Below are 57391 nucleotides of genomic sequence, written 5' to 3'. Positions count from 1 at the left end.
AGTGTGGAAGGGGTGGTGGTTTCCCGGATCAAGGGCGGTCTCTCCGTGGATATCGGAATCCGCGCCTTTCTTCCCGGTTCCCAGGTGGATATCCATCCGGTACGGAATCTCGACAAGTATATCGGGAAGAAGCTGGAGATGATGATCATCAAGATGAATCAGAAGCGGGGGAATATCGTCCTTTCCCGGCGGATTCTTCTTGAAGAGGAGCGGAAACTCCTGAAAGCGGAAACCCTGCAGAACCTGGAGGAAGGAAAGATCCTCAAGGGGATCGTCAAGAATATTACCGAGTACGGTGCCTTTATCGATCTCGGCGGCATCGACGGCCTGCTCCATATCACCGATATGTCCTGGGGACGTGTCCATCATCCCTCGGAGCTTTTTTCCTTCGGGGATGAGGTGGAGGTCGTGGTCCTGAAATTCGACCGGGAACGGGAACGGGTTTCACTGGGCTATAAGCAGAAGACGGAAAACCCCTGGAACAAGGCGGAAGAAAAATATCCCGTCAGCAGCCGCGTGCAAGGGAAGGTCGTGAGTCTCACCGATTACGGTGCCTTCGTGGAACTGGAAGAAGGGGTGGAAGGCTTGGTTCATGTGTCGGAGATGTCCTGGACCCAGAAGGTCCGGAATCCGGCCAAGATTGTATCGGTGGGCGATATCATTGAAGCGGTCGTCCTGAACCTTGATGTCTCCAACAAGCGGATCTCCCTCGGAATGAAACAGGTGGAATCGAACCCCTGGGATCTGGTCGAGCAGACCTACCCCGTCGGGAGCCGGATCAAGGGCGTGGTCAGGAACCTGACCGACTTCGGCGCCTTCATCGGTCTGGAAGAGGGGATCGACGGTCTGGTTCATATCTCGGATATGTCGTGGACACGCCGGATAAAACATCCGTCGGAAATCCTCAAAAAAGGGGACGAAGTGGAAGCCGTGGTTCTTCATGTCGACAAACGGAAAGAGCGTCTCTCCCTGGGGCTGAAACAGTTGAACGAAGATCCCTGGATCGGGATCCATGAAAAGTTTCCAGTGGGATCGGTGGTGACCGGCCGGGTGGTCAAAATCACGGATTTCGGCGTCTTTGTTGCTCTGGAAAACGGGATTGAAGGTTTGATTCATGTGACGGAGGTTTCCCTGGATCCCTCCGTGAAGATCGAAGATGTGCTGGCCATCAATAGTGAGGTCAAGGCCGTAATCTCCAAGATCGATCAGGAAGAGCGAAAGATCGGTCTCTCCATTAAGAAGTATCTTGAAGGTCTGGAAGAAGCGGACCTGAATCAATATTTGAGTGAGCAGGAATCGATGCGGACGAAAATGGGTGATCTGATTGCCGGTCAGCCGGGCGCTCCCGTTGTCGAGGAGACCCCTGCGGCCGATGAAACATCCGATCCGGAGCCGGAAGGAACGGACCCTGACGGATCTGCATAATATGGAATCAAGAACCGTGGCTCAGGGATCCACCCCCGGCTCCCTGAGCATCTCCCCCATCCTCTGTTGGGAATATTCTGAAGCGATTGCGTCTCTTTGAAAGGAGGTGCAACGATGCCTGATTTGCGAACTTCCTCTCCTGCAAGGTTTATCGTATTTCTCACCGGTCTCGCTCTCTTTGCCTTTCTGTCGGTATATCTGCTGACTTCATTCTTCGGCCGTGATCGGGAAAGCTCCGTCTCCCTGGGGGGGGACAAGATCGGTGTTGTGGAAATCAAAGGGGTGATCCTGAACTCCGAACATATCCTGAAAACGCTGAATCGTTACGTGGATGACCGGAACGTGAAGGGGATCCTCCTCCGGATTGACAGCCCCGGCGGCGCTGTGGCGCCGTCCCAGGAGATCTATGACGAGATTCGGAAGATCCACAAGGAAGGCAAAAAGAAGGTTGTTGCCTCCTTCGGGAATGTGGCGGCTTCGGGGGCCTACTATGTGGCATCCGCTGCGGATCGGATTGTTGCGAACCCGGGCAGTCTGACCGGCAGTATCGGTGTGATCATGGAGATGACGAACATCCGGGAACTCCTCGACAAGATCGGGATCGACAGTTATGTGATTAAAAGCGGGGAATTCAAGGATATCGGTAATATGACACGCCCGATGACCGAACGGGAGCATCGGTTAATCCAGGGTGTGATCAATGATATTTATATGCAGTTTGTCGAGGATGTAGCCAGCGGTCGCAAGATGGATGTTGCAAAGGTGAAAAAAATTGCCGACGGCAGTATCTTCTCCGGCCGGCAGGCCCTGGGCCTTGGGCTTGTTGACAAGCTCGGGTCCTTCCAGGATGCGGTCGATCTTCTGGCCGGGATGTCCGGTATCCGGGGGAAGCCGCGGTTAATTTATGAAAGAAAGGCCGGTCCCTCCTGGCTGGACTATGTGGCCAAAGGGACGTTACGAAAGGTTTTTCAGCTGGTCAAGGGAGAAGCCTTTAACGGGATCTTCTATCTTATGCAATGAGTTCACCCTGCATGGCGGGGCCTGGAGTCATTTCTTCAGAACATATTTCCCCGGTCCGATCAACAACAGGGCCAGAAAAACAATTCCATCTTCCAGTGCATGGGAGTAGACGGCAAAGGGATCCCCTTTTCGGATATGCATCTGCAGGGCCACGGCCATGGTCATGGCCAGGAAGAGGCAGGCCGTCCGGAAGTAGAGACCCAGAATGAGAAGCATTCCCCCCACGGTTTCGGAAAGGGCAGCTAAGAAGCCCCAGAGAACGGGATAGAGAGTGATCCCCATTGATCCCATGGCGCTGCCCAGTTCGGCCCACTTCTCCGGCCCTCCGGTGATTTTCGGGATGCCGTGAAAGAGAAAGGCGATCCCCAAACCGAGACGCAAAAACAACACTCCCCCGTCCCTGTAACGATGCATGAGGTCCGCCTTTCAGAATTTACCGGAGTATCCAGTCCTGTCCTCTGCATCCATCGGTGTGCCACCACAGCATTTGCGGGCAGGATTCTGAGAGCCCTTCCGCTACGGATGCAGCTCTTTCCCCTGTCGTCCGGGAGAGGAGTTATTTCCGTCCGGCCTCGACGGTCTTTTCCGCCTCTTTTGCTTCCCCTTCCTTCGTTTTGATGGGCGTGACGGCCTGGATTCTGGATTCAAAATCCTCACGAATTTTGTCCATTTCCATCCGGCATTGCAGCATGTCACCGTGGACCCGGTCAGCCTCCTTGAGAATCTCCTGGATGATGGCGTCCTGGAGGAGATCGCCTTCCCGCCGTTCCTCCCGGAAATTGTAGATGCGGTTTCCGAGCCGTCTTAAGATCCCGTCCAACTCTTTTTGCAGAGATTTCACCTGCATGCTGATTCGGGTGAGCTTGGCCTTCTCTTCCGCCCGCAAGGTAATCTTGGACGTTCTTTTCCGGATCCCTTGATAGGCCTCATCCAGACTTTGCTTGATGCGTTCCAACATGGGACACCTCCTTGCAATCTCGGTCGGGGTTCAAGGTTATGTTGCCCTGTATGGAACTATAACGCACTTTCCGATTTTTTCAACTCATCCCGCAGGGGAAGGCTCTATTTCTTCTTTTCCGCCTCAGCGCAGGGGATGCAGAGATGCATTCCCCCTTTTTCCATGATCCGGGGTTCCATGGTTTTCTCTCCGCACTTGTCGCATCGAAGAGTCGGATAGATTTGTGCCCGGGGCGGGAGTGGGAGCGTGACGGCCTGTACCGTCAGGACGTCCGCTTCATCGGCCGACAGAATGGCCTCTACTTTTCGGGTTTTTATGTCCCGGACTGTTTCGTCCGTTTCGGGGTTTTTTTCTTCACGGCGGGATTGTTCCCATACCTTTTTCTCTTCCGGAGACTCCTGCCGCTCGAAATGAACGGAAACCCGGAACCCTTCCCCGGTGGCCCGGCTGAAGAAGGTATAGACCTGTTTGCCGTAGTCGTTAAAGATCAGGTTCCCTTTGCCAAAGGTACAGCCCGTCATCACCTGTATAGCATCTACAGCACAGGAATTGTTCTCCACCACGGCGACGATCTCTTCGTCCACGGCCCGCTTCCCCAAGTGTGCAAGGGCTGCAGCGGCGGTTCGATACCCGTACGCAAGACCGGGACAGATATGGCCGTGAAATTCTATTACTTTCTGCAAGGTTTCATTGTATTTCATCTGTTTCCTTTCTTTGGAACTCTTTTGCCGCGAATCTTACAAATAATGCACGAACCGGAATATTACATGATTGGTGTCTATTCGTGTTCTTCGTGGCCGGAAGTTTACCGATACCGCCTTCATTCTTCCCTCTCTTGTGTCCTCAATATAGCATATCCCCCTGTTCGGGGCAATTGCAGTCGTTTTTCTTGACACCTTTTCCGCCGGTTGTTATCATCTCATGACTTTTCTGCCATTCACCAACCCTGAATTGTTCAATGATCCGGACTGAGAATCTCACGAAATGTTTTGGACGTCTGACTGCCGTAGACCGGCTGAACCTCTCCGTTCCGAAAGGGGAAATCTTCGGTCTTCTCGGGCCGAACGGAGCCGGGAAAACGACAACGATTCGAATGTTGACGACCCTTGCGAAGATTACCGAAGGCCGGGCCGTGATCGATGGCCTTGACGTCGCACAAGAGCCGATCGGGGTGAAGCGGTTGATCGGAGTGGCCCCGCAGGGGTTGAACCTGGAGATTGAATTGACGGCGGAAGAGAATCTTGAATACCACGGGAGACTTCATCAAATGCCACGCCGTGAACGGCGGCGGCGGATCTCCGAGTTGTTGAATTTTTCCGATCTGGAGGCAAAAGCGAAAGTACAGGTCGATCACTTCTCCGGCGGGATGAAGCGGCGCCTCCTGATTGCACGGGCCTTGATGCATGATCCCCGTGTTCTCTTTCTGGATGAGCCGACGGTTGGACTCGATCCGCAGATCCGGCGGAAGATCTGGGGGCTCATCGAGGAGCTGAAGAGCCGGGGGATCACCGTCCTTCTCACCACGCACTACATTGAAGAGGCCGAAGCCCTCTGTGAACGGGTCGGGATCCTGCGGAAAGGAAAGATGATCGCCCTCGATTCTCCGGGCCGGCTGAAGGAGAAGGTCGGGGCCTATGTCGTGGAATGCAACAATAAAAACGGCTGCGAAATCCATTTCTGCCGGACCCGGGAGGAGGCCGTCGCCTATGCCGGTCGGTTGCGGATCGATGTCACGATCCGCCATACCAATCTGGAAGATGTTTTTTTAAACCTTACGGGGGAAAAGATTCTTGACTAAATGTGATGAAGTCGTAAAAAGTCGTTTTCCGGATTTCGTTCATGGTTCGACAAGCTCACCACGAACGGAATATCAATCACTTACACCGTTCGTCCTGGGCTTGTCGAAGGGCTTCGTGACTTTTTACGACACCATCAAATGTTGCGCTGTATTTTTCTGGAGGAGCAATCCGTCGGGATCATTTTTGGAGTTCTCTGCGGGCAGGAGGATGGGATGATCCGCGTGCCCGGATTCTATACGATCTTCTGGCGGGAGATGCTCTCCATCCGGAAAAAATTCATAAAATTTTTCGCCGGAAGTCTGGTCATGCCGGCGCTCTATCTGGTGACCTTCGGGTGGGGACTGGGGCGGGGAATGCATGTCCAGGGCCTCGATTACCTCATCTTTGTCCTTCCGGGAATCATTGCACTTTCCGCGATGAACAACAGCTTCTCCGGTGTGGCCATCACGCTCAATATCAGCAAACTTTACTACCGGACCATCGAGGAGATCCTTGTCTCTCCGGTAGGTCCTTGGTCGATTGCCTTCGGTCGTGCGCTGGCGGGATGTTTCAAGGGGCTTTTTTCCGCAGGGTTGCTCATCGGCATCAGTCTCTATCTTCATGTAAAGATTGTCTACACGCCCACCTTTTTCCTGATCCTGTTTTTGACCTGTTTTGTCTTCGCGTCCCTCGGGGTCCTGGCGGCCATGCTGGCCCGCTCCCACGAGGATATGACCAACTTTACCAATTTCGTGATCCTTCCCATGGCCTTTCTTTCGGGGACCTTTTTCCCTCCCGACCGCTTGCCCGAACCCTTTTCCAGCCTCGTCATGATCTATCCCCTGACCCATGCGGCGCTTTCCCTTCGAAGCATTGTCGCCGGAAACGGAGTCCCCCGGATCTCTCTTCTCATATTACTCCTCTATGCAGGGATTCTTTTCTTCCTGGGGGGCAAGGCGGTGAAACGTCTGGAATTATAGGTATGTGATGGCGCACCGGATAGGTACGGATGGGGCAGCCTAAGTGGTCCTGTTCGTAAATACGGTGGCATTTGAGTGCCGCAGAGCGGCCTCCTCTGCGTTGCGCTCCCTGCGCCGTACCACAAGGGGTACGCCTCAATCGCGCGCCTTGATGAGACCGCCCTGCAACCCTCTCGGTGCGTCACAGTATTTACGAACAGGACCACTAAGAATCGAGTTCCCGGAGATCGTCGTGCAGGTTTCCGGACTCCTGCAGGCTCATGACCGGTTCCTGGATATGATATTTTCTCAGGAAAGAGACGATCACTTTCATACATTCCGTCGCATTGTCTTCGATCATCTCCTCGATGTGGTGGATATCTCCGAAGCTGCGCGTCAGAAAACGATCGAGAAGACGATCTTCCCCCATAATCATCATCTTGGAAAATGGGCCGATGCGTCGTGACAGCACGTGATGAAGGGGGATCCCGATTTTCCTGTACATCTTCAGAAGGGTCCGGCCGTCCTGCGGGTCGATCCATCGGTTCTCCATAAATCCGGCGATCTCCTCTTCAAAGGGGAGTCTTGGATGACCGGTCTTGAGGGGGGGCAATGCGTCCTTGCTGTGGTTTCCGTCCCGGTCCTTCTCTTTCTCATAGAGGATGACCATGTCGTGAACAAACATGTCGAGGAGGGAGAGGGAGATACTCAATGCCCCCAAGAGGATGCCCGTTTCCAGACAGCGGTGAATCCCGGAAATCATGTATCCGGCTGATTCTCCTTTCATCCGTTCACGGAGCTGATGGAACTCTTCCGCCAGTTTTCGGATCTCCTCAACTTTTTTCAGCTCGAACTGTTTTTCCAGCGGGCGCAACGGCATCGGAAACTCCGTAAAATGAACCTTGTCTATTGCTTTTTTATCACATATCGGGATGAATTCCAAGGACTATTGTACGATGGGGGGGATATATTCTATTCGGAATACATTCCTTGCCGGAATCATATATATTGTGTTTATCTCCACTTACGTTTCGGGTTCATTCAGGAGGCAAGAGAGATCGGGTATGAATTTCTCGAGGTCTTCACCAATGCGGCATTAGCCGGGAAAGATCAGATTCGGTGCTTTCAGGAAAACCGTGTTCACCTTGCCGTGTTGGTTGATTCCGACTGGGCGGAGATCTACGATTCCATCACCAGGGTTCCGGGGAGTTTTCGGGTCACGGAATCATCTCTTGAAAAGTTGAATCGCACAGGAGTTTCATTCCGTATTGCGGGGGTTCTCATGTGCAGAAACCAAAACAGCCTGGACGGAATGGAGAAGTGGATGCGGAAAATGGCGCCTGTAACTCCTTGGCATCTGTTTCAGACGACTGCGGTGCTTCGAACCTGCTGGAAAGGCAAGATTGCGATCACCGTGCAGGGAGAGGTTCTTCCCTGTATTTTTGCGAGGGATCGGAGTTGTGGAAACCTGGAAGTACACTCCTTTTAGCCATTTGCGCGATTCAGGGTTTTTAAAGGTATTTGATTCCCATCCGGTAGAGCGGGTCTTGTGGGGTTGGCTGGATGCACCAGACGACGATGCCGACGTCCTTTAGAGACTTCCGGTTTTCCGCTGGGGCATCGGGGAAGTGCAGTTCGAGCCGAGTGCCGACGTGGAGCTTTTCCGCTGATTCGCAACGGACACCGCCGATGCTGAGATCGACTATCGTGGCATCCTTTGGCCGGAAGTTGCCTTCCGCATCAAGTGGAAGATATTGCATTCTGAAACAGGACTTTCTTCGTGTGCCTTGCCGTTTTTCCATTCCACCCTCCCCTCGTTGAGTAAATTCCGAATCCGCTCTTTACGGACACCGCCGTTTGCGAGTGTCGACTTTCAGGAGCCAACCTTTTTCCTCTTCCTCCAGAACGGTTTCATAACCGATCAGTGTGGCCAGGATTCTGATTCGTTCCGCGGACTTCTTCCGGTCTACGCGGACCCCAATCTCATCCTCCAATATGCACCCCTCCTTCGTCAGAAGGGACTCGAGCTTCCCATAGGGAATGGAATCGTCCATTCCTCTTCCGTCGATAATCATGATTTTTGACCTTCCACAAATCTCCCCCCCTCAGCTGATCACGGATCAACGACTCAACTATAGCATGCTTTTTGAAAGTCCGCTATTGTTCCGACCGCTTCAGGGGTTTGGCGAATTGCTTGACATGAAGTGAGGTTTTGCTATCGTTAAGGAAGGAATCGAGGGAACAAAGCCGTCATGACGGATGTAAAACGAAAAAGACAACGACGGAGAAGGGGCAAGCAGGAATATACATGTGTCGCCTGCCGGCGGACTTTTGCCTTCTGCTGGAACTGCGCGTGCGGTTTTGCCATGTGTCCTGACTGTATGCGGGAGAACCTCTGGGGGATGAGCTGCAACCAGATCACTTGGACCTGTCCGGATTGCGGGGCGATCCGGAATTTCGGCAACCAGTAAAAATAAGGCTCCTGCAATTTTTCCGCAGGAGCCTTATTCCTTTTTGATTCGTGTCTTCTGCATGGTCTCGATGGTCTGCAAGTAACGCCGTGCCTCAGCTTCGATGGCCGGGGAGGTCGTGACGTCGAGAACCATCAGGAAATACTGGTAAGATGCCGTCATTTGTCCCTCTGCTTGGTAGAGAGCAATCCCGGCGCCGAGGCAGGCCTGATCCAGGTCCGGGCCGTTCTGGAAGTCCGAGATATACTGTCGGAACACGGAGAGGGCTGCCGGATAGTTCCCTTCACGCAAGAGGTAACGGCCGATCTCCAGACGATCGGCAGGATCGATCTCTTTGTGCTGGACACGGTTCCGAATTGACAGGTAAAGGGAAGCCGCACCTTTCCGGTCATTCTGCAGGAGGGCTGTATGGATCCGTTCTTCCGGTGAGAGTTCTTCTTCACCACCGGGGTCCGGGCGCTCCGCTGCCGGGGCACGCCCGGACCGCCGTTTCGAACGGCGCAGAATGTCCGGGAATCGGTCCAGTGTATAGGCGATTCCGAGACCGGCCAGGAAACCGCCGATGTGGGCGCCGTGTGCGACCCCGCTGCCCCCGCCGGAGGCAAAAAGAAAGGGGAGGAGGTTGTCAATGATGAGAAAAAAGCCCAGTACCCACCGGGCGGGGAGGAGGATGATATCCATGAAAAAGGGAAAGAGGAGGGCGAAGACGCGGACCTTATTTCTCGGGAACCAGAGGAAGTAGAGACCCAGCACCCCCGAGATGGCGCCGGAGGCCCCGATCATGGGGGTTGTCGATCTGAGTTGAAACAGCATGAAGAAGAGGGTAGCGGCCATCCCGGTGGCGAGGTAAACAAAGAGATAATTGAGGGACCCGAGGCGATGTTCCACGTTATCGCCGTAGATCCAGAGAAAGAGCATGTTTCCGGCCAAGTGGAAAAATCCGGCATGGAGAAACATGGAACCGAAGAGATCCATCACCGAGGGATCTGCCGGTTTGAAACCATGGGTGAAGATGAAAAGATCATAGGAGGAGATGTGGCGGAGCAGTTCCGACACCGGGAGATTCCAGTATTGGGGAATGGCACGGACGTATTCCAGCAGGACCGGGTCGGTCGGGTTCGGGCGGGCCGCTGAAAGGGGAAGGGTCACCAGAAGGTAGACGGCGATATTGATACCGATGAGGAGATAATTGACGTAGGGGGTTCCCCTGGGGTTGGGGGTGTCTCCGACGGGAAGCAACATCTAAACTCCTCTCTTCATTAAATGATTCCCCGGTCGTTACAAGTTTTCCGGTCCAGGAGCGTTCTTGACCCCGTGAAACCGTTGTTGACAGCATAGGCATTTCCCGAATTAATGGCAACCCAAAAGCTGACTTGATCTTATTGCTGAAAAAGGTATAATGGCGATTATGCGGCGGGAGGAATGAATGAAAAACAGAAAATGGGTTTTCCGGTTGAATGAAGAAGGACTTTTTTCCGAGGTAGATGCCGACACTTATGAACGGTTTCTGTCTGAAGAAGATTCGAAGGCCTTCCCGGAGTTGGGAGGACGGATCATCCGGATTGCGATTGTCCATCTGCATTTTCGGAAAGCCAGGCCGGAGAAGGTGCGTGCCATCGAATTCCGACGTTGTCAGTTGACACCGCAGGGATCTCTCGATCCGAAATTTCGGGAGAAGCGAAAACAATTGACGGCTGAACTGGCGTCCGTCCGTCCTCTGCCGGGTGAGGAGAAGGAAAACGTCATTGATGCGGCGAAGCGGTTCAAGGAACGGCGTTTCCAGAACGAGTTCACCTGGTCACCCACGGTTTCCATGGTTCAGAAACTTTCGGGATTGATTGAAAATCGATCGGAGGGAAAACTGAGATCTCGGGATGCCCTTCACCAGATTCTGACTCTGACGGCAACGGCGTAATCCGAAAGGTGGACGATGATTCAATTGACCTATCTTTCCCATTCCTGTTTCCTCATTGAAGGGGGCGGCTCCCGACTGATTGTCGATCCCTTTCTGCGGGACAATCCGAATGCGCCGATCGCTCCGGAGGCGGTTAAGGTCGATTTTGTCCTGGTCACCCACGGGCACCCCGATCACTTGGGGGATGCCGTGGAGATTGCCGCCCGGAACCGGGCGACGATCATCGCCCCCTTTGAATTGGGGCTCTTCTGTGAACGGCAGGGTGCGGAGCAGGTCCATACGATGCATATCGGCGGGAGTTTCAATTTCCCCTTCGGGTTGGTGAAACTGACGTCCGCTCTTCACGGGTCGGGCTTTCCGGATTCCAAAGGGATGATCTACACCGGGAATCCCTGCGGGTTCCTGATCGAAATGGAGGGAAAGACGATTTATCATGCCGGGGATACCGGGCTTTCGATGGAGATGAAACTCCTGGGAGAGCTGAACCGGATCGATGTGGCTCTGCTGCCGATCGGCGGAAATTATACGATGGGAGAGGAGGATGCCCTCCATGCCGCCCGCTTTCTGAAAGCGGGGCTGGTGATTCCCATGCATTACGGGACCTTTCCGGTCCTGACGGAGAATTCCGACCTGTTTCGGAGGGAGGCCGAGTCCGTGGGAATCACGGTCCGCTCCCTGACATTCGGAGAAACCATGGAGGTCTGAATCATGTTATTGCTCTATATCATTCTTGCTGTCGGTCTTCTCTACGGCGGTGTTTATTTCATCCTTGCCCGGAGCATGCAACAGAATTTCTCCGGTTGAGGTTTTCGCCATTCGCCGGAGGTCCTCCGGCTTCTGGAAAAGAAACTGACCGATCGGGGCAAGGTTGTTCCGCAATGGGTGCTTGACGGGCAGCAGCGTCCGGGTTGCTCTGCAAAGATCCGTGAGATGGGAATCGTCTCCGCATCGAGTGAGGAGGATGCAATCGCCCGTATTCTGGAACGAAATCATAGAGCGGTTTGAAGCACCGGACTGCTGTTTAGCTACCCAGTGTGGACTGGAAGGAAGTTGAGATGTAGGGAAGCGAAAGAAGGTTCCTGACTATTTCGGGGGCCTTCTTTGATGAAGTCGTAAAAAGTCGTTTTCCGAATTCCGTTCATGGTTCGACAGGCTCACCACGAACGGTCCATTAAACTTTCCGAAACACACGAACGGAATATCAACAACTTACATCGTTCGCCCTGAGCACGGCTCTCCTGAGTATGTCGAAGGGCCGGTCCTGAGCCAGCCGAAGGGCTTCGTGACTTTTTACGACACCATCTTCTTGATCCCCATCAGAAGATTTTCCTTTTTTTCAGGGTCTTTCGAAGACGGCGCCGTTTCTTGAATCGTTCGGAGTTGATCTTTTCTCTTTTGATCTTTTCCACCAGGGTGGTTCGTTTGACATGAAGAATCTCGGCGGCGTTGCTGATGATCCCGTCAGCTTGGTCGAGGGCCTGGAGGATCAGGTTCCGTTCAAATTTTTTAACGGCATTCTTCAGGTCGATCCCTTTTTGGGGGAAGAGAATTTCGTTGGCGATATCATATCCCTTGGCATTAATAATATGTTCCGGGAGGTCCTCCGGTGTGATTTCTCCTCCTTCCGGGACGATGTTGGCTGCAAACTCGATGGCATTGGCAAACTCCTGAATGTTGCCGATCCATTCATAGGAGCGGAGGGTTGGATAAAGGTCGTCGGAGATTTTGGGAGGGGCTTTGCCGAGACCGGCACAGGCCTGGTTGAGAAAATACTCAGCCAGGATCGGAAAGTCCTTGATCCGTTTTCGTAACGGAGGAAGATAGATCTGGATGACGTTCAATTGATAATAGAGATCTTCCCGGAATTTTTTCTTCCGGATCAGTTTTTCCAGATCTTTCTCAGTGGAGGTGATCAGGCGTGCCTGGTGAATCATTCGGGTGATACTGCTGCTGTTGCGGAAGGGGTCTTTTTTGATCCTGTTCAACAGTTGAATCTGCAGGGAAAGGGGAATCGCATCGATTTCCTGCAGGTAGAGGGTGCCTCCTTCTGCCCGTTGAAAAACATTCCTGAATTCCTCATCTTCACAAAAAAGTTCCTGCTGTAGGGTTTCCTCGTTACATCCGGCACAGTTCAGTGTCACCAGAGGTTTGTTGGATCGGCTGCTGTTGTGGTGAATGATCTTGCTGATCAGCCCCTTCCCCGTCCCGTTTTCTCCCTGGAGCAACACGGGTGTTTCCGTTTTGGACGCCTGGGTGACGAGCCGTCGGGCCAGTTTGATTCCCCGTGTTTCTCCGATAATATCGGATATCTGGAATTGTTCTTTCATCACCGTTTTATCCTTTCCAAATCATGACGGACTTTCAAACCCGGATCACATCCTTCAGGCGCTTCGTCTTTTCCACAAGGGTCGTCCGCTTGAGTTTCAGCATTTCAGCCGCCAGGGTAATCACCCCGTTGGTGCGCTTGAGTGCGTGATTGATCAACTTGGTTTCGAATTTCTCCACCTCTTCCTTAAGATGAATCCCTGCATTGGGGATCTTCGGGATGGCAAGGATCTCTTCTTCCCGAACCTCGTTGAGCCTGACCGGGAAGACGTCGATCGTGATCTCATCCCCCTCCGTCAGGATCACGGCCCGCTCCATGACATTATGTAATTCCGTAATATTCCCCTGCCAGTTGTATTTCATTAGAAAATCGAGGGCTTCGGAAGAGAATGAATGAATATTCTTCCCGTGCTCTTCATTCAGGGTATGAATGAAATGATTGACCAGAAGGGGAATATCCTCCAGTCGTTCCCGCAAGGGAGGGATATGGATCGGGATGACCGTTAATCGATAATAGAGGTCTTCCCGAAATCGCCCCGTTTCCGTTTCCCGTCCGAGATCTTCCGTGGTGGCGGTGACGAACCGGATGTCCAGAGGAACCACCTTGTTTTTCCAGGGGATTCTCAGTTCCTTGTCTTTGATGCATTTCAGCAGTTTGACCTGGATGCTGAGAGGAAGATTTTCAATCTCGTCCATGAAGAGAGTGCCCCGGTTGGCCTGCTCCATCGCCCCTTTTACGCGGGGAGAACCGAAGATCTGTTCGTCTAATTGTTCCGCCTCGAAAGCGCCGCAGTTGAGGGTCACGAAACGGCGGTCTTTCCGGGGGCTGTTGAAGTGAAGGGTCTTGGCCAGCAGCTCTTTCCCCGTTCCCTCTTCTCCGGTAATCATGACGGAACTCATTCCGCCCACGACCTTTTTCAGGACCCGAATGATTTCCTGGATTTCGTGGCTGCTGCCGATAATGTTCCGGAACTCGTAATGTTCTTTCAACTGTTTTTTGAGCTGTGCATTTTCTTCACGGAGTCCCTTTTGCTCGAGGGTCTTCCGGATGATGATTTTGACTTCTTCCACGTTAAAGGGTTTGGAGATATAATCGATTGCTCCGACCTTCATGGCATTGATGGCCGACTCGACCGTGGCATAGCCTGTGATAATGATCACCTCGATGTCGGGATATTTTGACTTGATCTCCGTCAAGAGTTCCAATCCGTTCAGGTAGGGCATTTTCAGGTCGGTGAGGACGAGGTCCGGAAGAGTGGATTCAATTTTTTCGAGAGCCTCCTTTCCGTCCCCGGCGGTGATGGTTTCGTATCCCTCCCGTTGCAGGATCGTTGCCAGCGATTCCTTTTCGATATGGTCGTCGTCGGCCACTAATATTTTTCGGGTTTCCATCGATTCCTCTCCATGGGCTCTTTAATGATGTTTTTCACGAAACAATATTATGACAAATTAGCACCCTGTGTGATGAAAATCAAGGAAAAATTTAACCTTGACTTTTGGCCGTTTTTTGTTAAAATTTAATTACTTAGGTCGAAATATTCAAGCAGTAATCCGGCTTTTTTGTTGAAAAAATACAAAAAATGCGACGAAAGCGACTAATAACCTGTCGGATGTTTCTTTCCCTCCGGGAAGAACAGGGTTTTTCTTTCGTCTGTCGGAGAAGATCTTGTTCGGAGATGGATTCTTCCGGGAGTCGGCGAGATGGAAAAGTATGAAGGACAGGAAGGCTCGGATCTTTTCCAGGAGATCCAGGATAAGGTCGATCGGGAAATATTCCGGGAGACGGATGCCGACACGACGTCTGCACCGGATTCATCCATGGGGGAAGCTTCCATGACCCTTCCGGATGCCGACGAATTTGAAGTGGTGGTCGATGTCATTGATCCGGATGCGATGGAGACCGAAGTGGAGGATGCCTTCCTGGAGGAGGTGGACTACCTTCCGCCGGAAGGTGAACCGTTGGAGGTTGACTCTCTGACGTCCCCTCCCGCCGGGGAGCCGGCCGAGACGGAATCGCTTCGGCGGGAGGGGGCTCCGGTTGAACCGGAGGAGGCCTTCGTCCAGGAAGATGAACTCTTCCTGGGGGAATTGATCGGACGGGAGATGGGCGGTCCGACCGGGGACGAAGGGACGGGCGACCGGTCGAACACCCCCGAGGTTGCGGTTTCTTCTTCGACGGAAGAGGCCGGTGGAGAAAAAGGGGACGAAGAGGTTCTGAATACGAGGACGCTGGCGGGTCTCTATGCCGATCAGGGGCATTACGCTCAGGCGATCGAGATCTATGACCGGCTCGTCCGGGACCATCCCGAAGATATGGAGATTCGAACGGAGCTGGAAGGATTGCGGGAGAAAGAACGAACCGCCGGAGCGACACTTCCGGCTGAGGCGGCCGGGATCGAGGAGTGGGAGGAATTGTCCGGAGAATCCGGGACGGAGACGACCCGGCGTCTGGAAAACTGGCTGGCCCGGATCCAGGCCGAGAAGGAGAGGCGATGTTTAAGGAATTCCTGAGTGATCTGGTGCAATCCGTCGATGGGGCTGTGGGATCGATCCTTATGGGGATGGATGGAATCCCGATTGATGAATTTTGTGTGCGTCCCGAGGAAGACCTGCAATTGATCGGGATCGAGGTTTCCTCGATTCTGAAAGAGCTGAACCGTGCCGCGCAATCGATGGAAACCGGTACTCTCGGCGAGTTTCTGATGGTCAATGAAAACAAGACGACTCTTGTGCGCAAGATCAATGAAGAATATTTTCTTGTCCTGGTGTTGAATGGAAACGGGAACCTTGGTAAGGGGCGCTTCCGGATGCGCGTCATGGTCCCCCGAATCTCCAGAGAATTCGAATAGTGCCGGGTGGGCGGGCAGGAGTTCGTACCCGAGGGAAAGGCGGGCCCTCCCCATCAACACTTCTTAGATTACAATTTTCCAACAATTCTTATCCTGCAAATATCATATTTCGATTGTGGTGCCGATTGGAACCGGACCACATCCTGCGGTTTCGAAAGGAGAGTCGGCTATGAAGATTCTTGTCATCCACGGTCCCAATCTGAATCTTTTAGGGACGCGGGAACCTGAGATCTACGGTCGGCTGACCCTGGGCCGGATCAATCAGGAAATCGCCGCAACGGCAAAAACCCTTCAGGTCGAGGTGGAATGCCGTCAGACCCATGAAGAGGGAAAGATTCTCGACTGGATTCATGAAGCGTGCGGTGTCTTCGCTGCCCTGGTGATCAACCCGGCGGCCTTTACCCACACCAGTGTTGCTATCCGGGACGCCATCGCAGCGACGGGGATTCCCACTGTTGAGGTGCATCTGTCGAATATCCATGCACGGGAATCGTTTCGGCGAAACTCCTTCATCGCTCCGGTGGCCGCCGGGCAGATCAGCGGTTTCGGGATGGAGAGTTATCTGCTGGGCCTCCGGGCAGCCGTATCTCTCGCCGCTGCCGGATCGGAACCTTCCTCATGAAGTCCACCGGTACGATCCTCCATTCACAGATGAAACAGCACCGGGTCGATGCTTTTCTGGTGACCCGGATGGAAAATGTTCGGTATCTTTCCGGGTTTACCGGTTCGACAGCGGTACTCCTGGTGACGAGACGGGGGGGCGTTGTTCTGACCGATTCCCGTTATGCCGTGCAATCCGAGAAGGAAGTGGACGGTTTTTCCGTGCAGATCCTGCGGCGGGGTGAAGAAATGGTGGAAGGGATTGCCCGCCTGATCCGGACCCGGCGTTATCGTCGCGTCGGGTTTGAGAGCGGGGATCTTCGGGTGGATGCTTTTCATGCACTGAAAAAATCCCTGCGGTTCTGTTCTTGGGTCCCGATTCGTCCGGGTGTGGAAGCCCTACGGATGATCAAAACGGTGCAGGAACTGGACGCATTGCAGACGGCCGTCCGTCGTGCGGAGCAGGCCTTTAAGCGAGTGAAAAAGATGATCCGTCCCGGCAGCGGAGAAAATGAAATTGCGCTGGCCCTCGAACATGCCATGCGGAAGCAGGGTGCCGCAAAGGTTGCCTTTGATACCATTGTTGCTTCCGGCGTCCGTTCCGCCATGCCGCACGGGATTGCTTCTTTCAGGAAGATTGCCGCAGGAGATCTGGTCATCGTCGATTTCGGAGCGGAATGTAACGGCTATTTTTCGGACATGACCCGTACCTTCTATGTGGGGCGGAGACTCACCGGAAAAAAACGGGAGATTTTTGATGTTGTGCGGGCTGCACAGCAGTCGGCTATTGATATCATCCGTCCCGGCATTTCTTTCCGAGAGATTGATCAAGCCGCCCGGAATCGGATTGCGAAGGCGGGATACGGCCCCTTCTTCGGCCATGGCACGGGCCACGGCATCGGGTTGGAGGTGCATGAATTGCCGGGGGTGACCCCGAAGAATGAACAGATTGTTCAGGAGGGGATGGTTTTTACCATTGAGCCGGGGATTTATCTTCCCGGGTTGGGGGGGGTCCGCATCGAGGATATGGTTCTGGCCACGGGTGATGGATGCCGTCTTCTGACAGGGCTTCCCCGAGGGTGGGAGATCTGATGTCCGCGGAAAAATCCGTCTACAAGTTCATCCGCTTGGGGGGAGGGGGAAAGTATTGGAATTTCCTTGCGTTCCATTATAAAATAAATATAATTCGATAATTTCAAGTCTTCGATCATTTGAGAGCTCTTTTGGCGGGAATGGATTGATATTTTTTGCAGGAGGAACCGGGTGTATTCTACAGCGGATTTTCGAAACGGTTTAAAGATTGAGATGAATGGGGAGCCTTTTATCATGGTCGAGTTTCAGCACGTAAAACCGGGTAAGGGGGGGGCTTTTGTCCGGACAAAGCTGAAAAGCCTCCGTTCCGGAGCGGTGCTCGACAAGACCTTCCGTTCAGGAGAGAAGGTGGACAAACCGGATCTGGACGAACGGGAGATGGAGTACCTCTACGTCTCGGAAGGACAGTATTGTTTTATGGATTCCGAAAATTATGAGCAGACCTTTCTCTCCCGGGAGATGCTGGGTGATTCCGAAGGGTATCTCCAGGAAAATGTGAAGGTAAAGGTTCTCTTTCACAATGGGACGCCGATCGGTATGGAATTGCCGAACTTCGTGATTCTGAAGGTTGCCGAGACCGAACCGGGGTTCAAGGGGGATACGGCCTCGGGCGGATCCAAACCGGCCACCCTGGAGACGGGGATTGTGGTCAAGGTTCCCTTCTACATGAACGAGGGAGAGCGGGTCAAAATCGACACGAGAACAGGTGAGTTTATTGAACGGGTCAAGGGGGATCAATGAACCTGAAGGAAATCAAGGAGCTGATCGAGATGATCCAGGGAACGGACATCTCGGAGATTGAAGTGGAGCGGGAGGGATTCCGGACCCGTATCCGGAGGGGGGCGTCCACATCCGTTCGTCCCGAAGGGCCGGCCTTTGCCGTTGAGAAAGTCGAGTCTGCCGTTGCAGGGGAACCGGTCCGAATGTCTCAGGAGTCTTCCGCCGAGCCAGGTATGCCGGAAATGGCTCCCGGACAGGTCCTGGTGACCTCTCCCATGGTGGGGACCTTCTATCGTGCACCGTCTCAGGGGGCCCCGCCCTTCGTCGAGGTCGGAACGGAGGTGGAGCCGGGCCGGCCGCTCTGCATTATCGAGGCGATGAAATTGATGAATGAGATCGAGGCGGAGCGGAAGGGCAGGATCGTGCAGATACTGAAAGAAGACAAGGACCCGGTCGAGTTCGGTGAACCGCTCTTTGTCCTGGAATCGGTGGTGTAAAGGTGTTCAAGAAAATTCTGATTGCCAACCGCGGAGAGATTGCCCTGCGGATTATCCGGGCCTGCCGGGAACTCGGTATTGAAACCGTGGCGATCCACTCCGATGCGGATGTCCGGTCGCTTCATGTACAGTATGCCGACGAGACGATCTGTGTCGGACCGGCGCCGAGCGCCCAAAGCTATCTGAATGTCCCCAGTATTCTGAGTGCTTGTGAGATCAGTGATGCCGAGGCGATTCACCCCGGCTACGGCTTTCTGGCCGAGAGCCAGGAGTTTGCCGATATCTGTCTCTCCTCGGGGATCAAGTTCATCGGGCCGACCCCGGAGAATATCCGGTTGATGGGCAACAAGGCGGCGGCAAGGAAAACGATGGAGATGGCGGGTGTGCCCGTGATTCCCGGAAGCAACGGGGTGGTGGATTCCGAAGAGGAGGCCCGCAGGGTGGCCCGTGAGATCGGGTTTCCGGTGATTGTCAAGGCCTCATCGGGAGGCGGTGGGAAGGGGATGCGCGTCGTCTATTCGGAAGCCTCGCTACCTCATCTCTATGCCATGGCTCGTTCCGAAGCGGCTGCGGCCTTTAACGATGCTGCGGTTTACATGGAGCGTTACATTGAGACCCCCAAACATATCGAGGTTCAGCTCCTGGCCGACGAGCATGGTCATGTCGTACACCTTGGGGAACGGGACTGTTCCATTCAGCGCAGGCATCAGAAACTGATCGAGGAGTCGCCGGCCGCTTCTCTTGATGCCGGGACACGGACCAAACTGGGTGAGACCGCGGTGAATGCCGCCCGGGCCGTGGGATATACCAGCGCCGGGACGGTGGAATTCATTCTGGATTCCGAGGGCCGGTTCTATTTTATGGAGATGAATACCCGTATTCAGGTGGAGCATCCCGTAACGGAAATGGTCAGCGGCATCGATCTGATCAAAGAGCAGATCCGGATTGCCGCCGGAGAACCGCTCCCCATGGTGCAGGAGGAAATTCATTCCATCGGGCACAGCATTGAGTGCCGGATCAATGCCGAGGATCCTGCAACTTTTACCCCCTCTCCCGGACGAATCGGGACCTTTATCCCGCCGGGCGGTCCCAATGTCCGGGTGGATACGGCGGCCTATTCCGGGTACCAGGTGACCCCCTATTATGATTCGCTGGTGGCCAAACTGATCGTTCGCGGCCGGGACCGGGTGGAGGCGATTGCCGTCATGGAGCGGGCCTTGGAGGAGTTTGTCATCGAAGGGATCAAGACCACCATTCCCTTTCATCGGAAGGTGTTGCGTACGCCGGAATTCCTTTCCGGTAATATCTATACCACCTTTCTGGAGAAGGTAGAGCTTTAATGGCGTTGCGCACTTCCCCGGAAGAACGGGACCTTGGGCTCTGTGTGATTGTCGGTGGAGAAAAGAATCCTGCCGGGGTCGTCCGGGCCGCCCTCAAGGGCGGTGCCCGGTTCATCCAGTACCGGGGCAAGGGAAAAACCTCGGCGGTACAGCTCCGGGAAGCACGGGAACTGCGTGCGATCACCCGGAAACATGGTGCGACGCTCGTGATCAATGACCGGCCCGATATTGCGTTGCTTTCCGGAGCCGACGGGGTCCACCTCGGGACAGCGGACCTTCCACTGCCGGCGGTACGTCGTATGTTGGGTGCCGGAATCCTGATCGGTGCGACGGCCCATACGTCCGAGGAGGGGAAGGCGGCCGAGGCGGACGGGGCGGACTATCTCGGGTTTGGTGCGGTCTTTCCAAGTGCCACCAAGGCGGGTGTCGCAGTGGTCGGGCTTGATCGGCTGGAATCATTTGTCCGGGGCAGCAGCCTGCCGGTCCTGGGGATCGGCGGGATTTCGGAAAATAATGTGGCGGACGTCTGCCGCCGCGGCGCGGCGGGTGTGGCCGTACTTTCCGCCGTGACGGCGGCGGCGGATCCTGCAGCGGCAAGCCGGAACCTTGTTCGGCGTATGGAAGAGGCCGTTTCTTCGGGACCGCAGGCTTCCGGATCTTGAGTGAGAGTTCATGGACGCGGTAACACGAATCTATCTATATGGTCTGGTATCGGAGGTTCAGGAGGCGTTCCGTTCTCAGATCCTCGGCACTTCCTTTGAGCCGGTCTGTTGTACGCCGGGCGAGACCCTGCCGGAACCGGATCCGATTCTGATCCTGGGAAAAGAGTCGTGGAACCCGGAGCAGGTGGAAGCACTGCGTCGGGGGAACCCCGCCTGTCAGGTCCTGCTCACGTTAACGGAAAAAGATCTGGATTCCTTCCTGCCTTCGGCGACGACCCGTATTGATGATTATCTCATCCTCCCCCTCAATGCCAAACGTCTCCTCTTTGCGTTGGAAAAGGCGGTGGACCGGAAGGTGCAGGTGGAGCGCCTGCTTCACACCACCCGGGAACTCGACCAGACCACGGAGGAATTGTCCTATTTTATCAATGTCGGAAAGGCACTGACCTCCACTCTTGACACCGGAAGCATCCTCAATATCATCATGGAAAAGACGAGTGAGTTGGTCAAGGCCGAAGCGGGGTCGGTCCTTCTGCTTGATGAGGAGACGCATGAACTCTATTTTGAACTGACCGAGGGAGAAAAGAAGAATGACCTGAAGCGTTTCCGGCTTAAGGTCGGGGAAGGAATCGCCGGATGGGTTGCCCAGCATGGAGAACCGATCATCGTGGAAGATGTAGCCACGGATCCCCGTTTCTGTAACCGGATTGATGATTCCCTACATTTCCGGACCCGGTCCATTCTCTGTATTCCCCTGAAAAGCAAAGGAAAAATTCTGGGGGTACTGGAAGTGATCAACCGCATTGATGGAAAATCTTTCGGCCAGAAGGACCTTGATCTCGTTCTCACCCTTGTTGATCAGGCATCCATTGCGATTGAGAACTCCCTCCTCTATCGGAAGGCGACGGAACTGGCCATTACCGACGGAGTGACGCAGCTCTACAATTTTCGCTATCTCCACCAGGCACTTGATGTCGAGATTTCCCGGTCCAACCGGTACCGAACAGAGGTTTCCCTCATCTTCCTGGATCTCGATTACTTCAAAAAGGTCAATGACAGGTTCGGTCACCTTGTGGGGAGTCAGGCCCTGGTGGAGGTAGGGGATATCCTGCGTCGGAGTCTTCGTCCGATGGATGTGATCTGCCGGTATGGCGGGGATGAGTTTATTGTCGTCTTGCCGGAGACAGGTCCGCAATCGGCTTTCGGAACGGCGGAGCGGCTCCGGACAACCGTGGAGAGTTATACCTTCCATGCCGATACGGGCGAGGCCTTTCATCTGACGGCCAGCTTCGGGATTGCCGCCTATCCGAACCATGTGAAGGATAAAAATGAACTGATCCAGTTGGCGGACCAGTCGATGTATCGGGCCAAGGATGCCACGCGGAATGCCGTCTTCATGATCGGGAAGGAAGGCAGTTCCCTGTCACGGGAGTTTCCGGAAGGGTAATCCCCCTGCCGGTGCTTGGAAGCCGGAATGGATCGCGGGGGTCCTCCTCCGGAGGAGACAAAAGTGAAAAAGGTCCGCCCTAAGCGACGCCTGATGTTCCAGTTGATCTTGATCATGCTGCTGATCTCGTTGGCGCCTCTCGTGATTTCCGACAGCAACCTGGTGAAACTCAATGAAGAATATCTGGAAAATGATCTGTTGGGATCACATGCCACTCGTGCCCGTCAGACGGCCGAGGAGGTTTCCTCCTATCTGGACAACACGATTGAAAAACTGGAGATTGTTGCCCGCTTGCAGCCGTTGACCCGGTCCTTTTCCGAACAGCAGAACTATCAGCTTCTGGTTTTCTTTCTCGAGCAATACAAAGACCTGATCAGTATTTCTCTTCTCGATGAGAAGGGAGCTACGCAGGCCGAGGTGATCCGTCCGGGACTCGGCAGTGTGCGCCGGAAAGAGCGTGCAGCGCTCCGGAAATCGGTGATTTCCGAGGCGATGGAGGGGAAAGTCTATGTGTCGGATCCCTTGGGCATACCGGAGAAAAATGCTTCTCTTTTGATGATTGGGCTTCCGATCATTGAAGGAAATCACGTGGGGGGGGTCCTGCTGGCGGATATGTCGCTGGAGCGGATCTGGAAGATCATCGGACGGATTACGATCCGCCGTTCCGGCGAGGCCTATCTCGTGGATCGGCAGGGGCGGCTCATCGCGCATAAGGATCGTCAGCGTGCCGTTCGTCAGGAAAGCATGAAAGGTGAGGAGATTGTCGGGAAATATCTGGCGCTGGGGAATACCGGAGGGGCGCTGCCCTTTGTCGACAAGGGGGGGCGGGAAATGCTCGGCGCCTATGCCCCCCTCAGCCTGGAAGGGTGGGGGGTGGTGGTCCAGGAGCCTCGTAAGGATGCCTACAGTGTCGTGGCGGAGATGAAAGAGCAGATCATCTTCTGGGGGGTGGTGACCTCGATTCTGGTCTCAATCATCGGTCTCTTCTTTGCCCGCAGAATCAGTGTTCCCATCATGGATTTTACCCGGAGTGCCTTGCGGATCGCCCAGGGAAATTTCAAGGAGAAAATCAAAATCAGATCCAATAACGAGATCGGTCAGTTGGCGGAAACCTTCAATTTCATGGCGAACCAACTGGATCTTTACGATCAGAATATGCGGGACCTCTTCATGAGCGCCATTGCCTCCCTGGCGGCCGCTATTGATGAACGGGATCCTTATACCCGGGGACACTCGGAACGGGTGACGGAGTACAGCATGGCGATTGCCGATGAGATGGGGCTCGACCCGAAGGTCAAAGAAGAGGTCCAGTTGGCGGCTCTGCTCCATGATATCGGCAAGATCGGTATTGACGACAGTGTCTTGCGGAAACCGGCAAAGCTGACGGACGAGGAGTTCCGGCAGATCCAGGAACATCCGGAGAAGGGAGCGAATATCATGGCGCCCATCAAACAGTTGAAAAAGATCATTCCCGCCATGCGCCACCATCATGAACGTTATGACGGTGCCGGCTATCCCGACGGCCTGAGCGGATATGATATACCTTTGGCGGCCCGGATCATTTCCGTAGCCGATACCTTCGATGCCATGACCTCCGACCGGCCCTATCAGGCGGCCCAGTCCGAGTTGTCGGTCGTAGAAAATTTAAAATCCTGGGCCGGAAGTCGCTACGACCCCGTCGTTTGCGAGGCCTTTGCCCGGGCCTACAGTAAGGGCCGGATCAAGGGATGGAAATGCCGGACGATGGAGGACCGGGTTCCCGCCGAAGTCCTGAAGCTGGAGACACCTTCAGCCTGATGAGCCCTGTATGGCATTTATTGTGAGGCAGTGAGGGGTCCCGGTTCCTTTCAGTGCGTATGGTCGGTCATTTACGTTCATCCGTACGAAGACAGCTCTGTATATTGATAAATAAAGCCATTGAAGAAACAGGAATGCTGATGCAGAAAGAAAGACGAAAATTGTTCGACTGGCGATTGATCCGGATTCCGCGCGCCTGGGTCCGCTTCCTGCTGGTCCTCTTCATTGTAGTATCCCTTTTGTCCGGGTTGGTCATTGCCGTTAAGCTGAAGGCGGACGAGGTCCCCTTCCTGGCGCGTGTGGGCGGGATTCTCGGGATTTATCATTCCGCTTTGGAGGTTTCCGACGATTCGCAGGGAAGTGTGATTGAATCCAGATCGGCAAAACTGATTTTCGTCAAAGGGAATGTTACCGTCAAGTCCAAGCAGGAACTCCGTTTCCGCCGGGCGAAAAGGGGGCGGATCCTCCACGAAGGAGACAGTATCCGCACCTACTCGGGCGGTTATGCCGAGGTCACCTTTGATGACGGCAACCGGCTGATGATCAAGCCGGACTCTTATGTGGTGATACGGGCCATGAAGCAGAATCGATTCACGAAGATTAAGAAGTCTTCCATTAATCTCCAGCAGAGTGACGTGGAAGCTACGATCCGACGACCGAAGGTGGCCGGTTCGGAATTTGTAATCGTTACCCCGACAGCTCATGCAACTATCTCGGAAGCCAAGGTGGCCATCCGGGTGACCAAAGAGAAAGAGAGCCGGATGAAAGTCTTCAAAGGAACCGTTGCCCTGCAGGTAGGGACGGACAAGGTGGAGATTACGGAGAATCAATCGGTCACTATCAGCCATGACAGCCGGGTGGAAGAGATCAAGGACCTTCCGCCACCGCCTGTGCTGGACCATCCGGAAAACCTGGCGGAGTTCTTTTTCAAGAGCTTGAATGGTATGAAAACCGTTTTGAAATGGCGTCCGGTGCCCAAAAATGTAAAGTATCGGCTTCAGGTGGCCCTGGATCCGTTTTTTACTGATTTTGTGATTGTCAGGACCGGATTGTCCGAACCGGGTGTCGTCATTCAGGGATTAAAGAGTGGGATCTATTACTGGCGGGTGAATACGATTACCTCCGAAGGAAGGGAAGGGGACTTCTCGGATTACCGGGTTTTCAAGGTGACCATCGACAAGACTCCTCCCTTCATCCGGTTGGACGACATCATCCTCCTGAAGGTTGCGGGAACGTTGAAGGCACAGGTCAGTGGAGAAACGGAGGCGAAGGCGCTGGTCACGATTAACGGAACCGGAGTTCATCCCGATAAGATGGGGCGTTTCAAATATATGCTCTCCGGAATACAGCCGGACGCTGTCGTTCGGATCGTGGCCGAGGATTCAGTGGGGAACCGCAAAGTCCTGAAGAAGAGAATTGAGGTTCGGTAGGATGATGTGGATGTCGGGAAAAAAAGTCTGTTTGGCCCTGTTTCTTCTCCTGGGCGTTCTTTTGGGCGGATGTGCCTTCGGGGTATCCGATGCATCAGAGCCGGCACGGCTCTTTGCAGAGGCCAACCGGTTCTATGCCGATGGGAACTACAAGGCGGCGGGGGAAGGACTCCTCCGATTATCGAAGAAGTTTTCCCGAAATCCCAGGGTCTTCAATAATTTAGGCAATGTCTATCTGAAGGAAGGCGACCCGGATGCCGCCCAAAGTGCCTATGAGAAAGCGCTGGAGCTCAACCCGGGCTATGTCATTGCCAGAGTGAATCTGGCTGTGTTATTATTAAGGAGCAGGAAGACGAAAGAGGCCTATGCGGAGTTCCTGGAGATCTTGAAGGCCTACCGGGATGATGCGGACATTCGGAACGGGCTGGGGGTCTGCGAACTCAGGCAGGGACGAATCAAGGAAGGGGTGAATCATTTCCGTAAGGCGATCGATATTCAGGGAGACTTTCCCCTCTTTTACAACAACCTTGCCTTCGCCTATGCGGAATCGAATGAATATCTGAATGAGTCGCTGAAGATGGCGAAGGAGGCGCTGAAGGCGGAGCCGGGGAATCCTGTCTTTCTCGATACCCTGGGATGGATCTATTTCAAACGGGGTGTTTTCGACCGCTCCATTCAACTGTTGCAGAATGCGCTTGGCCGGGCGCCGGCACAGGAGGAGATCCGGTCCCATCTGGTCTCCGTTTACCGCTGGCTGGGTCGGGAAAAAGAAGCCGTTGCCTTGATCCGGGAGGGGGGCCGGGAACGTGCGATGCAAACCCATTAAGGACAGGAGCAGATCATGGTACTCTTTAATTATGCGGTGAAGGAGATCACGGCCAAGGTCGTTTTTTACGGTCCGGGACTCTGCGGGAAGACGACCAACCTGCAGTACATCCACAGCAAGATGAATCCCAATACGCGCGGTAAACTCCTCTCTCTCGCTACGGAGACGGACCGAACCCTGTTTTTTGATTTTCTCCCGGTGCAGCTTGGAAAGATCCGGGGGTTCAATGTCCGATTTCAGCTCTACACCGTCCCGGGACAGGTCTATTATAATGCAACGCGCCGGCTGGTCCTGAAAGGGGCGGATGCCGTGGTCTTTGTCGCCGACTCTCAGAAAGAGATGGCGGACAAAAATGTAGAAAGTCTGGAGAACCTAAGCGAGAATCTGCTGGCCAACGGCCTTGATCCTCAGACGATTCCCCTGGTTATTCAGTACAACAAACGGGATCTGGCAAACGTCATGGAGGTGGAAGAGCTTGATCATATGCTTAATAACAGAAATGTACCGACCCATACGGCTGTGGCCCTGACCGGGGAAGGCGTTCTGGAAACGTTCAAGCTGGTGACGCGGGAACTGATGCAGTCTCTTCGTTCCAAACACGATGTGGACGGGACGGCAGCGGAGCAACAACCCGTGCCCATGGAGACCGTGCAGCGGGATGTTGATCAAGCGGCTCCCGATCCTTCCGGTACAGGGGCGGTTTCGCCGGTGGGTTGGGACGAGAAGAACCCCGGAGCCGGTGGCAGAGCTGCTCCGCCGGCGGGAGATGACTCCCTGACGGCTTCGGTCCTGCAGATCGAGAACCGGATCCAGAAAATGGAGGCCCAACTTGATCGCCTGTTATCCCGGGATGAAACGGTCGAAAATCTTCTTCTGGAAATCCGGGAAAAACTCGGTGGGGTCTTCGCGGAACATGCGCCGTCTGTCGAGATTGAAGAGCCGATTCTCCTCGAAGAGAAGCGCAGAAAGAAAGGTTTTTTCTGGAATCGATGATCTATCGAAAGGAGCGTTGCGTCCTGGAGCCGAAACATCATGGATGCCTTTAGCTCGGTCCACCGGGGAAATCTCCGTCAGTTTCAGACCGACCGGATCGGGGGAGGGAATCAGGGGACGGTCCGTCGAATCCGGGTCAATGGAAAGACGGCGGTCATTAAGGATATTGCCGGACGAAATCTGATCTACCGCATACTCCTTGGGCGCTGGATGTTGGCACGGGAGTATCGGATCTACCGCAAACTTCAGGGTCTTGAAGGAATTCCCGCCCTCTATAAAAAATTGGACCGGGACGGTTTTCTCTGCGAATATATTGCAGGGGAGCCCCTCTCTTCCTTTGCCCGGAACGCCCCTCTTCCGGCCTCATTTTTTAATACGCTGAATGAATTAGTGGAAAAGATTCATGTCCGGGGAGTGGTTCACTCGGATTTGAAACACAAAAAGAATATCCTCGTGACTGCCGATTTCAAACCCTACCTGGTCGATTTCGGTGCCTCACTGATCCGGGGGCCGAGGTGGAACCTGCTCAATCGGTGGTTCTACGGACAGTTTCTGGAGATCGATCGGAGGGCGGTTTCAAAAATCCGGCGTCGATTTTCCCGGGGAGACCCCGATGCGGAAGACCTTGAAAGCCTTGAACGGCGGAATATCATGGAACGGTGCAGTACACTCTATCAGTCGATCTACCGGTTCTTCTCCCCGAAGCACCGATGGAAGAGGCGTCGAAAAAAATGAATGGTTCTATGACAGGCAGCGATTTCGCAGGGGAATGCGGGAGACAGCCAGTGCGGGAATTCCCGAAGGGAACATCAGATGTTGATCCTTGGAATTGAAGCCTCCACCCCGGTGAGCAGTGTTGCGCTCCTCGGTTCGGAGGGGTTGATTGCAGAGTATTCCCTGGTTTTGCGCCGGACCCACAGTGAGCGACTGTTGCCTGCCATTGAGACGATTCTTCGCGATACAAACCTCTCCGGGGAGGATCTGACCGGTGTGGCGATTTCGGTCGGGCCGGGTTCTTTTACCGGGCTGCGCGTGGCGGTCTCCACTGCCAAGGGTCTTGTCCGTGCCTGGGAGAAGCCGGTGATCCCCGTTTCTTCACTGGAAGGGTTGGCGTATCATTTCCCGGCGGTCAAACTTCCCCTCTATGCCCTGCTGGATGCCCGTAAAGGCGAGGTTTATGCCGCCCGTTTTCGTAACCGGGATGGGGTTCTCTATGCCGAAACCGAGGAACGGGTGATCCGTCCGGAGGATCTTTGTCGTGAAGTGAGGGAAGAGACACTCTTCGTCGGCGAAGGAGCCCTGCGGTATCGGTCGTTTTTGGAGGAGGTCCTTGTTTCAAAGGCAGTTTTTGTCGAAGGAAGCCTGAATCATCTCTCGGCGGCATCCATTGCCGAGATCGGCTACGCCGCATTTCGGGAAGGCAGGACCCTGACCCCGGCCGAGCTGACACCCCGCTACCTTCGCCGTTCCGAGGCGGAACTGCAATGGAACCGGAAGTGGCTATGCAGGAAGAAACTCTGAAGATCCGCAAGATGGAGCAAGGGGATCCGGGAAGGATTTGCCGGTTGGAGTGCTCCCCCTTCCTGACCTCCTGGTCTCTTGAGGCATTTGAGAAGGCGCTCCGGGACCCGATGGGGCTCAACCGGGTTGCGGAGGATCGTTCCGGTCTGATCGGCTATCTTACGGCCTTCCGGGTTCTGGACGAGGCCTGTTTAACCAATCTTTTTGTGGTTCAGCGGAGACGCCGGAGGGGGGTCGGGAAAATGTTATTAAATAATCTTATAGAAAGGGCCTCAATCGAAGGGGTGAAACAACTCTTTCTGGAGGTTCGGAAAGGGAATGAACCGGCGATAAGGCTTTATGAAAAAATGAATTTTTCTACCGTCTCCGTCCGAAAAGGCTACTATTCGGATACGAGTGAAGATGCACTGGTGATGCGGATGCCTCTGGCCGAACATTGACGAAAGTTGAATTTGACGCCGTTTTATGGTATATCAACAAACATGGATGTAGTCGTTCTTGCCGTTTTTCTTCTTTCCATTACAACAGAGGTCTGTTCCCATCTTTCACATGGGAAAGGATATTTTCCGTATGGAGGGATTGCCATGTTCGACAAGGAAAGGCACTTCGATCACCTGAAAAGGACCGACCAGGATTTTAGAAAGTGGGTTGATCTACATTCTGAACTGGAGGTCAAGCTGGAGGGGTTAAACCGCTTGAAATATCTGACAGTGGAAGAGGAAGTTGCAAAGAAAAAATTGCAGAAGGAAAAACTCTTTGCCAAAGACCGGATTCATTTCCTTCTGTACAAGTTTTGAAGGTGGCATGACAGGCTTTTTCCCGGTACTGGATTCCGTTGGATCAATCCCGACAGAGGAATACTTCTGGCGGGTTTTTTTTTGGGTCTTTGCCAATGAGGGAGTGGTCGGAAATGGGAAAAAAATGTATCTTTTGTGGAAAAAAAGTACATATTATAGGAAATATTTTTCCATTGTTGCAAATGACAGATAAAATGGTTTTGTGTGTCGCAAATATATTGTGCCAAAGATATGGATTTCAGTATGAAAAACGACAACTTACGATACAATAAGTAAAATAGAGCCTTTTTCGAAAAAATAGCTTGAATTAGCATGAGATTTGCATAAAAAACAAGTGTGTTCTTCTGTGTAGAAGTTGAATGAAGGATTTTTATGGACTCCCGGAACCTGAAAACCTATCAGCAATGGATGACCTCTGAAAGCTGGAGGAGATCAATCGAGGGGTTTGCCCACATTTCAGGATTGACGGTCAAATGTATCGGCGCGGACGGGATGCTGATCGGCCCGCCGATGGTGGAGCGGAATCTCTGCCGTTTGATCCGCCGGTCGCAAAAGGGGTTGGCCCGCTGCCGGGCGCACTGTGGGCGCAGGATCGCCCGGTCCCTGCGATCTGGAAGGACGGAACTTTTTAGCTGTTATGCCGGTCTGTACTGTTTTTCCGTTCCGCTCAAACGGCAGGGAGAAGTGATCGGAGCGATCTTCGGCGGCAAGATCCTGACCGATGCGCCGGTGATTTCCCGTTACGTAAAGATGGCCGACACCTTTCAGCTTGATCATGCAGAGATGTTCAAGGCGATCGGAGAGCTGCGAATCGGGAAGATGCAGGAACTGAGGGAGGCGATGAAATATCTTGCCTTACTCGGAGAGGCACTGATTGCCCCGGCGGTCCGGATGCGCCGGTTCGGACGGAATGTCTCCCGCCTGCTCACTCTCTTCCATTTGGGAAACGATCTGAACCTGGTCCGGGACAGTCAGGAACTCTATGGCCTGATCATCAACTCGCTTTCTATTCTTTTTGATCTGAAGGGGTGTTCGCTGATGCTTCTCGGCTCACAGGAGGCGTCGCTTGTGACGCAGTCTTTTTTCGGCCCGGAATCCTGGGACCTTCCCCATTTCCGCACGCCCATCGATCAGGGGATTATCGCCCGGGCCTTCCGCGAGCACAAGCCTGTCTATACCCGGGATCGTTTCCAGATTGCCCGCTCGGGATTTAATGAGAAGATTGAACAGGTCTATACCTTTCCCCTCCATTTTGGCCGGAAGATCGGGGGGGTGATCAATATTTATAATTCGTCCCTTTCCGAAGATGAGATCCCGATGATCCGTGCCTTCTGCAACCTGGCCGTGATGGCGATCCAGAATGTAGACCTTCGCAAGAATCTGGACAATCGGGTCCTGGAAATCAGCAATCTTGGTTTGATGACTCGTGAGGTGGGGAAGACCCGGGAACTGGACGGCCTGTTCCAACTGATTCTGAACCGTTCTACGGAGATGGTCAAAGCGGAACAGGCTTCGCTCATGATCCTCGATGAGGTCACCAAAGAACTGACGATCAAGGCGAGCAAGGGGGTCCCCGAATATCTTACGCGCACGCTGCATCTCAAAAAAGGGGAGGGTGTGGCCGGAAAAGTGCTGGAAAAGGCCGTGCCGTTGCTGGTGACGGACATTGAAAAGGATCCGAGGCTCGGGCTGCATAAGAAGATGCGTTACAAGACGAAGTCGTTTATCAGCATTCCCCTGGTCCTGAAGGATGAGCCGATCGGCGTCTTGAATATTACCGACAAGATCAGCGGCGAGGTTTTCAATGAAGACGATCTGAAAATCATCAAGATCTTTGCCTCCCAGGCGGTGATTGCCCTTGAACGGACGAAACTCTATGAACGTTCCAAGGAAATGGAACAGGTCCTCATTACGGACCATCTGACGGGCCTTCTCAACCGGCGCTATTTTTTTGAACGGGTGACCGAGGAGATCACCCGGGCCGAGCGCCACAGCTATCCGCTGTCTCTGATGATGATTGATGTGGATGACTTCAAGTGGTATAACGATCAGAATGGGCACCTTGCCGGGGATGATGCCTTGAAAAGTGTAGCGGCCCTGCTGCGGGATACCATCCGGAATATAGACTTCGTCGCCCGTTACGGAGGGGAAGAGTTTACGGTGGTTCTCCCCCAGACCTCCAAACGGGAAGCGGTTGTCATCGGAGAGCGCCTGTTAATGGAAGTCGAGAAATTTTATTTCCCTTACGAAGAGAATCAGCCGCTCGGGAAATTCACGATCAGCATCGGTCTTGCTACCTATCCCGAGGATGCCCGAAAGGTGAAAGCCCTGATCCATGCAGCCGATCAGGCACTCTACCGTTCGAAGGAAAACGGGAAGAACCGCATGTATCTCTACCAGCCGATTCCGGACGGTCCGGAGAGAGGCTGAGCAGGTCTTCATCTCTTTCGGGCGTCGTAAGCCTGTTGCAAGGGATTTGCCCCATACCGCAATCTGTGGAGTGGCCCCTCCTATCCTTATTCCAGGACTCGGAAGAGGACTTGCAATTTTCTTTCCCTTTGTCTACACTTTGATCGGGAATTCGGCGGTTGATTTTTCATCGATTGTCTATCTCCGGCCATGGTCTGATATAAGATGATCCATCGTATGTTTGAAAAACTGGTTGCGGCACAAGATCTCCGGGTGGAGTCCCATCGTTGTATCCGTGCCCGTTATCCCCGGGGCGAGTGCCGTGTCTGTGCCGACATCTGCCCCGTTCAGGCCGTGGATGTTCAGGGGGATCGGGTGATTCTCCGGGAGAATTGTGCCGGTTGCGAGGCCTGCCTGGTTGCCTGTCCCACGGGAGTTTTTTCATGCTCTTCCGTTCGGGAGCGGAAGCGTCGGACCTTGCTGCAGCAACAGGCAGCGGGACGTCCATCAGTACGGTTCACCTGTGCCATGGATCTGCAGAAGAACGGCGAAGGGGTACAGGTGCTTCCCTGTCTGGCGGGGCTTCCTCCGTCCTTTCTGGTTGCGCCCTTTGTCTGGGGGAGCGGGCGGGTCGAGATCAAACGGATCGACTGCCGGGAATGTCCTTTGGAACCGGCCATGGCACAGTATCGACAAACCCTGCAACAGGTGTGTCAACTTCTTTCCCGGTTTCCGGATTGGGGCGGGGAGATCGTTGAGGTCGAATCCTTTGTGAAGTTTGCAGAGAGGGAGTCTCGCCCCGTGGTTACGGAAGGAATGGGGCGGAGAGAGTTCTTCGGCCTCTTTCGCAGGCGGACGATGGAGACCGCCTTGAACCTGTTCCCCGACACCGTCGGGGAAGCGCGGAAGGTGCGCTGGGAAGGAAAAGGAGATCCCCGACGTCTCTTCCTCCTCACCCTCTTGGCGCAGTTAGGGACCGTGCGGGAGGGACCGATTCCGGGCGGAATACTTCCGACGCTCGATCTGAAGATCTCGGAAAACTGTGTCGGGTGTAATGTCTGCGAGACCCTCTGCCCGACCGGGGCGCTCCGGCGGGAGGAGCAAGAGGACTCCGTCCGGTTGTATCTTACCCCTTCCGGCTGCGTCGGCTGCCGGATTTGCGGGGAGGCCTGTCTCCCCAAGGCGATCACCTTTTCGGAACAGATCTCTTTGGCGTCCTGGCTGCAGAGAAAGGAGCGCCTGCTTGCCGAGGTTTCCGCGCGGTATTGCAGCGTTTGCGGGGAACCTTTTATCGGGATTCCCGGAAAGACCTGTTCCCGGTGTATCGGTTCGCTGAAGTCCGGTTAAAATCGACCGGCCTTGCCGGGAAGGGAACAGTGTCTTTTCACGAAATGGTTGATCATGAGGAAGCCGGGGAACATTGGGGAGGAGAACCATTATGGTTCATGTCTTACCCTTACAGGCGGCGATCGGGACCGTTCTGGCCCATGACATTACGGAGATTGTGCCGGGCCGCTTCAAAGGCCGCGCCTTCAGAAAAGGTCATGTGGTGACCCGGGCGGATATTGATCATCTCCGCGATCTCGGGAAGGAACACCTCTATGTTCTCAAGATCAGCGACATTGAACTGCATGAGGACGAAGCGGCCCTCCGCCTGGCCTCTGCCCTCGCGGGAGATGGCATTGAACACGACTGTTCTCCGAAAGAGGGGAAGGTGGAGCTGCGGGCGGCCGATAACGGACTTTTGAAGATTGATGTGGCGGCCCTCTACCGGTTTAATCTTTTAGGCGATGTCATGTGCGCCACCCGGCACGACAACACGGTGGTTAAGAAAGGCGACCGGGTGGCGGGGACCCGGGCGATTTCTCTCGTGATCCCGCTGGGCCGGGTGGAACAGGCCGAATCGATCTGCCGGGGGGCCGGCGGTATTCTGAAAGTGTTGCCGCTGCGAAAGGCCCATGTGGGAGTTGTCATCACGGGCAATGAGGTCTATTCCGGAAGGATCCGGGATCGGTTCCGTCCCGTTGTGGAAGGGAAGGTGGAGGAGCTCGGTTCTGAGGTTGTCGATGTCCGCTACGTGCCCGACAGAAGAGAGGCCATTGCACAGTCGGTCCGGGACCTTCTGGATCAGGGGGCGGACCTGATCCTGGCGACCGGCGGGATGTCCGTTGATCCCGACGACGTGACTTGTCACGCGATAGAGGATGCCGGGGCCGATCCGGTCATCTACGGGGCGTCGGTCCTCCCTGGGGCGATGCTGATGGTCGCCTACATCGGGGAGGTTCCCGTGATCGGAATCCCCGCCTGCGCCATGTTCCACTCCATCACCCTTTTCGATCTGCTCTTCCCCCGGATTCTTGCCGGAGAACGTATCGGCCGGGAGCAGATTGCAGCTCTCGGCCACGGCGGGTTCTGCATCAACTGTCCGGAATGCCGTTTCCCGGTCTGTCCCTTTGGAAAATAGATTGCAGGAAAGAGAGGTCTCAGTGAAATCATTCGAGGAGTCTCTGCGGGAAGCCGTATCCTTTCACGGGGAGGAGTGCCCCGGCCAGGTGATCGGAACGCGAATGGCCATGATCGGCTGTCGTGAAATCGGGCTGGAGCATCCCCGTTCCGAAGGGGAACGGAAGAAAATCATCGTCTATGTTGAAATGGACCGGTGTGCCGCCGACGCTGTGATGGCGGTCACCGGATGCCGGATCGGGAAACGGACCCTGAAGATCATGGATTACGGGATCATGGCTGCGACATTTGTCAATCTGGAAACCGGCCGGGCCGTCCGGGTTCGTGCCAGGGAGTCTTCACGGGCGCTTGCCGTCCGGTATGCACCGGACGTGGAAGAGAAATATCTCCGCCAAAGCGAGGCCTACAAGGTGATGCCGGAAGAGGAATTGTTCGAGATCACCGAGGTCCGCGTCACGATCCCCGTACAGGATATGCCGGGCCGGCCCGTGCAGCGGGTGCGTTGCGAGTCCTGCGGCGAATGGGTTCAGGATATGAAAGAAGTGAAGGTGAACGGCCGGGTATTGTGCCGACCCTGCGGGTTAGGGGGCTATTTCGAGAAAGAAAGAAAGGAGTCATCCGATGCAATTAGGAATGATCGGTCTGGGAAGGATGGGCGCCAATATCGTTCGGCGCCTGATGCGTGACGGCCATGAGTGTGTCGTCTTTGATCTGAATCCGGAGAATGTAAAGGCTTTGGCTGCGGAAGGGGCAAGCGGTGCGGGGAGCCTGAAGGAATTTGTTGCGGCGCTGACGCCGCCCCGGTCCGTCTGGATCATGGTCCCGGCGGGCAATCCCACGGAGTCGACCGTACAGATGCTGGCCGGGGAATTGGAGCCGGACGACCGTGTGATCGACGGGGGGAACAGTTATTTCAAGGATGATCTGCGTCGTGCGGCGATGTTAAAGGAAAAAGGTATTTATTATCTTGATGTGGGGACCAGCGGGGGAGTCTGGGGTGTTGACCGGGGATATTGCATGATGATCGGAGGGGACCGGAAGACCGTTGAGGCGCTTGACCCGATCTTCAGAACGCTTGCGCCCGGCCGGGGGGATATCTCCCGGACGCCCGGTCGTGAAGGCGAGGGAGGGACGGCGGAAGAGGGGTACCTCTACTGCGGTCCGAGCGGGGCAGGACATTTCGTTAAGATGGTCCACAACGGCATTGAATACGGCCTGATGCAGGCCTATGCCGAGGGGTTTGACATTCTTCGGAATGCAGCCTCCGAGTCAGTGCCGAAAGAGCGTCGCTACGAACTTGACTTCGCCGAGATCGCCGAGGTCTGGCGGCGGGGGAGTGTGATCGGCTCCTGGCTTCTGGACCTGACGGCCATGGCCCTCCTGGAGGATCCGCACCTCGATCGGTATTCCGGGTTTGTTGAGGATTCCGGTGAAGGACGCTGGACGATGATGGCGGCTATCGAAGAGGCCGTTCCGGCCGATGTCCTTTCCGCAGCGCTTCATGCGCGGTTCCGGTCGAGGCGGGAGCATACTTTCGGAGAGAAACTTCTGTCGGCCATGCGCTACAAATTCGGCGGGCATGTGGAACCCGCCGCGGAAGAATGAATTTCTTCTTGACGAAGGGATTGTGACCGGGATAGAGTAAAAAAATGTAACTACTCAGGTCACCCCTCTTTTTCTTTTCCCGCATGACGGGTTACGCCTTCGGCGTGCCCCGCTTTAGATTTATCTTTGCCGCTTTCAGCGGCTCTGATGAATAAGGTATCTTGGGGTGTTGCGGTGCTCAAATCCTCAACGTATGAAAAATACGCCTCCGGTTTTGCGCTCCTCACGCCTTGTTCTGCGGGAAACATAGAAGCAACCTGAGCAGTTACAAAAAAATGCGTAAAGAGGCTGTAAAAATTCACAAAAACGGAGGTGCAATGATGACGAAAGGGTGCAAAAGGCTACTCCGGATCTTCTGGATCGTCTCTTTTTTGCTGTTGCCTTCGGGCGTTATCACGACCCAGGCGGCGGTGGAGTCGTCTCTTGTAAAGACACTGCATATCGGGAAGAGAGTTCTCGATATGACGGCGACGGTCGATGGGAAACTTCTCTTCGTCCTGACGAGGGGGGAAGTGCTGGTCTATAATGCGAGAAATCAGAAGTTGTCGGGCCGCATTTCCGTTGATCCCGACATCAACCGGATTACTATTTCTCCCCGGGGCAATCAACTCTTTGCCTCCAACGGGAAGACAAAAACCTTGTCGGTCGTTAATGTCAACCTTGTCTACGATATTGATGCCAAGGGAGTGCCCTTCAAGGGACCGGCCGATGCGCCGGTGGTGATTGCCGTCTTCGATGATTATCAATGACCCTACTGTGCGCGGCTTGAGCCGACACTCCGGCAGGTGCTGGAGCAGTATCCCACACAGGTAAAACTTGTTAAAAAGTCCTTCCCCCTCCGGATGCACCGAAATGCCAGGCCTGCGGCTATTGCTGCCCTGGCTGCCGGGGAACAGGGGAAGTTCTGGGAGTTCAATGACAAATTGTTTCAGAATCAACGGTTTCTTTCAGACCAGAAGTATCTTGAGATCGCTCGTGAACTGGGGCTCGATATGGATGCTTTCCGGAAGAGCCTGAAAGACCCGCAGCTGCAAGCCATGATTGCAAAGAATATCCGGGACGGCGCTGACGTCGGTGTGACGGGGACCCCGACGATCTTTATCAACGGTGTACGACTGCGAGACCGGTCCATTGCCGGCTTCAGGAGAGTGATCGATGCGCAGTTAAAAAAGAAGAAATAGGGCGATCGTCGGCATTCAGTAAAATCAGGGAGAAGAACATGAAACGTCCCGACGGGTATATCCGCCGGGACGTTTTTTCTTGCCGGAGAAGAAGAGAGCCCTGTTATGGCCGGTTCTGCTTTGGCTCTCCATCGATTGAAAACTGGTGCCCGGACATTCGTTCTCGCAACTGGCCGCAGGCGGCGGCGATCTCTCCTCCCCGGCTTTCCCGGATGAATACCGTATAATTCGCACGCAGGAGAATTCCCCGGAAGTCCTCCATCGACTCCCGGTCCGGAGGGGCAAAGTTTGATTCCGTCCCTGCATTATAGGGAATGAGATTGATTTTGGCGGGGATCCCTTCCAGGAGTTGGATCATCCGACGGGCATCTTCAGAACTGTCATTGATTCCCCGGAGTAACACATACTCAAAGGTGATTCTTCTCCGCTTCGGAAGGGGAAAATCCCGGAGACTTTCGAAAAGAGGTTCCAGAGGGTATTGACGGTTGACCGGCATGAGGTGGTCCCTCGTTGTATCTGTAGTTGCGTTCAGTGAGATGGCGAGATTGATCCCGAGCCCTTCCCTTCCCAAGCGCCGAATCCCGGGGACTAGTCCGCTGGTGGAGAGGGTGATCTTTCGGTTGGAGAAATTACATCCAGCTGGGTCGAGGAGAATTTTCAGCGCCGTCACCACGGCATCGTAGTTGGCCAACGGTTCCCCCATTCCCATGAAGACCAGGTGTGTCAGCGTCCGCGGCTGGACCCGGTCCTGTGCCGACAGAACTTCCCCGATGATCTCCGCCGCCGTCAGGTTACGGACCAGGCCGTTTCGGCCGGTTGCACAGAAACGGCAGTTCATGGCACATCCAACCTGGGCCGAAACGCAGAGTGTCTGCCGTTTTGTTTCCGGGATCAGGACCCCTTCGACGGTGTGGCCATCCTCCAGACGATAGAGAAATTTTTCTGTCCCATCCGCAGACCGGAGACATTCCGTGATCGTGGGGCGTGTAATCCGGGCATTCTTTTCCAGAAGGCTTCGGTCCGTCCTGGAGAGATTGGTCATTTCATCGAACGAGGTACTGCGGTATTTGTAGATCCACTGGAAGACCTGCCGACCGCGGAAAGAAGACATTCCCATGCCGGTCAGGTTCCGCGTCAGTTCTTTCAGGGGCTTTCCGATGAGATTTGGTTTTTCCTGTTTTCCAGGCATGGTTAATGGTTTTGGAGGGAGTTCAGTCGTAATCAAAGGGATGGGGAGGCCGCCCGGGATCGGAGGTATCCACATGCTTTTTGATCTCTTTAAACTTCTTTTCGAGGAGAGCACGCCGATTCCTGAGCGCTTCCTTCTCCTCTTCAAAGCGTGAGGCGGACTTCTTCTTCTTTTCTTCTAACTCCCGTAACAACTCCTGCATCGACTTTTCTTTAGGGGATTCTTTTTCACTCTTCGCTTCTTCATGATAGAGAACCTGCCCCGTGATCGGATCGATAATGATTTCCGTATTACAGGAAGGGCATTGAATCTGCAGTCTGTTCTGGTTTCCCATTGTGTGTATCCTCATTATTGTTCTTATTTTACGAATCATATTATACCCGTCCCGTTGGTGCAAGACAACCTCTTTTGCGGGGGGGGCCGCGGAAGAAAATATTGACAAGGCAGAGACTCCCCTATATTATCACAAAACTTTACTCTAAAGAATGGGCACCATGATGCCGGATACAGTTTTCCTCAGATCATTCGTTCTCCGACTTTTCGTGTTTCTGACATACAGTGCCTGCAACTTGTAAACCAGCCGGGCAATATGCAGTTTCCTGCTGTCCTTGGGTGGTTCGCAGGGACGATGATGACATGAGCTCAATTACCAAAATCACGCTTCCGGCTTACGGAGATGTCTTCCGGCGGGAGCGCCTGTTGCACCGTCTGGATTCACTTCTGCACGGTCCTGCAGTATGGATATCCGCCCCTCCCGGCTCCGGCAAGACCACAATGGTTTCGAACTACATCGATGTTCGGGGGTTGCTCCCGATCTGGTACAGGGTGGACAGAGGAGATCATGACGTTGCGACCTTCTTTTATTACATGGGGTTGGCGGCAAAAAAAGTGTCTTCCCGCAGACAGGTTTCCCTCCCGGTTCTGGGCAGTGAATACCTGATGGATATCCCGGCCTTCACCCGCCGTTATTTCGAGACTCTTTACGGAATCCTTGGAACCCCGTGTGTCATCGTATTTGACGATTGCCATGAGGTTCCTGCCGGTTCCCCTTTTTACGATGTGGTGCGCGAGGCCCTTTCCGTTCTTCCCGCAGATATACATATCATCCTGGTGAGCCGGGACGCCCCCCCACCGCTTCTGTCCCGCATGAGGGCCAACCGTGTACTGCAAAGGATGGGATGGCAAGACCTCCGGTTCACGGAGGAGGAGAGCCGCTCGTTCATAAAACTGAGAGGACGTCCCGGTATCCGGAACGAGGAAGTCGGCCGGATTTGCCACATTACAAAGGGATGGGCCGCCGGTCTGGTTCTGCTGTCGGAAGGGAGCGGACCGGAGACGGGCCGGAAGGAACATCCGGACAGTCAGGCGGAGGACGAAATCTTTGATTACTTCGCAGAAGAGATCTTCCGGGGAATGAATGAACCGACTCGGGACTTTTTGTGCCGGACGGCATTGCTGAAGGAAATTTCACTCCGGTCGGCGGCCGTGGTCTCCGGCCGAACGGATGCAGGGAAGATCCTTTCCCGGCTGTATCGGGAGAACTGCTTTACGGAACGCCATGCGCTACGTCCTGTGGTATACCGGTTTCATCCGCTTTTCCGTTCCTTCCTGGTGAAAGCCGCACATGACCGGTTCGAAAGAAAGGATTTGATCCGGCTCCGGAGTCTTGCTGCCGCATGTCTTGAAGAGGAAGGTGCCATAGAGGAGGCAGCTCAACTTTTTCTTGAGAACGGGGTGTGGGACTCCCTGTCCGTATTGATTGCCCGGTATGCGCCTTCCCTCCTCGGGCAGGGACGTAGCTGCACACTCCTCGGCTGGCTTGCCGCCCTCCCGGAAGAGATGCGTGAATCGTCACCGCAGATCCTCTATTGGGAGGGAGTATGCCGGATGTACTTTGATCTGGCCGGAAGCCGTTCGTTCTTAGAGCGGTCCTATACGGGATTCCGACGCGGCAAGGATCGAACCGGTGCCATGCTCGCCTGGGCCGGCATCGTGGAAACCTACCTGCACGGAATGGGCGCTCTGGAGCGCCTCGACCATTGGATTGCCGTCATGAACCGGCTCTGGAACCGCCACCCGGGCTTTCCGTCCCCCGAGGTTTCCGCGCAGGTTACGCCGCGGATCTTTGCGGCCCTTCTTGTCCGCAGACCGGGACACCGATATTTCGAGTTCTGGAAAGAGAAGGCCGTCAGGCTCCTGGAGTCGAATGTTGATCCCACCCTGCGTATATTGACCGGTTTCTATCTCTACACCGGGGCCGTGTGGATGGGCGAGTATCAGGAGTCGGAATACTTTCTGGAGAGGCTCGGAGAGATTGCCCTTGCGGGTAAGGCGTCCCCGCTGGCCCGGATTACTCTCCACATGGCCGAGGCATGGGCCTGGCTTTCCGGTTCGTGTGATAAAACCATCGAGGCGATGAACGAAGGGCTCCGGATCGCATCGGAAAGCGGGGTGCGTGTCTGGGATTTCCTCCTCATGATCCAGGGGGTGGCGGCATTTCTCGCCGACGGGGATCTTGAGAATGCACGTGTACTCCTGGGACGGATGGCAGGTGTCCTGGAGAAAGGGCGGGAACTCGACCGTTTTTATTACAATTACGAGAACTCCTGGCTTGCGCTTCTCGAAGGAGACCTTCCCCGTGCGCTGGTTCGGCAGGAACAGGCTTTGAAATTCGCTGATGCGACCGGTCTTCATTACGCACAGGCGCAGAGCCGGATTGCCATGTCCCAATTGCTGCACGAATCGGGCCGGAGTCAAGAAGCGAAGGTCCATCTCGACACGGGTTGCAGGATCGGACGGCGAATGAAGAGCCGGTCCGTAGAATACCTCGGCCTTCTGACCCGTTCGGCCTTCTCCTTTGATCGGGGGGAGGATCAATCAGGTTTGACCGAACTTCGCAGGGCGATGGCGGTCGGGAGGGAAGAGGGATACGTGAACTTCTCCTGGTGGCGTCCCGGATGGATGGCGCGCCTCTGCGGCCGGGCATTGAACTCCGGGATCGAGGAGGACTATGTCCGAGGACTCATCCGGCGGCGGCGCCTGTCCTATGATGAGTCGGAAGGGGAATGCACAGCCTGGCCCTGGCCGGTTGAGATCCGTACATTGGGCCGGTTCGAGCTGGTCCTGGAGGGGGTGCCTCTTCATTTCACGGGAAAGGTCCCGAAAAAACCGATAGAGATGCTCAAAGTCTGTATTGCCCGGGGAGGGGCCAATGTAAGTTGGACGGAAATCAGCGACATCCTCTGGCCGGATGCCGAAGGGGATGCCGCCTACAAATCTTTCGGGGTGACCCTCATCCGCCTGAGAAGGTTGATCGGGAAGGAGACCGTATCATTCCAGGACGGAAGGCTGACTCTCGACGGTAGATATTGCCGGGTCGATGCACTGGCATTCATGAAACTGATCCGGAAGGCGGATGCCCGGATCCGGGCGGGGAAAACCGCCGCGGCCTGTCCGTTCATTGATCAGGCCTTGGTCCTCTACCGCGGGTCATTCCTGCAGGGTGAACAGGGGGCATGGGTGTTGTCTCGGCGTGACCGGCTCCGGGCGGCATATGCCCATTATGCAGCCTTTCTGGGGTTGCAGTATGAGCGGATGAAGGAATGGGGAAAAGCCGCCGCCTTTTACCGCGCGGCGATTGAATCAGGAGGAGAAAAGAATGAGTTCCGGCGGAAGATTTCCCGTTGCTTCAACATGATCGGCCGGATGTGAGAGATGGGCAGGTTGCGTGCTGTCATAACAGGGAGCCGGCAAAAAAGAAGGTCCGGCTCCCTGTTGATGTTTGATACATTTTCTACGGTTCGTAAGGAGAACTGAACTCTCCCGGAATAAGCCGTAGTTTGAAGGTCGTATCGACCGAGTAACCGGCGGTTGCCTTATCCGGGGTTTGGGTGAACGTAACGGTACTGTTCTCCCCCGGATTGGGGAGATAGCCGATTACGCCGCCGCCGGTCGTGGTCGGTCCGGTCTGGGTATAGGTACCGTCCGTCTGCGTGTAGAGGATCACAGCCTCCGGCGAGGATGCGGTGGCGGTGACGCCGTCGATGGCGCCGTTTGTATCCTCCACGTCCCAGTTGAAGAACGCGTCGGCATTTGAGTCCGCGCCGATCAATCCGGCGACGGTCGCGACCATGATGCTGTCCGTCAGGTAGAGCTTGACCCCTGTCAGGTCCGATGTGCGGTTGTCGATCTGCTTGTTGTCGGGGACATAGGTCGTATTGCCGATCGATACACCGTCGGCATGGAGGTAGAAGTCCTGCCCGGACGGGACGCTGAGGGAGAAGGCACCGGAGCTGTCCGTGGTAGCCGTGGCCATGGTGTTGTCTGAAGCATCCCTTGCAGCGATCGTGACGTTTGCAATGAGATTGCCGCTGTCGGAATCTTCCACCGTTCCACTGACGGCAATGGTGGAAGAACAGGTGACGGCCACGCCCGTCACATTGGCCGATCCCATCGTGCCGCTTCCGCTTGCAACGGTGCAGAGCTGACCGCTCGGTTGGGCCGAGACGGTGACCGCGTAAGTGTTTCCATGCGCGACGGAGGTGGTAAAGGTGAAGGTGCTATTCGCCGTGACGCTGAGATCGTCCCCGCCGTTGTCCTGCAGCACCACCGTTCCGGAGAGCCCGCTCACTGTTCCGCCTACAGTGTAGGTATTGTTCACACAGGTTACCGCCACGTCCGTTACCTTCTTCGCAGAGACCGTGCCGCTTCCGCTCGCAACCGTGCAGGTCTGACCGGTCGGCTGGGTCTTGACCGTTACCTCATACCTGCTGCCATTCGCTATGGACGTACCAAAGATGAAAGTACCGTCCGTCGTGACGCTGAGGTCGTCCCCGCTGTTGTCTTGGAGCACCACCGTATCCGGCGTACCCAATCCGGTTACAGTACCGCCCACGGTGTAGGTGTGATGATCATGGTGACTCCTTCCCCATACTCGGCAGCCTCCGATCATGAAGGTCACCAGCAATGCCATTCCTGCCGCCGCCATCCTTTTCCTGCCTTTTTTCATTACCTTCCTCCTATTAAATAATGTTAAATGTGAGCATCAGGACGATTCCCGGGCGGTCCGCCGGATATACAGATTGAAGATGCCGTTTGCCCCCCCGGGGGTGTCCGGTTCCGTACATGATTCCTCTTAAAATAACCCATGTGAGCCTACAGATTGTCTACGGATTGGGAAAAAGGACGGGTAAGCCTCGGAAATGGGTTTGTCTTATGGTGAGATCCCCGGAATCTGGCCGATTCCGGGGAAGGATCATCCGAGAATTTTAGTATCCGTTGCGCAACCTTGCCCTGTACGTTATATTGAAACAAATTCCGAGACTTGTTCTTGAGATGGAAGAGAAGGGGGCTGAATATGCAAAAAAGGGGGGGGCGTCCCGGCCGTTTTGAGAAGGTTGCAGAGGTGTTACTTGCGCCGGGGGATTTTGCCGGTCCCCTGATCCGGCCCTTCCAGCAATTTTTCCGGAAGGAGGCCGCCGGCAGCATCCTCCTGATCAGCGCGGCGCTGCTCGCTTTTGCCTGGTCCAATTCACCCTTTGCCGCGATCTACCGGGATCTCCTCCATACGGAGGTGAGCCTCACCTTGGGGCCCTTCGGGATCTCCCGCTCTCTGCTTCACTGGATCAACGACGGCCTGATGGTTCTCTTCTTCCTGATCGTGGGGCTTGAGATCAAGCGGGAGATGCTGATGGGAGAGCTTGCCTCCTTCCGCCGGGCGGTTCTTCCCGTCGCTGCGGCCGCCGGAGGGATGATCGTTCCCGCTCTGACCTTCCTTGCCTTCAACTATGGAACAGCCACGGCCAAGGGGTGGGGCATTCCGATGGCCACGGACATCGCCTTCGCCCTCGGCGCTATCGCGGTCCTGGGGAGACGGGTCCCTTCCACGCTCAGGATCTTCCTTTCCGCCTTTGCCATTGCCGATGATATCGGTGCCGTGATTGTTATTGCCCTCTTTTATACGGAAAAGATCGTTTTCTCCGCTCTTCTCCTCGTGTTTCTCTTTACCGCCGCTCTTGTTGCACTCAACCGTTTAGGGGTGCGTCGACTGCTCCCCTACGGGGTCCTGGGGTTTTGTCTCTGGCTGGCTCTTCTCGGTTCCGGTATCCACGCTACTTTGGCCGGAATCATCATTGCCCTTTCCATCCCCGCCCGGGGGACGTATGGTACCGACAAATTTGTCCGGGAGGTCGGTTACCTTATGGAGGGTTTCGACTGTCCTTCCGGCAGGTGCGGCTTTTCCATTCTTGAAAACGAGGAGCACCAGAACCGGGTACAGTCGATCGAACTGGCCTGCCGCCATGTGGAAAGTCCCCTGCAGCGTATGGAGCATGGGCTGACCCCCTGGGTTGCATTCGTCATTGTCCCTCTCTTTGCCCTTGTCAACAGCGGCCTGAGCCTCGCCGGGACCGATCTCGGCGGGGCCTTCCGTGCCCCCCTTTCCCTCGGGATTGCAGCGGGGCTGACTCTTGGAAAGCCCCTGGGGATTACCCTTTTTTCTTTTCTGGCGGTCAAGTCAGGGCTGGCGGAGTTGCCGGAGCGGGTCCGATGGAGTCATGTGGCCGGGGTCGGTTTCCTGGGCGGGATCGGTTTTACCATGTCCCTTTTCATCGCGATGCTCTCCTTTTTTACCCCGGCCATGATCGCCTACGCCAAGTTCGGGATCTTTGCCGGGTCGCTCCTCTCGGCGGCGTGCGGGATCGGACTCCTTTGGGTGTCGTCTTCGGGGAATGAAAAAAAACGCCCGGTCCATCGAGACGATGACGCCGGGCGGCAGGCCGTTCGTTGAAATGAGGATCAGCCGGTAAGCCCGTTGATGACTTTTGATGCCGTGCCTTCGGCCCGGAAGTTCGTGATGAACTCCTTGGCGTTTTCATAAGCTTGGTCTGCGATCCTGATACGGTATTCCTCGGGGATACTGTCGATCTCCTTCTTGAAGACGACCGTGGCTTTTTTGATGTCGGTTTTTTCTTTCTCCGCCCACTCCCGCATCTGCTGCATCAACTCCGGCGGCAATCCTTCGTGCGCGACGTTCTGCCAGAAGGTCCCGACGTTACCCTTCCGGATGCCGTGATCGGCGAACCGGCCTAAAAGATGGACCGGAGTTCCGGTGATGCCGTGCTGGGCAATGGCCACGTTCCATTTCCGGACGGCGTCGTAGATCTCCTGGGTTCTCTGCAGGTCGATATGGACATCTTCTCCCGGCTTGTAGTTGCCGTGTTTGGAACCGTTGTTGATGGCCAGCAGATCGGGGACGATCCCGTTTGCATTCATTCCCTCAATGAATTCAACGGCATCTTCCACGGAAGTGATCCGTGCATCCACACCGGTGCCCAAGACCTCTCCCACTTCGGCCTCGAGGCCCGCTCCCGCCTCACGGACGATTTTCCCCAGTTCCGTGGAGATCTTCACGTTGTCCGGGTTTTCATTGAAAGATGCGTCAATGGCGATGGAGGTGTATCCTGCGGCAAGTTCCGCCTCTATCAACTCCCGGGAATCTCCCACGACCTCAGGGTCGGGGCTCTTGGTGGTGACGTGGTCGCCATGCAGGAAGAAGGGGGTGGTGAAGTTCATTTCCTCGGCATAACCGACGACTGTCTCGAAGAAAGTCTCCGGTGTCATGCCGGTGTAGCCTCCTTTGAGGTTCCCTTCGGATTTGGCCAGTTCATAGGCGACGACGGCATCCAGTTCCTGAGCTGCCCGCATGATTCCCGGGATGACATGCCGGATCCGGGTGTTGCAGGCCATGACGATGACCTTCTCCGGTTTCAGGATATCGAAGACATCCTTTGAACTGAGGATACAGACCTTACTGTTCGACCCGAGGTTTTTTCGGGCATTTTCGGGGATGAAATCGTATAGGCTCCTGGACATGCGGATCTCCTTTCCTTCCTGGTGAAATTGTTCGGATTATCAGTATGTTACAGGGAAAGAATCTTTCCGGATGCTAATCAAACATTCTGTTTTTGTCAAGTGTATTCAGGTCTTTTGCGATTTTGATAGATTTTTATTGACATTGGTTCTAATTTTATGTATTTTATAGACCTTTCCAGGTCGACTGAATGAATCTGCCTAAGGAGATCTTGATGTATAAGATTGGAAAAACCGTTGTTTATCCTTCGCATGGTCTGGGTGTGATTGAAGCGATCGAAGAAAAAGATGTAATGGGGACCAAACAGAAGTTTTATGTCCTCAAGATTATGGAGAAGGGCACCCGGATCATGATCCCCTGTGGGAATGTTGACAAAGTCGGAATCCGGGAGGTAATTCAGCCGAACGAAGTAAAAGAGGTCGTCAAGGTACTGAAGGAGAAGCCGAAGAGTATTCTTCCGAACTGGAACAAGCGCTATCGTGAGAGCATGGAAAAGATCAAGACCGGCTCCATCTATGAGATTGCCATTGTTTTTCGAAATCTCAGCCTGCTTTCAAAAAACAAGGAACTCTCTTTCGGGGAGAAGAAGATGCTCTGTGATACCCGGCACCTGATCAGCTCGGAAATTTCAAAGGCCAAGGGGATCTCCGAACAACAGGCGGAGAAGATCCTTGATACGGCATTGAAGTAGTGTTCACCCGGAATGGTTCGCCTTCTGTTCCGGATTCCCCCCCCTCCCTTTTTATCCATTATAAGCAAGTTCTTCTTTCCGACTCCTTTCTTCTCGGGAAACGACTTTGCCAATCCGGAAGAGTTGTAGCGCCCTGTCTTAAATTCTGCCCCTCCTGTATAAATAACTAAGCCAGCAGGTAATACCGTACCCAAACATAGATCATGGCGATAATGAGGGTTTCCACCATGATCGGGAATCCGTAGGCCATAAATCTCAGGAAAGAGATCGGCCGTTTTGATTTTTCCGCCATGCCGACAATGATCACGTTTGCCGAGGCACCGATGGCGGTGCCGTTCCCGCCCAGGCAGGCTCCGAGGGCAAGGGACCACCAGACCGGCATGAGTACGGAATTATGGATTGTCTCCGGCGGCAAGGCGTGGGCGACGGCACTACCGCCATGGTAAATGGTGTTCGCCATATCGAGGATGAGAGGGTTCATGGTCGCTACAAAAGGGATGTTGTCAACGATGGCCGAGGTAAAGGCCGAGAACCAGAGCATGACCATGGAGGTGTTGAACATACTTGTCTTGGTCGGGTGCGTGATTTCGATCATAAACTGACTTAGTTTGTCGATGAGTCCTACTTTGACCACACCTCCCACAATGATGAAAAGTCCTATGAAGAAGAAGATCGTCGGCCACTCCACCTCCATGAAAACCGTGTGAGGGTCCTCTCCCGAGATCAGGAAGAGGACGGCAGCACCGGTCAGGGCGATGGTGGCCGGTTCGAGATGCAGGGTCCCGTGGAGTACGAAACCTAGAACGGTCAGGGAAAGGACGACCAGACATTTCTTCAGCAGGGGGGCGTCCTTGATCATTTCCCTCTCGTTCATGTTCATGATCCGCTCTTTCAGCTTCTCACTGGTCCGGAGCTTCTTTTTAAAGATCAGTTTCAACGTAAAAAGAAAGACGATCATAATAATGATGATGACCGGCGTCAGGTGAATGATGAAGTCCATGAAAGTGAGCCGGGCCTTGCTGGCAATCATGATGTTGGGAGGGTCTCCGATCAGGGTGGCGGTCCCTCCGATGTTGGAGGCCAGTGCTTCGGAGATGAGAAACGGGATCGGATCGATATCCAGTTCGTCGGCGATCAGCAGGGTGACCGGCGCCAGAAGCAGGACGGTTGTAACGTTGTCGAGCAGCGCCGATGCGATTGCAGTTATGATGGCGAAGATCGTCAGTATCCGGAAAGGTTCCCCGCGGCCTAACTTGGCCGATTTTATGGCCACGTATTCAAAGGCACCGGTCTTCTTCATGATCCCGATGATAATCATCATCCCGATGAGAAGAAAGATGACGTTGTAGTCGATTCCGAATTCTTCGCTGTGGAAGGCCTCGCTCTGTGTCAGAATCTTCAGAACAAGCATGAGGGTTGCACCGATCAGAGCAACCTTGGTCTTGTGAATTTTTTCGGAAACGATCACGGCATAAGCCAGGATAAAAATCAGAGTTCCAGTCCAGAACGGATCCATGATGGCAAGTTCCTCCTTCGGTGTTGGTTTAGTCGTTGGATGTGGGAGTATCCGCCAGGCAGATTCTGCTCGTGTAGCTCAGAAGGCCCTTCCTGTGAATTGTCCCGATCAGGATTCCATTCCGGGTGACCGGGGTGACCTGTAACCGGTATTTGACAAGATCGGCAAGGACGCTGATGAGGCTGTCGTCCTCATCAACGGTGATGAAGTCCGTTCGCATGATTGCACTGACCGGGTGGTCCTTGATCTTTTTGCAGACCCCTTCAAAGTATCCTTCCGGCATCAGATGAGCAAGTTCCTCTTTCATCATGACGTAATCCGGGAGGTAGGCCTGAAAGAGTTCGTAGATCGTGACAATGCCGACAAGCCGTTTCTCTCTGTCGATTACGCAGGCAGCATCAATTTTGCGGGCATTGAAAAGCTTGATCAGTTCATGAAGCGGTGCATCCACCTGGATCGTGATCGGAGCCGGGTTCATGATTTTATGGGCTTTCATGAGGGATTCTCCTTTGTCGGGTTGACTGTTGGGAAGAAAATTATATTTTATCGGATTGTTGCCGGAAAGTAAATGTTTTTTCAGTCGCTGTTCTGCAATTTTCGGTAAAGCGTCCGACGGTCGATCTGGAGGATTTCGGCTGCCTTTAACTTGTGTCCGCCCACGCTTTCAAGAACCCGCTTGATATGTGCCATCTCGACCTCCCGCAGGGGAAGATGAAGCAAGTCGGTGTTCCGGCGTTTTTCCGTACTTTCCTTAATGAGATGGGGGGGGAGATCGTCGGCGGTAATCTCAATGCCCCTACAGAGGATGACCGCCCGTTCCAGGATGTTCTCAAGTTCTCGGACATTGCCCGGCCAGGAGTAATTCATCAGGATTTGGAGTGCCTCCCGCGAGATTGTAATGTCCGGCCGCTGATTTTCTTCACCGAAGTGAGCGAGAAAGTGGCGGACCAGCAGGGGAATGTCCTCCGTCCGGATTTTGAGCGGCGGGAGGTAGATCGGGATCACGTTCAGCCGGTAATAGAGGTCTTCACGGAAGGTCCCTTCCTCCACCATCCGGTGGAGATCCTGGTTGGTTGCCGTGATCAGCCGGAGATCAATCTTCCGATTTTCCGTTCCGCCTACCGGTTTGATCTCCCGTTCCTGGAGTACCCGCAGCAATTTTACCTGGATGGCCGTGGAGAGTTCTCCGACCTCGTCCAAAAAGAGGGTTCCCCCGTCCGCCTCCTCAAAAAGTCCTGCATGACTGGCCACGGCGCCCGTGAAGGCCCCTTTGATGTGGCCGAAGAGTTCACTTTCCAGAAGGGTTTCCGGAATGGCACTGCAGTTGACGGGAACAAAGGGTTTGTTCTTCCGGGGGCTGTTGTAGTGAATCGCCTTGGCTACCAACTCTTTTCCCGTTCCGCTTTTTCCATGGATGAGTATGGTACTTTTTCCACGGGCGATCTTCTCGATCAGGTCGAAGAGTTCCTGCATCTTTTTGCTCTTTCCGATGATGTTGTTGAATTGGTAACGTCGGCGGACCTCCTTGCGAAGATGATCCACCTCCTGGCGCAGGGCCCTTTCTTCGATAATCTTCCGGATCAGGATCTGGATCTCGTCCAGTTTAAAAGGCTTCGAAATGTAATCGTAGGCTCCCTGCTTCATGGCCTCCACGGCGGAATTGATTGTTCCGAAAGCCGTCATGATGATGACGTAGGTCCGGGGAGAGATTTTCTTGATTTCTTTCAGTAGTTCGATGCCGTTGAGGCCGGGCATCTTGATGTCTGTGAGAACGATGTCATACACATGATCCTCGATCCGGGCAAGGGCTGTACTGCCGTTCGCCGCCTCTTCAACCTCGTAACCTTCCCGTGCGATGATTTTGTGCAGCAGTTCACGCATCCTGTCCTCGTCTTCGACAATCAGGACTGATATCGACGGATTCATTTCGGACTCCATTTCTTTTGGTTCTTCCGGGAAGCAATTGCTCCATCGCGGGCCGGGTTTTCCTCCCCGGTCCTCCGAAAAGGCAGGAGCAGTGAAAAACACGAACCTTCGCCGAGCCGGCTCTCCACTTCGATCCGCCCCTGATGGTTTTCCATGATTCGGTGACAGACGGCCAGTCCCAGACCGGTCCCCTGGCCGACCTCTTTTGTCGTAAAGAAGGGGTTAAAAATATTCTTCAAATCCTGGGGATGAATTCCGCAGCCGTTATCACGAATGCGGATGATCACCTGTTGCCGTTCCTCATCCCGGGCCGTCCGGATTTGCAGCGTTCCTCCCTCCGGCATGGCATGCAGTGCGTTGATGATGATGTTCAGAAGGACCTGCTGAAGCTGATGGGCATCGGCCACGGTCGGCGGAACTTCTTCGTCCAGATCTTCCAGCAGGATGATGGCATTTTTTTCCATCTGATGCCGGGTCAGGTTCAGGGTCTGGAGAACCAGGGCATTAATATCGGTCGGTTCGAAACGGGGCCGATTGTCTCGGGCAAAATCCATCAACTGTTGAATCAGTTGCGTGATCCGGTCGGTTTGCTGAAGAATGATCGAAAGTTCTTCCGTGAGGGGATTGTCCGGGTCCATGTCCATCATCAGGTATTCTGCATTGCCGGAGATAATGTTCAGAGGAGTGCCGATCTCATGAGCAATGCCGGCGGCAAGCTGGCCGATGCTGGACAGTTTTTCGGAACGCTGAATCTGTTCCTGGATCTGTTTCTGTTCGGTGATATCCCGAATGACGGCGGAACTCCCGATCATCTGCCGGCGCTGATCCCGGATCGCCGTCAAGGAAATATGGAGGGTAACCTCCCGTCCCTCACGGGTGATATTGTTAATCTCGTAATCCCGGATAAATCCCTTCTCCCGGAGTTCCTGGCGGACCGGGTCCGGATAGACCTGACCCGCCTCCCGGAACAGGGCGGGGAAGGGGGTTCCCAGGACTTCCTCTTTGCTGAAATGGAAGATCTTTTCGGCGCCGCTGTTCCAGGTGGTAATTCGATCTTCGGCGTCCATGCTGATGATTCCGTCAACGGAATCGGTGAGAATCCCGGCCAGAAACTGGTCATCCTGATGTTTTCCTGCCTCGAGCCGGATGCGGAAGATCCCGGCGGCGAGTTGATTGGCAAGGGCTTCCAGAAGGATCAGGTCTTCACCGGAAAATCCCCGCTTCCGGTTGGTTACCAGCTCCAGTACGCCGGTCAAGGTTCCCTCTGCGATCAGGGGGAGACAGAAGTCGGATTGCAGATCGTCCGGGTTGGTGCGGGATCCGACATATCGGCTCATAGCATCGCGGTAAGGGTGGTCGATGATCTGGATTGAACGGGCACGGGCTGCCGTGGTGGCAATACTGTCCGGGGCCTGAAGAGAGAGACGGGCAAAATCCTTTTGGAAAGTTTCCGAAAAACCTGCCGCACGGGCAAGGACAAGCTCTTCCGTTTCCGCTTCGTAAAGAAATATTGCCGCCATTCCCAACTCCAGGTTGTAGAGGATGTTTTCCAGTGCTCCGCTGAGAATCTGCGACAGGTCGGAAGACTTGGCGATGGTGTCGGAGATCTCGAAGACGACCTCCCGCTCCCGGTCGATCTTGCGCTGTTCCGTAACATCATGGAAAATGGCGTTGATGAATTTCTGGTTCTGAAAATCGAACAGACTGTTGCTGATGTCGACAAAGACATATCGTTCATCTTTTCTGCGCAACGGGATTTTGTAAAGGTTCGATGCCCCCTCTTTCAGCGCTTCCGTGTAGTTGTCCTCGACCCGTTCCCGGTCTTCGACCAGAAAAAGGTCCGTGTAGGTTGTTTCCCGGAGTTCCTTCTGGCTGAACCCCGTCAGAGTCTCCGCCTTGAGGTTGGCCAGAGTACACAGACGGGTCTCGGCATTAAAGATGAAGATGGCGTCGTTAGCCTTTTCGATCAGCTTGTGAAACTTCATTTCCGACTTAATCAGTTCCTGCGTTCGGTGATGAACTTCCTCCTGGATGCTTGCATTCCATTCTTCCATCTTTTTCTTGGATGCTTTCAGGTTATCCGTCATCCGATTGAATTCATAGGCCAGCTCGGCCAGCTCGTCATCGGAAGTGTCTGCAACCTGGAAATTCAGATCCCCTCCCCCCACACGCCGCGCCGCATCGACGAGGGCGTGAATCGGGCGGGTCAGGTTCCGGGTAATAAGTAAAGCGGCGAAGATCAGAAGGGAAAAAAGGCCCAAGCCGATGAGAAGGGTCCGATGTAGTTGGACATTAATTTCCCGGAAGGCCTCGGCGGTTTCCATCTCCGCCACCAGGGTCCATCCGAAGCGGGGAAAGGGAAGAAAATGCTGAATCACTTGGGCCCCCCGGTAGTCGCGGACATAGGCATGCGAGCGGATCCACCCTTCCCGTTGGTACATCTCCTTCAGGTTGACCTTCTTTTTTAGGATGACCTCCTTCTGAAAGCGGGAATTTGAAATAATGAATCCTGCTTTGTTGACAAGAAAGGTTTCTCCTGTTCTGCCAAGACCGGTCCGGTTCTTCAGGATACGATTGATTGCTTCCATGGGAATCACAAGATTGAAGAGACCGAGAAAACCTCCGTTGCCACTCTTGATAGGGGAGGAGACGACGATCTCCGGGTGGTGGTTTCCTTCCATGTAGGTGCTGAAGACCGGTGCGGGATGGTTTCTGTATTGAACGCTCTCCGGGGCCTGACTACGGTCCATCCCCATCAGGGCCGGATCGGAAGAAGCAAGGACCCTGCCGTCCTTGCCGGTGATCCAAAGCAGCTTAGACCCGAATTCGTGGTTCTTCTCTTTCAGGTACTTTTGCAGCCGGGCCCGGGTATTCCGTATGCTTTCGTCGGAAAATGTGGTGGACTGCAGTACCACGGCGGCGATGAACAGAAACTCATTGTCCGTGACCGTTGTTTTTAACTGGATCTCTTTTTGGCGAAGGTAGTTCGTGAGGGCATCTCGTTGCAGATTCAGCAGTGATTCAAAGTGCTCAAAGACCTGATGCTGAATGGCGGCCTTACTCTGCCGGTAGCCGGTATAACCGACCGTTACCAGGGGGATCAGGAAGAAGAGACTGAACCAGATCAGCAGCCGCTGTCCAATACCGTGGAAGAGGCTGACCCTGTGCAAAGATGACATGAACTCTCCATCAGATTGAGCGATCGGAGAAAAAGAGTAACATAATGCATTCACCTTGACAAGAGCCCTTCCTTTCGGTACGTTTCCGTAAAATTCGGCTTTCCCTGCAAACGGTCTCCCGGAAAGGAGTCTCTGACCTTGTCTTTGAAAAAGGTTTTGCTCTGCGGAATTCTGCTGTGGTCGTTCGTGGGGTGTGCCCTGCACAGGTTCCCGGAGGGAAACCGAAATCTTCCTTATCCTTCCCGAGGGGTCCGCGAGAATACCATTGTTCATGTACGTACCGGTTACCGTCTTGATCCGGAGCAGTTCTTCGAATTTCTCCGTGGTACCCGGGTTGTCTACCTTGCTGAAATTCATAACAGTCCGGGGGTTCACCGGATGCAGGCGGAGGTCATCCGGGGATTGGCCGAACGCTTTCCGGGGAGAGTCTCCGTCGGGATGGAAATGTTTCCTTATACGGCGCAGAAGGCCCTTGACCGGTGGTACCGGGAGAATAACCGATCGGACAAGGAGTTTCGGAAGCTCTGGAAAGCCTACTGGGGGGAGAAGATTGACTATTACCGTCCGGTTCTCAAGGTGCTGAAGCAGAAAAAAATTCCCATACTGGGACTTAACGCTCCGAAATCGGCGGTACTGAAAATCGCCCGAAACGGACTGGAAAATCTTCCGAAGACTTTTCGTGATTCCCTTCCTGAAATAGATTTGTCCGACCCTTATGAGAGACGTTACCTCGCGTCCGTTTTCAAGGGACATCCGCAGGGGCGGGGCATGCTGGACCGCTTTTTTCTTGTCCAGGCCTTTTGGGAGGAGACGATGGCGGAAACGGCGGCGGCATACCTGCAGAGTGCGCAAGGCCGATCAAAGATCCTTATTATCCTGGCGGGGGAGAACCACGTTGATTACGGATTCGGGATTCCCCGGCGCCTCTTCCGCCGGCTGCCGGTTTCCTATGTTACCGTCCAGCCAAAAATCCTTGCGATCGAGCAGATACCGAAATCTCAATTCATGAAAGTGAAAGAACCGCCCCTTCCCCTGCGGGTGGCCGATTTCTACTGGTATGTATATTTTCAGTAACCCATGAGACATTTGTGCAGAGAAAAACGAACGATGTCTTCTTGCAAAACAAAAAATATCCGGAGCAAATCCCGCAGGAGAAAAAAAAATCCGGAACAAAAAAACGTCTGCCTGGAATGTGAGGCGACCTGCTGCCGTGACCTTGCCGTCATGATTACAAGACCAAGGACCCGGGAGGAGATTGATGTCCTGAAATGGCAGCTCCATTTTGATACGGTCAGCGTCTTCATCCGGAACCACCGATGGCATGTCCTGACCAGGGGAAGATGTATCTATCTCTCCCCGGAAAATCTCTGCACGATCTATGAAGAACGCTCCGAGATCTGCCGGGACCACCAGCCCCCCGACTGTGAACGCTACGGCGAATACTACGACGTCCTGATCGAAACCCCGGATGAACTGGAAGCCCACCTGGCCCGCCCCCGGAAAGGGTAGATCGTTCCTGTTCTCTGCTGTGAGACTTGGAAGTAGTAGGGGCTATGGCCGGGCCTTCGTCCTGCCCGGTGTAGGTTTGGTTCCCGTGTTGCCGGGTGCGATCGAAATGTACAGGGTTGATGCGGACCGGAATGTTCCGGATGACATACTCGTTGGGCACTACGGTAACGGCCGTTTTCGAAGCAGGTGCCGAAATGTCTCCGGGTCTCCATTGACTTTCGAAAACCTCCTTGATATACCTGATTTACTGTATGATGCCTGCCGTAGTGGCCGGGGGAAAGGAGAGAATCTGAATGTCGTTTCTGAGATCCATCTTTGGTGGAAGTCCCGAAAAAGATCTGAACCGGGCGGAGGAGCATATTGCCGCCGGGCAATGGGGTGATGCGCGTCTCCTCCTTGGACGTCTTCTTAAAAAGATCGGGAAGAAAGATGCCCCCCTTCTGGAGGAGGTGGAACGAAAACTTGCCGAGGTGACGGCGCATCTGGCCCGAAGTCATGAAGCGGAAGGGGACCGCTTGTACGATTCCGGTATGGCGGATGAAGCTGTTGAACGGTATCATCTGGCGCTCTCCCTCTTCGAGGAGGAGTCGGACCGGGAACGGGTGGAAGAAAAGCTCTCCCGCGAGGCGCCGAACTCCGCACCTCCTTTGTCGGTGGAGCGCCTCTTCGTGGATGAGAACTACTGTCCGGGCGGGCAGTGTTCCTCCGATCATGAGGCGGCCGTTTTCGAGGGGGATCCTAAGGATTATTTCGAGATCCTGGTGCATACTCTGGATCCGGACCGGGCGGAGGCTTACCGTGCCCTGGGAGAGGATTTTGCCCTGGCCTATGCCTACACCAATCTCGAAGATTTTTCGAAGGCAATTTCCTGCTATGAAAAGGCTCTGCAAGCACATCCGGATCATCCGATCCTTCACAAGGAAATGGGACGGGCTCTCCTTTTTCTGGGGGAATCGGAACGGGCTGTTGCGTCTCTCCGCCGGGCCTGGGAGTCCGACCCGAAAGACCTGGAACTGGGGTATGTTTTTGCGTCGGCCCTGCACGAAAGGGAGCAGGGGGAAGAGGCCCTTTCCGTTCTGGATCGTCTCTTGGAGGCCCATCCTGATGAGATCGGCGCCTTTCTCATGATGGGCGACATCCACCTGAAGGCCGGCGACATGGAACGCTCCCTGGAGAGATACCGGGCGGTCCTGGAAGTCGATCCCGAGTTTCCCGAGATTCACAGCCGGTTGGGAGAATGGGCTGTGGCTGCCGGAGACCGCAAACAGGCGATTGAGCATTTTTCGGAGGCGGTGGAATACGGGAACAATGCACGGGATATGCAACGGCTTGCCGATCTTCATCTGGCGGAGGGGCACGATCCGGAGATCGCCTTGGGGCTGTTGAACAACGCTCTCTATCTCGACCCGGAAAACCGGTGGACCTATCTCCTCCGAATCGGGGAGGTCTATCTGAAGAAGGGGTGGAAACAGGAGGGGATGGAGATTCTGGAGCAGGTGCAGGAGAAAATTCCCGAGGATCAGGAGGAGGCAAGGTTACGGCTTGAGGCCCTCCTTACAGGGGGTGCGAATGCCTGATTATTTCTTTTTCCTTTTGCTCCTTCTGCTCGTTGGGGTGAATAGCGTCATCCTGGTCCTGGTTTTCCTCCGGGGGCGCGGGGCACGGTCGTTGCAGGAACATCGCTTTGCCGACCTGGAAAAGAACCAGGAGCGGATTGAACGGACCTTCAAGGAGGAAATTTCCCGGAACCGGGAAGAGACGGGGATCCATGCACAGCAAAGCCGGGAGGAATTGAGCCGTTCCGTTCGTATCTCCGGCGAATCCCTCCTCACCCGGATGTCGGAGATTGCACAACTCCAGAAGAACCAGCTCGATACCTTTGCCAACCAGTTGGCTCATCTGACACAGAGCAGTGAGCAGAAGTTGGAACGATTGCGGGAATCTCTGGAAACGAAGTTTCAGGGGCTGCAGGAAGAAAACAGTCTGAAGCTGGAACAGATGCGGGCGACGGTGGATGAGAAACTCCATGAGACGCTCGAAAAACGTTTGGGGGAGTCCTTTAAGTTTGTGAGTGAACGGCTGGAGAAGGTTCACCAGGGGCTGGGGGAGATGCAGACCCTTGCCGCCGGTGTCGGGGATCTCAAACGAGTTCTGACCCATGTGAAGACCCGGGGGACCTGGGGAGAGATTCAACTCGGGACGATCCTCGAAGAACTCCTGACACCGGATCAGTTTGCACGGAATGTGGCCACGAAGAAGAAAGGCAAGGAACGGGTGGAGTTTGCCGTCAAACTTCCCGGAAAGGGGGAGGACGCAGGCCATGAGGTTTGGCTCCCTCTGGATGCGAAGTTCCCGCGGGAGGATTACGATCGTCTCCTTGATGCTCGGGAGCGGGCCGATGCCGCCGGGGTGGAGGACGCGGCGAAACAGT

Annotated in this window: 56 protein-coding genes (2 of these 56 only partly in view); 39 read left to right on the top strand and 17 right to left on the bottom strand. The window is 54.5% G+C overall.

Translation table 11 applies throughout. The features are described from left to right. Together GXP58_01400 and sppA are read left to right on the top strand one after the other, a co-directional pair. Positions 1–1425: the 3' portion of a 30S ribosomal protein S1 gene (locus GXP58_01400; GenBank protein ID NOY52260.1), read on the top strand. It extends 399 nt beyond the left edge of the window; the window shows 1425 of its 1824 coding nt (coding positions 400–1824); its start codon lies off the left edge, out of view; its stop codon occupies positions 1423–1425. A 114-nt stretch (positions 1426–1539) separates the two neighbouring features. Then, positions 1540–2445, top strand: coding sequence for a signal peptide peptidase SppA (gene sppA, locus GXP58_01395; protein ID NOY52259.1), 906 nt, complete (start codon positions 1540–1542; stop codon positions 2443–2445). Between the two features lie 27 nt (positions 2446–2472). Here the strand turns inward: sppA and GXP58_01390 are convergent, their stop codons facing one another. The 3 genes from GXP58_01390 to GXP58_01380 all read right to left on the bottom strand — a co-directional run bounded on the left by GXP58_01390 (position 2473) and on the right by GXP58_01380 (position 4104). Then, positions 2473–2859, bottom strand: a complete 387-nt coding sequence (locus GXP58_01390) for a DoxX family protein (GenBank protein NOY52258.1) — start codon at positions 2857–2859, stop codon at positions 2473–2475. Positions 2860–3001: 142 nt separating this feature from the next. Continuing rightward, on the bottom strand, positions 3002–3403 hold the full coding sequence (locus GXP58_01385; protein NOY52257.1) for a hypothetical protein: 402 nt from the start codon (positions 3401–3403) through the stop codon (positions 3002–3004). Between the two features lie 104 nt (positions 3404–3507). After that, the gene (locus GXP58_01380) at positions 3508–4104 is read right to left on the bottom strand and encodes a formylmethanofuran dehydrogenase (protein ID NOY52256.1); all 597 of its coding nucleotides are present in this window, start codon (positions 4102–4104) and stop codon (positions 3508–3510) included. A gap of 257 nt (positions 4105–4361) precedes the next feature. Here GXP58_01380 and GXP58_01375 point away from each other — a divergent pair, with 257 nt between their 5' ends. Beyond that, a complete protein-coding gene (locus GXP58_01375) occupies positions 4362–5201 on the top strand; it encodes an ATP-binding cassette domain-containing protein (GenBank protein NOY52255.1) in 840 nt (279 codons plus the stop codon). A gap of 213 nt (positions 5202–5414) precedes the next feature. Next, positions 5415–6161, top strand: a complete 747-nt coding sequence (locus tag GXP58_01370) for an ABC transporter permease (GenBank protein ID NOY52254.1) — start codon at positions 5415–5417, stop codon at positions 6159–6161. Between the two features lie 205 nt (positions 6162–6366). On the opposite strand, the gene GXP58_01365 is transcribed toward GXP58_01370, so the two are convergent. Continuing rightward, entirely contained in the window at positions 6367–7020 is a 654-nt protein-coding gene (locus tag GXP58_01365; protein NOY52253.1) for a hypothetical protein, read from the bottom strand. 402 nt (positions 7021–7422) lie between these two features. On the opposite strand from GXP58_01365, the gene GXP58_01360 reads away from it, so the two are divergent. Further along, positions 7423–7629, top strand: a complete 207-nt coding sequence (locus GXP58_01360; protein NOY52252.1) for a hypothetical protein — start codon at positions 7423–7425, stop codon at positions 7627–7629. Between the two features lie 22 nt (positions 7630–7651). Here GXP58_01360 and GXP58_01355 read toward each other — a convergent pair whose 3' ends face one another. After that, complete coding sequence (locus tag GXP58_01355; protein ID NOY52251.1) at positions 7652–7942, bottom strand: PilZ domain-containing protein; 291 nt, start codon at positions 7940–7942, stop codon at positions 7652–7654. 39 nt (positions 7943–7981) lie between these two features. After that, entirely contained in the window at positions 7982–8194 is a 213-nt protein-coding gene (locus tag GXP58_01350; GenBank protein NOY52250.1) for a hypothetical protein, read from the bottom strand. Between the two features lie 198 nt (positions 8195–8392). On the opposite strand from GXP58_01350, the gene GXP58_01345 reads away from it, so the two are divergent. Then, positions 8393–8611, top strand: coding sequence for a hypothetical protein (locus tag GXP58_01345; GenBank protein ID NOY52249.1), 219 nt, complete (start codon positions 8393–8395; stop codon positions 8609–8611). Positions 8612–8644: 33 nt separating this feature from the next. Here the strand turns inward: GXP58_01345 and GXP58_01340 are convergent, their stop codons facing one another. Then, positions 8645–9853, bottom strand: a complete 1209-nt coding sequence (locus GXP58_01340) for a rhomboid family intramembrane serine protease (GenBank protein NOY52248.1) — start codon at positions 9851–9853, stop codon at positions 8645–8647. Positions 9854–10037: 184 nt separating this feature from the next. Here GXP58_01340 and GXP58_01335 point away from each other — a divergent pair, with 184 nt between their 5' ends. Next, entirely contained in the window at positions 10038–10526 is a 489-nt protein-coding gene (locus GXP58_01335) for a hypothetical protein (protein NOY52247.1), read from the top strand. Between the two features lie 18 nt (positions 10527–10544). Continuing rightward, positions 10545–11231: a metal-dependent hydrolase gene (locus GXP58_01330; protein NOY52246.1), complete on the top strand. Its 687-nt coding sequence runs from the start codon at positions 10545–10547 to the stop codon at positions 11229–11231. A 611-nt stretch (positions 11232–11842) separates the two neighbouring features. Here GXP58_01330 and GXP58_01325 read toward each other — a convergent pair. Both GXP58_01325 and GXP58_01320 read right to left on the bottom strand, forming a co-directional pair. Further along, entirely contained in the window at positions 11843–12853 is a 1011-nt protein-coding gene (locus GXP58_01325) for a sigma-54-dependent Fis family transcriptional regulator (GenBank protein NOY52245.1), read from the bottom strand. Between the two features lie 34 nt (positions 12854–12887). After that, a complete protein-coding gene (locus tag GXP58_01320; GenBank protein NOY52244.1) occupies positions 12888–14243 on the bottom strand; it encodes a sigma-54-dependent Fis family transcriptional regulator in 1356 nt (451 codons plus the stop codon). 309 nt (positions 14244–14552) lie between these two features. Between GXP58_01320 and GXP58_01315 the strand changes: the two genes are divergently transcribed. The 24 genes from GXP58_01315 to GXP58_01200 all read left to right on the top strand — a co-directional run bounded on the left by GXP58_01315 (position 14553) and on the right by GXP58_01200 (position 37080). Beyond that, positions 14553–15362, top strand: a complete 810-nt coding sequence (locus GXP58_01315) for a tetratricopeptide repeat protein (protein ID NOY52243.1) — start codon at positions 14553–14555, stop codon at positions 15360–15362. Beyond that, positions 15344–15700: a roadblock/LC7 domain-containing protein gene (locus GXP58_01310; protein NOY52242.1), complete on the top strand. Its 357-nt coding sequence runs from the start codon at positions 15344–15346 to the stop codon at positions 15698–15700. The genes GXP58_01315 and GXP58_01310 overlap by 19 nt, the downstream gene beginning before the upstream one ends. Before the next feature lie 169 nt (positions 15701–15869). Beyond that, the gene (aroQ, locus tag GXP58_01305; protein NOY52241.1) at positions 15870–16322 is read left to right on the top strand and encodes a type II 3-dehydroquinate dehydratase; all 453 of its coding nucleotides are present in this window, start codon (positions 15870–15872) and stop codon (positions 16320–16322) included. Continuing rightward, positions 16319–17392: an aminopeptidase P family protein gene (locus GXP58_01300; protein NOY52240.1), complete on the top strand. Its 1074-nt coding sequence runs from the start codon at positions 16319–16321 to the stop codon at positions 17390–17392. The genes aroQ and GXP58_01300 overlap by 4 nt, the downstream gene beginning before the upstream one ends. Positions 17393–17563: 171 nt before the next feature. Next, positions 17564–18133 (top strand): elongation factor P, encoded by a 570-nt coding sequence (gene efp / locus GXP58_01295; GenBank protein NOY52239.1) that lies wholly within the window; start codon positions 17564–17566, stop codon positions 18131–18133. Further along, positions 18130–18609 (top strand): acetyl-CoA carboxylase biotin carboxyl carrier protein, encoded by a 480-nt coding sequence (accB, locus tag GXP58_01290; GenBank protein NOY52238.1) that lies wholly within the window; start codon positions 18130–18132, stop codon positions 18607–18609. The genes efp and accB overlap by 4 nt, the downstream gene beginning before the upstream one ends. A 2-nt stretch (positions 18610–18611) precedes the next feature. Continuing rightward, the gene (gene accC, locus GXP58_01285; GenBank protein NOY52237.1) at positions 18612–19949 is read left to right on the top strand and encodes an acetyl-CoA carboxylase biotin carboxylase subunit; all 1338 of its coding nucleotides are present in this window, start codon (positions 18612–18614) and stop codon (positions 19947–19949) included. Continuing rightward, entirely contained in the window at positions 19949–20611 is a 663-nt protein-coding gene (thiE, locus tag GXP58_01280; GenBank protein ID NOY52236.1) for a thiamine phosphate synthase, read from the top strand. Before accC ends, thiE begins: the two co-directional genes overlap by 1 nt. A 10-nt stretch (positions 20612–20621) precedes the next feature. Next, positions 20622–22058, top strand: a complete 1437-nt coding sequence (locus GXP58_01275; protein NOY52235.1) for a sensor domain-containing diguanylate cyclase — start codon at positions 20622–20624, stop codon at positions 22056–22058. 63 nt (positions 22059–22121) lie between these two features. After that, positions 22122–23855 carry an HD domain-containing protein gene (locus tag GXP58_01270; protein ID NOY52234.1) on the top strand — a complete coding sequence of 578 codons (1734 nt, stop codon included), beginning with the start codon at positions 22122–22124 and terminating at the stop codon, positions 23853–23855. 140 nt (positions 23856–23995) lie between these two features. Then, positions 23996–25285: a hypothetical protein gene (locus GXP58_01265; GenBank protein ID NOY52233.1), complete on the top strand. Its 1290-nt coding sequence runs from the start codon at positions 23996–23998 to the stop codon at positions 25283–25285. Between the two features lie 10 nt (positions 25286–25295). Beyond that, complete coding sequence (locus GXP58_01260; protein NOY52232.1) at positions 25296–26111, top strand: tetratricopeptide repeat protein; 816 nt, start codon at positions 25296–25298, stop codon at positions 26109–26111. Between the two features lie 15 nt (positions 26112–26126). Beyond that, positions 26127–27104, top strand: a complete 978-nt coding sequence (locus tag GXP58_01255) for a GTPase domain-containing protein (GenBank protein ID NOY52231.1) — start codon at positions 26127–26129, stop codon at positions 27102–27104. Between the two features lie 39 nt (positions 27105–27143). Further along, entirely contained in the window at positions 27144–27839 is a 696-nt protein-coding gene (locus tag GXP58_01250) for a hypothetical protein (protein NOY52230.1), read from the top strand. A gap of 78 nt (positions 27840–27917) precedes the next feature. Then, positions 27918–28625, top strand: coding sequence for a tRNA (adenosine(37)-N6)-threonylcarbamoyltransferase complex dimerization subunit type 1 TsaB (gene tsaB / locus GXP58_01245; GenBank protein NOY52229.1), 708 nt, complete (start codon positions 27918–27920; stop codon positions 28623–28625). Then, entirely contained in the window at positions 28607–29065 is a 459-nt protein-coding gene (gene rimI, locus GXP58_01240) for a ribosomal protein S18-alanine N-acetyltransferase (protein ID NOY52228.1), read from the top strand. Before tsaB ends, rimI begins: the two co-directional genes overlap by 19 nt. A 42-nt stretch (positions 29066–29107) precedes the next feature. After that, entirely contained in the window at positions 29108–29422 is a 315-nt protein-coding gene (locus GXP58_01235; protein ID NOY52227.1) for a hypothetical protein, read from the top strand. Positions 29423–29794: 372 nt separating this feature from the next. Then, on the top strand, positions 29795–31852 hold the full coding sequence (locus GXP58_01230; GenBank protein ID NOY52226.1) for a diguanylate cyclase: 2058 nt from the start codon (positions 29795–29797) through the stop codon (positions 31850–31852). Between the two features lie 216 nt (positions 31853–32068). Beyond that, positions 32069–33178, top strand: coding sequence for a hypothetical protein (locus tag GXP58_01225; GenBank protein NOY52225.1), 1110 nt, complete (start codon positions 32069–32071; stop codon positions 33176–33178). Positions 33179–33269: 91 nt separating this feature from the next. Continuing rightward, the gene (locus tag GXP58_01220; GenBank protein ID NOY52224.1) at positions 33270–34295 is read left to right on the top strand and encodes a molybdopterin-binding protein; all 1026 of its coding nucleotides are present in this window, start codon (positions 33270–33272) and stop codon (positions 34293–34295) included. A gap of 22 nt (positions 34296–34317) precedes the next feature. Then, positions 34318–34980, top strand: a complete 663-nt coding sequence (locus GXP58_01215) for a formylmethanofuran dehydrogenase (GenBank protein NOY52223.1) — start codon at positions 34318–34320, stop codon at positions 34978–34980. Next, positions 34916–35899, top strand: a complete 984-nt coding sequence (gnd, locus tag GXP58_01210; protein NOY52222.1) for a decarboxylating 6-phosphogluconate dehydrogenase — start codon at positions 34916–34918, stop codon at positions 35897–35899. Before GXP58_01215 ends, gnd begins: the two co-directional genes overlap by 65 nt. Before the next feature lie 317 nt (positions 35900–36216). Then, positions 36217–36648 (top strand): hypothetical protein, encoded by a 432-nt coding sequence (locus tag GXP58_01205; protein NOY52221.1) that lies wholly within the window; start codon positions 36217–36219, stop codon positions 36646–36648. 36 nt (positions 36649–36684) lie between these two features. Then, positions 36685–37080, top strand: coding sequence for a thioredoxin domain-containing protein (locus GXP58_01200; protein ID NOY52220.1), 396 nt, complete (start codon positions 36685–36687; stop codon positions 37078–37080). Between the two features lie 103 nt (positions 37081–37183). Here GXP58_01200 and rlmN read toward each other — a convergent pair whose 3' ends face one another. Both rlmN and GXP58_01190 read right to left on the bottom strand, forming a co-directional pair. Then, complete coding sequence (gene rlmN, locus GXP58_01195) at positions 37184–38269, bottom strand: 23S rRNA (adenine(2503)-C(2))-methyltransferase RlmN (GenBank protein ID NOY52219.1); 1086 nt, start codon at positions 38267–38269, stop codon at positions 37184–37186. 22 nt (positions 38270–38291) lie between these two features. Then, entirely contained in the window at positions 38292–38603 is a 312-nt protein-coding gene (locus GXP58_01190; protein NOY52218.1) for a hypothetical protein, read from the bottom strand. Positions 38604–38905: 302 nt separating this feature from the next. On the opposite strand from GXP58_01190, the gene GXP58_01185 reads away from it, so the two are divergent. Then, positions 38906–41980, top strand: coding sequence for a hypothetical protein (locus GXP58_01185; protein ID NOY52217.1), 3075 nt, complete (start codon positions 38906–38908; stop codon positions 41978–41980). Positions 41981–42062: 82 nt separating this feature from the next. Here GXP58_01185 and GXP58_01180 read toward each other — a convergent pair whose 3' ends face one another. After that, positions 42063–43277 carry a hypothetical protein gene (locus GXP58_01180; GenBank protein NOY52216.1) on the bottom strand — a complete coding sequence of 405 codons (1215 nt, stop codon included), beginning with the start codon at positions 43275–43277 and terminating at the stop codon, positions 42063–42065. Between the two features lie 348 nt (positions 43278–43625). Here GXP58_01180 and nhaA point away from each other — a divergent pair, with 348 nt between their 5' ends. Further along, positions 43626–45056 (top strand): Na+/H+ antiporter NhaA, encoded by a 1431-nt coding sequence (gene nhaA, locus GXP58_01175; protein ID NOY52215.1) that lies wholly within the window; start codon positions 43626–43628, stop codon positions 45054–45056. 8 nt (positions 45057–45064) lie between these two features. Here nhaA and GXP58_01170 read toward each other — a convergent pair whose 3' ends face one another. Then, positions 45065–46141, bottom strand: a complete 1077-nt coding sequence (locus GXP58_01170; GenBank protein NOY52214.1) for a class II fructose-bisphosphate aldolase — start codon at positions 46139–46141, stop codon at positions 45065–45067. A 212-nt stretch (positions 46142–46353) separates the two neighbouring features. Between GXP58_01170 and GXP58_01165 the strand changes: the two genes are divergently transcribed. Next, positions 46354–46830 carry a CarD family transcriptional regulator gene (locus tag GXP58_01165; GenBank protein NOY52213.1) on the top strand — a complete coding sequence of 159 codons (477 nt, stop codon included), beginning with the start codon at positions 46354–46356 and terminating at the stop codon, positions 46828–46830. Between the two features lie 166 nt (positions 46831–46996). On the opposite strand, the gene GXP58_01160 is transcribed toward GXP58_01165, so the two are convergent. The 4 genes from GXP58_01160 to GXP58_01145 all read right to left on the bottom strand — a co-directional run bounded on the left by GXP58_01160 (position 46997) and on the right by GXP58_01145 (position 53451). After that, on the bottom strand, positions 46997–48346 hold the full coding sequence (locus GXP58_01160) for an ArsB/NhaD family transporter (protein ID NOY52212.1): 1350 nt from the start codon (positions 48344–48346) through the stop codon (positions 46997–46999). A 28-nt stretch (positions 48347–48374) separates the two neighbouring features. Then, complete coding sequence (locus GXP58_01155) at positions 48375–48842, bottom strand: CBS domain-containing protein (GenBank protein ID NOY52211.1); 468 nt, start codon at positions 48840–48842, stop codon at positions 48375–48377. A gap of 80 nt (positions 48843–48922) precedes the next feature. After that, the gene (locus GXP58_01150; GenBank protein NOY52210.1) at positions 48923–50272 is read right to left on the bottom strand and encodes a sigma-54-dependent Fis family transcriptional regulator; all 1350 of its coding nucleotides are present in this window, start codon (positions 50270–50272) and stop codon (positions 48923–48925) included. Further along, complete coding sequence (locus tag GXP58_01145; protein NOY52209.1) at positions 50269–53451, bottom strand: PAS domain S-box protein; 3183 nt, start codon at positions 53449–53451, stop codon at positions 50269–50271. Before GXP58_01145 ends, GXP58_01150 begins: the two co-directional genes overlap by 4 nt. A gap of 138 nt (positions 53452–53589) precedes the next feature. Here GXP58_01145 and GXP58_01140 point away from each other — a divergent pair, with 138 nt between their 5' ends. From GXP58_01140 to rmuC, 4 genes are all read left to right on the top strand, one after another. After that, entirely contained in the window at positions 53590–54525 is a 936-nt protein-coding gene (locus GXP58_01140; protein ID NOY52208.1) for a ChaN family lipoprotein, read from the top strand. 33 nt (positions 54526–54558) lie between these two features. Next, positions 54559–54960, top strand: coding sequence for a YkgJ family cysteine cluster protein (locus tag GXP58_01135; GenBank protein ID NOY52207.1), 402 nt, complete (start codon positions 54559–54561; stop codon positions 54958–54960). 293 nt (positions 54961–55253) lie between these two features. After that, positions 55254–56537, top strand: coding sequence for a tetratricopeptide repeat protein (locus GXP58_01130; protein ID NOY52206.1), 1284 nt, complete (start codon positions 55254–55256; stop codon positions 56535–56537). Next, on the top strand, positions 56530–57391 hold the 5' portion of the coding sequence (gene rmuC / locus GXP58_01125) for a DNA recombination protein RmuC (GenBank protein ID NOY52205.1). 476 nt of this gene lie beyond the right edge of the window; only the first 862 of its 1338 coding nucleotides appear in the window; it begins with the start codon at positions 56530–56532; its stop codon lies off the right edge, out of view. The genes GXP58_01130 and rmuC overlap by 8 nt, the downstream gene beginning before the upstream one ends.

This window comes from Deltaproteobacteria bacterium, from assembly GCA_013151235.1.
Taxonomy (GTDB): Bacteria; CG2-30-53-67; CG2-30-53-67; order CG2-30-53-67; family CG2-30-53-67; genus JAADIO01.
Note: the sequence above shows the minus strand (reverse complement) of the source record. Positions and strands in the feature narration are given on the sequence as shown.

Coding starts and splice junctions, on each gene's coding strand:
- sppA (NOY52259.1), top strand. CDS start 1,540: ATGCCTGATTTGCGAACTTCCTCTCCTGCAAGGTTTATCGTATTTCTC.
- GXP58_01390 (NOY52258.1), bottom strand. CDS start 2,859: ATGCATCGTTACAGGGACGGGGGAGTGTTGTTTTTGCGTCTCGGTTTG.
- GXP58_01385 (NOY52257.1), bottom strand. CDS start 3,403: ATGTTGGAACGCATCAAGCAAAGTCTGGATGAGGCCTATCAAGGGATC.
- GXP58_01380 (NOY52256.1), bottom strand. CDS start 4,104: ATGAAATACAATGAAACCTTGCAGAAAGTAATAGAATTTCACGGCCAT.
- GXP58_01375 (NOY52255.1), top strand. CDS start 4,362: ATGATCCGGACTGAGAATCTCACGAAATGTTTTGGACGTCTGACTGCC.
- GXP58_01370 (NOY52254.1), top strand. CDS start 5,415: ATGATCCGCGTGCCCGGATTCTATACGATCTTCTGGCGGGAGATGCTC.
- GXP58_01365 (NOY52253.1), bottom strand. CDS start 7,020: ATGCCGTTGCGCCCGCTGGAAAAACAGTTCGAGCTGAAAAAAGTTGAG.
- GXP58_01360 (NOY52252.1), top strand. CDS start 7,423: ATGTGCAGAAACCAAAACAGCCTGGACGGAATGGAGAAGTGGATGCGG.
- GXP58_01355 (NOY52251.1), bottom strand. CDS start 7,942: ATGGAAAAACGGCAAGGCACACGAAGAAAGTCCTGTTTCAGAATGCAA.
- GXP58_01350 (NOY52250.1), bottom strand. CDS start 8,194: ATGGACGATTCCATTCCCTATGGGAAGCTCGAGTCCCTTCTGACGAAG.
- GXP58_01345 (NOY52249.1), top strand. CDS start 8,393: ATGACGGATGTAAAACGAAAAAGACAACGACGGAGAAGGGGCAAGCAG.
- GXP58_01340 (NOY52248.1), bottom strand. CDS start 9,853: ATGTTGCTTCCCGTCGGAGACACCCCCAACCCCAGGGGAACCCCCTAC.
- GXP58_01335 (NOY52247.1), top strand. CDS start 10,038: ATGAAAAACAGAAAATGGGTTTTCCGGTTGAATGAAGAAGGACTTTTT.
- GXP58_01325 (NOY52245.1), bottom strand. CDS start 12,853: ATGAAAGAACAATTCCAGATATCCGATATTATCGGAGAAACACGGGGA.
- GXP58_01320 (NOY52244.1), bottom strand. CDS start 14,243: ATGGAAACCCGAAAAATATTAGTGGCCGACGACGACCATATCGAAAAG.
- GXP58_01315 (NOY52243.1), top strand. CDS start 14,553: ATGGAAAAGTATGAAGGACAGGAAGGCTCGGATCTTTTCCAGGAGATC.
- GXP58_01310 (NOY52242.1), top strand. CDS start 15,344: ATGTTTAAGGAATTCCTGAGTGATCTGGTGCAATCCGTCGATGGGGCT.
- aroQ (NOY52241.1), top strand. CDS start 15,870: ATGAAGATTCTTGTCATCCACGGTCCCAATCTGAATCTTTTAGGGACG.
- GXP58_01300 (NOY52240.1), top strand. CDS start 16,319: ATGAAGTCCACCGGTACGATCCTCCATTCACAGATGAAACAGCACCGG.
- accB (NOY52238.1), top strand. CDS start 18,130: ATGAACCTGAAGGAAATCAAGGAGCTGATCGAGATGATCCAGGGAACG.
- thiE (NOY52236.1), top strand. CDS start 19,949: ATGGCGTTGCGCACTTCCCCGGAAGAACGGGACCTTGGGCTCTGTGTG.
- GXP58_01275 (NOY52235.1), top strand. CDS start 20,622: ATGGACGCGGTAACACGAATCTATCTATATGGTCTGGTATCGGAGGTT.
- GXP58_01265 (NOY52233.1), top strand. CDS start 23,996: ATGCAGAAAGAAAGACGAAAATTGTTCGACTGGCGATTGATCCGGATT.
- GXP58_01260 (NOY52232.1), top strand. CDS start 25,296: ATGTCGGGAAAAAAAGTCTGTTTGGCCCTGTTTCTTCTCCTGGGCGTT.
- GXP58_01255 (NOY52231.1), top strand. CDS start 26,127: ATGGTACTCTTTAATTATGCGGTGAAGGAGATCACGGCCAAGGTCGTT.
- GXP58_01250 (NOY52230.1), top strand. CDS start 27,144: ATGGATGCCTTTAGCTCGGTCCACCGGGGAAATCTCCGTCAGTTTCAG.
- tsaB (NOY52229.1), top strand. CDS start 27,918: ATGTTGATCCTTGGAATTGAAGCCTCCACCCCGGTGAGCAGTGTTGCG.
- rimI (NOY52228.1), top strand. CDS start 28,607: ATGCAGGAAGAAACTCTGAAGATCCGCAAGATGGAGCAAGGGGATCCG.
- GXP58_01235 (NOY52227.1), top strand. CDS start 29,108: ATGGATGTAGTCGTTCTTGCCGTTTTTCTTCTTTCCATTACAACAGAG.
- GXP58_01230 (NOY52226.1), top strand. CDS start 29,795: ATGGACTCCCGGAACCTGAAAACCTATCAGCAATGGATGACCTCTGAA.
- GXP58_01225 (NOY52225.1), top strand. CDS start 32,069: ATGTTTGAAAAACTGGTTGCGGCACAAGATCTCCGGGTGGAGTCCCAT.
- GXP58_01220 (NOY52224.1), top strand. CDS start 33,270: ATGGTTCATGTCTTACCCTTACAGGCGGCGATCGGGACCGTTCTGGCC.
- gnd (NOY52222.1), top strand. CDS start 34,916: ATGCAATTAGGAATGATCGGTCTGGGAAGGATGGGCGCCAATATCGTT.
- GXP58_01205 (NOY52221.1), top strand. CDS start 36,217: ATGATGACGAAAGGGTGCAAAAGGCTACTCCGGATCTTCTGGATCGTC.
- rlmN (NOY52219.1), bottom strand. CDS start 38,269: ATGCCTGGAAAACAGGAAAAACCAAATCTCATCGGAAAGCCCCTGAAA.
- GXP58_01190 (NOY52218.1), bottom strand. CDS start 38,603: ATGGGAAACCAGAACAGACTGCAGATTCAATGCCCTTCCTGTAATACG.
- GXP58_01185 (NOY52217.1), top strand. CDS start 38,906: ATGAGCTCAATTACCAAAATCACGCTTCCGGCTTACGGAGATGTCTTC.
- GXP58_01180 (NOY52216.1), bottom strand. CDS start 43,277: ATGAAAAAAGGCAGGAAAAGGATGGCGGCGGCAGGAATGGCATTGCTG.
- nhaA (NOY52215.1), top strand. CDS start 43,626: ATGCAAAAAAGGGGGGGGCGTCCCGGCCGTTTTGAGAAGGTTGCAGAG.
- GXP58_01170 (NOY52214.1), bottom strand. CDS start 46,141: ATGTCCAGGAGCCTATACGATTTCATCCCCGAAAATGCCCGAAAAAAC.
- GXP58_01165 (NOY52213.1), top strand. CDS start 46,354: ATGTATAAGATTGGAAAAACCGTTGTTTATCCTTCGCATGGTCTGGGT.
- GXP58_01160 (NOY52212.1), bottom strand. CDS start 48,346: ATGGATCCGTTCTGGACTGGAACTCTGATTTTTATCCTGGCTTATGCC.
- GXP58_01155 (NOY52211.1), bottom strand. CDS start 48,842: ATGAAAGCCCATAAAATCATGAACCCGGCTCCGATCACGATCCAGGTG.
- GXP58_01150 (NOY52210.1), bottom strand. CDS start 50,272: ATGAATCCGTCGATATCAGTCCTGATTGTCGAAGACGAGGACAGGATG.
- GXP58_01145 (NOY52209.1), bottom strand. CDS start 53,451: ATGTCATCTTTGCACAGGGTCAGCCTCTTCCACGGTATTGGACAGCGG.
- GXP58_01135 (NOY52207.1), top strand. CDS start 54,559: ATGTCTTCTTGCAAAACAAAAAATATCCGGAGCAAATCCCGCAGGAGA.
- GXP58_01130 (NOY52206.1), top strand. CDS start 55,254: ATGTCGTTTCTGAGATCCATCTTTGGTGGAAGTCCCGAAAAAGATCTG.